At 75.6% G+C, this 56,423-nt stretch carries 54 protein-coding genes and 1 riboswitch (2 of these 55 running past the window's edge); of the genes, 33 read left to right on the top strand and 21 right to left on the bottom strand.

The window, feature by feature from the left end; all coding sequences use genetic code 11:
• Positions 1 to 116, bottom strand: the beginning of a protein-coding gene (locus FN207_RS04995; protein WP_142457160.1) for an alpha-ketoglutarate-dependent dioxygenase AlkB. 514 nt of this gene lie to the left of the window's left edge; 116 of the gene's 630 nt are visible here — the first part of the coding sequence; the start codon lies at positions 114 to 116; the stop codon falls past the left edge of the window.
• Positions 117 to 155: 39 nt separating this feature from the next.
• On the bottom strand, positions 156 to 2,381 hold the full coding sequence (locus tag FN207_RS04990; protein ID WP_142457159.1) for a RecQ family ATP-dependent DNA helicase: 2,226 nt from the start codon (positions 2,379 to 2,381) through the stop codon (positions 156 to 158).
• A gap of 78 nt (positions 2,382 to 2,459) precedes the next feature.
• Here FN207_RS04990 and FN207_RS04985 point away from each other — a divergent pair, with 78 nt between their 5' ends.
• Complete coding sequence (locus FN207_RS04985; RefSeq protein ID WP_142457158.1) at positions 2,460 to 3,278, top strand: PHP domain-containing protein; 819 nt, start codon at positions 2,460 to 2,462, stop codon at positions 3,276 to 3,278.
• Positions 3,279 to 3,280: 2 nt separating this feature from the next.
• On the opposite strand, the gene FN207_RS04980 is transcribed toward FN207_RS04985, so the two are convergent.
• Positions 3,281 to 3,721, bottom strand: a complete 441-nt coding sequence (locus tag FN207_RS04980; RefSeq protein ID WP_142457157.1) for an SRPBCC family protein — start codon at positions 3,719 to 3,721, stop codon at positions 3,281 to 3,283.
• 110 nt (positions 3,722 to 3,831) lie between these two features.
• Here FN207_RS04980 and FN207_RS04975 point away from each other — a divergent pair, with 110 nt between their 5' ends.
• Positions 3,832 to 4,779 (top strand): carbamate kinase, encoded by a 948-nt coding sequence (locus tag FN207_RS04975; RefSeq protein WP_142457156.1) that lies wholly within the window; start codon positions 3,832 to 3,834, stop codon positions 4,777 to 4,779.
• Positions 4,780 to 4,789: 10 nt separating this feature from the next.
• Positions 4,790 to 5,893, top strand: coding sequence for a barbiturase (gene bar / locus FN207_RS04970; protein ID WP_142457155.1), 1,104 nt, complete (start codon positions 4,790 to 4,792; stop codon positions 5,891 to 5,893).
• 39 nt (positions 5,894 to 5,932) lie between these two features.
• On the opposite strand, the gene FN207_RS04965 is transcribed toward bar, so the two are convergent.
• Genes FN207_RS04965 through FN207_RS04955 form a run of 3 tightly spaced genes read right to left on the bottom strand, consistent with a single transcriptional unit; the run spans position 5,933 to position 7,916 of the window.
• Positions 5,933 to 6,712: an SDR family NAD(P)-dependent oxidoreductase gene (locus FN207_RS04965; RefSeq protein WP_142457154.1), complete on the bottom strand. Its 780-nt coding sequence runs from the start codon at positions 6,710 to 6,712 to the stop codon at positions 5,933 to 5,935.
• A gap of 50 nt (positions 6,713 to 6,762) precedes the next feature.
• On the bottom strand, positions 6,763 to 7,314 hold the full coding sequence (locus FN207_RS04960; protein ID WP_142457153.1) for an RNA 2'-phosphotransferase: 552 nt from the start codon (positions 7,312 to 7,314) through the stop codon (positions 6,763 to 6,765).
• Complete coding sequence (locus FN207_RS04955) at positions 7,311 to 7,916, bottom strand: hypothetical protein (protein WP_142457152.1); 606 nt, start codon at positions 7,914 to 7,916, stop codon at positions 7,311 to 7,313. Before FN207_RS04955 ends, FN207_RS04960 begins: the two co-directional genes overlap by 4 nt.
• A 76-nt stretch (positions 7,917 to 7,992) precedes the next feature.
• Between FN207_RS04955 and FN207_RS04950 the strand changes: the two genes are divergently transcribed.
• Both FN207_RS04950 and FN207_RS04945 read left to right on the top strand, forming a co-directional pair.
• Positions 7,993 to 8,661, top strand: a complete 669-nt coding sequence (locus tag FN207_RS04950; RefSeq protein WP_142457151.1) for a 3-oxoacid CoA-transferase subunit A — start codon at positions 7,993 to 7,995, stop codon at positions 8,659 to 8,661.
• On the top strand, positions 8,658 to 9,323 hold the full coding sequence (locus tag FN207_RS04945) for a 3-oxoacid CoA-transferase subunit B (protein WP_142457150.1): 666 nt from the start codon (positions 8,658 to 8,660) through the stop codon (positions 9,321 to 9,323). Before FN207_RS04950 ends, FN207_RS04945 begins: the two co-directional genes overlap by 4 nt.
• Here the strand turns inward: FN207_RS04945 and rpsD are convergent.
• Entirely contained in the window at positions 9,311 to 9,913 is a 603-nt protein-coding gene (gene rpsD, locus FN207_RS04940; RefSeq protein ID WP_142457149.1) for a 30S ribosomal protein S4, read from the bottom strand. The two genes, FN207_RS04945 and rpsD, sit on opposite strands and share 13 nt — an antisense overlap.
• A 66-nt stretch (positions 9,914 to 9,979) precedes the next feature.
• On the opposite strand from rpsD, the gene FN207_RS04935 reads away from it, so the two are divergent.
• Positions 9,980 to 10,738 carry a DUF2470 domain-containing protein gene (locus tag FN207_RS04935; protein WP_142457148.1) on the top strand — a complete coding sequence of 253 codons (759 nt, stop codon included), beginning with the start codon at positions 9,980 to 9,982 and terminating at the stop codon, positions 10,736 to 10,738.
• 69 nt (positions 10,739 to 10,807) lie between these two features.
• Here the strand turns inward: FN207_RS04935 and FN207_RS04930 are convergent, their stop codons facing one another.
• Together FN207_RS04930 and FN207_RS27245 are read right to left on the bottom strand one after the other, a co-directional pair.
• Positions 10,808 to 12,217, bottom strand: coding sequence for a YlbE family protein (locus FN207_RS04930; protein WP_142457147.1), 1,410 nt, complete (start codon positions 12,215 to 12,217; stop codon positions 10,808 to 10,810).
• A complete protein-coding gene (locus FN207_RS27245; RefSeq protein WP_221888028.1) occupies positions 12,214 to 13,713 on the bottom strand; it encodes an AllF/FdrA family protein in 1,500 nt (499 codons plus the stop codon). The genes FN207_RS04930 and FN207_RS27245 overlap by 4 nt, the downstream gene beginning before the upstream one ends.
• 183 nt (positions 13,714 to 13,896) lie before the next feature.
• On the opposite strand from FN207_RS27245, the gene FN207_RS04920 reads away from it, so the two are divergent.
• From FN207_RS04920 to FN207_RS04900, 5 genes are read left to right on the top strand one after another with little or no spacing between them, the layout of a single operon-like run.
• The gene (locus tag FN207_RS04920; protein ID WP_142457146.1) at positions 13,897 to 15,402 is read left to right on the top strand and encodes a uracil-xanthine permease family protein; all 1,506 of its coding nucleotides are present in this window, start codon (positions 13,897 to 13,899) and stop codon (positions 15,400 to 15,402) included.
• Entirely contained in the window at positions 15,399 to 16,274 is an 876-nt protein-coding gene (locus FN207_RS04915) for an FAD binding domain-containing protein (protein ID WP_142457145.1), read from the top strand. Before FN207_RS04920 ends, FN207_RS04915 begins: the two co-directional genes overlap by 4 nt.
• Positions 16,271 to 16,801, top strand: coding sequence for a (2Fe-2S)-binding protein (locus tag FN207_RS04910; RefSeq protein WP_142457144.1), 531 nt, complete (start codon positions 16,271 to 16,273; stop codon positions 16,799 to 16,801). Before FN207_RS04915 ends, FN207_RS04910 begins: the two co-directional genes overlap by 4 nt.
• A gap of 40 nt (positions 16,802 to 16,841) precedes the next feature.
• Positions 16,842 to 19,256 (top strand): aerobic carbon-monoxide dehydrogenase large subunit, encoded by a 2,415-nt coding sequence (cutA, locus tag FN207_RS04905; RefSeq protein ID WP_142457143.1) that lies wholly within the window; start codon positions 16,842 to 16,844, stop codon positions 19,254 to 19,256.
• Positions 19,253 to 19,939 (top strand): SRPBCC family protein, encoded by a 687-nt coding sequence (locus FN207_RS04900; RefSeq protein WP_142457142.1) that lies wholly within the window; start codon positions 19,253 to 19,255, stop codon positions 19,937 to 19,939. The genes cutA and FN207_RS04900 overlap by 4 nt, the downstream gene beginning before the upstream one ends.
• Before the next feature lie 69 nt (positions 19,940 to 20,008).
• On the opposite strand, the gene FN207_RS04895 is transcribed toward FN207_RS04900, so the two are convergent.
• Positions 20,009 to 21,376, bottom strand: a complete 1,368-nt coding sequence (locus FN207_RS04895) for a right-handed parallel beta-helix repeat-containing protein (RefSeq protein WP_185938161.1) — start codon at positions 21,374 to 21,376, stop codon at positions 20,009 to 20,011.
• Positions 21,377 to 21,689: 313 nt separating this feature from the next.
• Between FN207_RS04895 and FN207_RS04890 the strand changes: the two genes are divergently transcribed.
• The gene (locus tag FN207_RS04890) at positions 21,690 to 22,697 is read left to right on the top strand and encodes an ABC transporter ATP-binding protein (protein ID WP_142457140.1); all 1,008 of its coding nucleotides are present in this window, start codon (positions 21,690 to 21,692) and stop codon (positions 22,695 to 22,697) included.
• Positions 22,694 to 23,575 carry an ABC transporter permease gene (locus tag FN207_RS04885; protein ID WP_246065768.1) on the top strand — a complete coding sequence of 294 codons (882 nt, stop codon included), beginning with the start codon at positions 22,694 to 22,696 and terminating at the stop codon, positions 23,573 to 23,575. The genes FN207_RS04890 and FN207_RS04885 overlap by 4 nt, the downstream gene beginning before the upstream one ends.
• Before the next feature lie 45 nt (positions 23,576 to 23,620).
• Here FN207_RS04885 and FN207_RS04880 read toward each other — a convergent pair whose 3' ends face one another.
• Positions 23,621 to 24,262, bottom strand: a complete 642-nt coding sequence (locus tag FN207_RS04880; RefSeq protein WP_246065767.1) for a LuxR C-terminal-related transcriptional regulator — start codon at positions 24,260 to 24,262, stop codon at positions 23,621 to 23,623.
• A gap of 400 nt (positions 24,263 to 24,662) precedes the next feature.
• Complete coding sequence (locus FN207_RS04875) at positions 24,663 to 25,394, bottom strand: LuxR C-terminal-related transcriptional regulator (protein ID WP_142457138.1); 732 nt, start codon at positions 25,392 to 25,394, stop codon at positions 24,663 to 24,665.
• Between the two features lie 401 nt (positions 25,395 to 25,795).
• On the opposite strand from FN207_RS04875, the gene FN207_RS04870 reads away from it, so the two are divergent.
• From FN207_RS04870 to FN207_RS04820, 11 genes are all read left to right on the top strand, one after another.
• On the top strand, positions 25,796 to 26,122 hold the full coding sequence (locus tag FN207_RS04870) for a TcmI family type II polyketide cyclase (protein WP_142457137.1): 327 nt from the start codon (positions 25,796 to 25,798) through the stop codon (positions 26,120 to 26,122).
• Positions 26,119 to 27,885, top strand: a complete 1,767-nt coding sequence (locus FN207_RS04865) for an acetyl-CoA carboxylase carboxyltransferase subunit alpha (RefSeq protein WP_142457136.1) — start codon at positions 26,119 to 26,121, stop codon at positions 27,883 to 27,885. Before FN207_RS04870 ends, FN207_RS04865 begins: the two co-directional genes overlap by 4 nt.
• Before the next feature lie 34 nt (positions 27,886 to 27,919).
• Positions 27,920 to 28,408: an acetyl-CoA carboxylase biotin carboxyl carrier protein gene (accB, locus tag FN207_RS04860; RefSeq protein WP_246065764.1), complete on the top strand. Its 489-nt coding sequence runs from the start codon at positions 27,920 to 27,922 to the stop codon at positions 28,406 to 28,408.
• A complete protein-coding gene (locus tag FN207_RS04855) occupies positions 28,405 to 30,153 on the top strand; it encodes an acetyl-CoA carboxylase biotin carboxylase subunit (protein ID WP_142457134.1) in 1,749 nt (582 codons plus the stop codon). The genes accB and FN207_RS04855 overlap by 4 nt, the downstream gene beginning before the upstream one ends.
• A 25-nt stretch (positions 30,154 to 30,178) precedes the next feature.
• On the top strand, positions 30,179 to 30,676 hold the full coding sequence (locus FN207_RS04850) for an SRPBCC family protein (RefSeq protein WP_142457133.1): 498 nt from the start codon (positions 30,179 to 30,181) through the stop codon (positions 30,674 to 30,676).
• Positions 30,673 to 31,629 carry an ACP S-malonyltransferase gene (locus tag FN207_RS04845; protein ID WP_246065762.1) on the top strand — a complete coding sequence of 319 codons (957 nt, stop codon included), beginning with the start codon at positions 30,673 to 30,675 and terminating at the stop codon, positions 31,627 to 31,629. Before FN207_RS04850 ends, FN207_RS04845 begins: the two co-directional genes overlap by 4 nt.
• A 24-nt stretch (positions 31,630 to 31,653) precedes the next feature.
• Complete coding sequence (locus FN207_RS04840; protein ID WP_110909327.1) at positions 31,654 to 32,079, top strand: cupin domain-containing protein; 426 nt, start codon at positions 31,654 to 31,656, stop codon at positions 32,077 to 32,079.
• Positions 32,079 to 33,371, top strand: a complete 1,293-nt coding sequence (locus tag FN207_RS04835) for a beta-ketoacyl-[acyl-carrier-protein] synthase family protein (protein ID WP_142457132.1) — start codon at positions 32,079 to 32,081, stop codon at positions 33,369 to 33,371. The genes FN207_RS04840 and FN207_RS04835 overlap by 1 nt, the downstream gene beginning before the upstream one ends.
• Before the next feature lie 73 nt (positions 33,372 to 33,444).
• The gene (locus FN207_RS04830; RefSeq protein WP_142457131.1) at positions 33,445 to 34,692 is read left to right on the top strand and encodes a beta-ketoacyl synthase N-terminal-like domain-containing protein; all 1,248 of its coding nucleotides are present in this window, start codon (positions 33,445 to 33,447) and stop codon (positions 34,690 to 34,692) included.
• Entirely contained in the window at positions 34,689 to 37,172 is a 2,484-nt protein-coding gene (locus FN207_RS04825; RefSeq protein WP_221888027.1) for an FAD-dependent monooxygenase, read from the top strand. Before FN207_RS04830 ends, FN207_RS04825 begins: the two co-directional genes overlap by 4 nt.
• A 353-nt stretch (positions 37,173 to 37,525) precedes the next feature.
• Positions 37,526 to 37,681: riboswitch (cyclic di-AMP (ydaO/yuaA leader) on the top strand.
• 246 nt (positions 37,682 to 37,927) lie between these two features.
• Complete coding sequence (locus tag FN207_RS04820; protein WP_185938160.1) at positions 37,928 to 38,557, top strand: aggregation-promoting factor C-terminal-like domain-containing protein; 630 nt, start codon at positions 37,928 to 37,930, stop codon at positions 38,555 to 38,557.
• Between the two features lie 68 nt (positions 38,558 to 38,625).
• Here FN207_RS04820 and FN207_RS04815 read toward each other — a convergent pair whose 3' ends face one another.
• Positions 38,626 to 39,702 (bottom strand): alkene reductase, encoded by a 1,077-nt coding sequence (locus FN207_RS04815; RefSeq protein ID WP_142457130.1) that lies wholly within the window; start codon positions 39,700 to 39,702, stop codon positions 38,626 to 38,628.
• Positions 39,703 to 39,775: 73 nt separating this feature from the next.
• Between FN207_RS04815 and FN207_RS04810 the strand changes: the two genes are divergently transcribed.
• Positions 39,776 to 40,636 carry an HTD2 family dehydratase gene (locus FN207_RS04810; protein WP_142457129.1) on the top strand — a complete coding sequence of 287 codons (861 nt, stop codon included), beginning with the start codon at positions 39,776 to 39,778 and terminating at the stop codon, positions 40,634 to 40,636.
• Positions 40,633 to 41,787: an acyl-CoA dehydrogenase family protein gene (locus FN207_RS04805; RefSeq protein ID WP_142457128.1), complete on the top strand. Its 1,155-nt coding sequence runs from the start codon at positions 40,633 to 40,635 to the stop codon at positions 41,785 to 41,787. Before FN207_RS04810 ends, FN207_RS04805 begins: the two co-directional genes overlap by 4 nt.
• Here the strand turns inward: FN207_RS04805 and FN207_RS04800 are convergent.
• Positions 41,747 to 42,553 carry an alpha/beta fold hydrolase gene (locus FN207_RS04800; protein WP_142457127.1) on the bottom strand — a complete coding sequence of 269 codons (807 nt, stop codon included), beginning with the start codon at positions 42,551 to 42,553 and terminating at the stop codon, positions 41,747 to 41,749. The two genes, FN207_RS04805 and FN207_RS04800, sit on opposite strands and share 41 nt — an antisense overlap.
• 162 nt (positions 42,554 to 42,715) lie before the next feature.
• On the opposite strand from FN207_RS04800, the gene FN207_RS04795 reads away from it, so the two are divergent.
• Positions 42,716 to 44,215: an HNH endonuclease signature motif containing protein gene (locus FN207_RS04795; RefSeq protein WP_142457126.1), complete on the top strand. Its 1,500-nt coding sequence runs from the start codon at positions 42,716 to 42,718 to the stop codon at positions 44,213 to 44,215.
• A gap of 80 nt (positions 44,216 to 44,295) precedes the next feature.
• On the opposite strand, the gene FN207_RS04790 is transcribed toward FN207_RS04795, so the two are convergent.
• Entirely contained in the window at positions 44,296 to 45,075 is a 780-nt protein-coding gene (locus tag FN207_RS04790) for an ABC transporter permease subunit (protein ID WP_142457125.1), read from the bottom strand.
• A gap of 36 nt (positions 45,076 to 45,111) precedes the next feature.
• Entirely contained in the window at positions 45,112 to 45,981 is an 870-nt protein-coding gene (locus FN207_RS04785) for an ABC transporter ATP-binding protein (protein WP_142457124.1), read from the bottom strand.
• A 194-nt stretch (positions 45,982 to 46,175) separates the two neighbouring features.
• Here FN207_RS04785 and FN207_RS04780 point away from each other — a divergent pair, with 194 nt between their 5' ends.
• Both FN207_RS04780 and FN207_RS04775 read left to right on the top strand, forming a co-directional pair.
• A complete protein-coding gene (locus FN207_RS04780) occupies positions 46,176 to 47,321 on the top strand; it encodes a sensor histidine kinase (protein WP_142457123.1) in 1,146 nt (381 codons plus the stop codon).
• The gene (locus tag FN207_RS04775) at positions 47,318 to 47,992 is read left to right on the top strand and encodes a response regulator transcription factor (protein WP_142457122.1); all 675 of its coding nucleotides are present in this window, start codon (positions 47,318 to 47,320) and stop codon (positions 47,990 to 47,992) included. The genes FN207_RS04780 and FN207_RS04775 overlap by 4 nt, the downstream gene beginning before the upstream one ends.
• A gap of 8 nt (positions 47,993 to 48,000) precedes the next feature.
• Here the strand turns inward: FN207_RS04775 and FN207_RS04770 are convergent, their stop codons facing one another.
• The 3 genes from FN207_RS04770 to FN207_RS04760 all read right to left on the bottom strand — a co-directional run bounded on the left by FN207_RS04770 (position 48,001) and on the right by FN207_RS04760 (position 50,149).
• A complete protein-coding gene (locus FN207_RS04770) occupies positions 48,001 to 48,753 on the bottom strand; it encodes a thioesterase family protein (RefSeq protein ID WP_142457121.1) in 753 nt (250 codons plus the stop codon).
• Positions 48,750 to 49,442 (bottom strand): SDR family oxidoreductase, encoded by a 693-nt coding sequence (locus tag FN207_RS04765; RefSeq protein WP_142457120.1) that lies wholly within the window; start codon positions 49,440 to 49,442, stop codon positions 48,750 to 48,752. Before FN207_RS04765 ends, FN207_RS04770 begins: the two co-directional genes overlap by 4 nt.
• 71 nt (positions 49,443 to 49,513) lie before the next feature.
• Positions 49,514 to 50,149 carry a dihydrofolate reductase family protein gene (locus tag FN207_RS04760; protein WP_142457119.1) on the bottom strand — a complete coding sequence of 212 codons (636 nt, stop codon included), beginning with the start codon at positions 50,147 to 50,149 and terminating at the stop codon, positions 49,514 to 49,516.
• 150 nt (positions 50,150 to 50,299) lie between these two features.
• On the opposite strand from FN207_RS04760, the gene FN207_RS04755 reads away from it, so the two are divergent.
• Positions 50,300 to 51,538 (top strand): sensor domain-containing phosphodiesterase, encoded by a 1,239-nt coding sequence (locus tag FN207_RS04755; RefSeq protein WP_142457118.1) that lies wholly within the window; start codon positions 50,300 to 50,302, stop codon positions 51,536 to 51,538.
• A gap of 3 nt (positions 51,539 to 51,541) precedes the next feature.
• Here FN207_RS04755 and FN207_RS04750 read toward each other — a convergent pair whose 3' ends face one another.
• Complete coding sequence (locus FN207_RS04750; RefSeq protein ID WP_142457117.1) at positions 51,542 to 52,096, bottom strand: GNAT family N-acetyltransferase; 555 nt, start codon at positions 52,094 to 52,096, stop codon at positions 51,542 to 51,544.
• A 203-nt stretch (positions 52,097 to 52,299) separates the two neighbouring features.
• Here FN207_RS04750 and FN207_RS04745 point away from each other — a divergent pair, with 203 nt between their 5' ends.
• The 3 genes from FN207_RS04745 to FN207_RS04735 are packed head-to-tail and all read left to right on the top strand — an operon-like array spanning position 52,300 to position 55,231.
• Positions 52,300 to 53,196: a diguanylate cyclase domain-containing protein gene (locus FN207_RS04745; RefSeq protein ID WP_246065761.1), complete on the top strand. Its 897-nt coding sequence runs from the start codon at positions 52,300 to 52,302 to the stop codon at positions 53,194 to 53,196.
• Between the two features lie 45 nt (positions 53,197 to 53,241).
• On the top strand, positions 53,242 to 54,072 hold the full coding sequence (locus tag FN207_RS04740) for an SDR family oxidoreductase (protein WP_142457116.1): 831 nt from the start codon (positions 53,242 to 53,244) through the stop codon (positions 54,070 to 54,072).
• A gap of 52 nt (positions 54,073 to 54,124) precedes the next feature.
• Complete coding sequence (locus tag FN207_RS04735) at positions 54,125 to 55,231, top strand: winged helix DNA-binding domain-containing protein (RefSeq protein WP_142457115.1); 1,107 nt, start codon at positions 54,125 to 54,127, stop codon at positions 55,229 to 55,231.
• 40 nt (positions 55,232 to 55,271) lie between these two features.
• Here FN207_RS04735 and FN207_RS04730 read toward each other — a convergent pair whose 3' ends face one another.
• Positions 55,272 to 56,423 carry the 3' portion of an ABC transporter ATP-binding protein gene (locus FN207_RS04730; RefSeq protein ID WP_281282126.1) on the bottom strand. Its footprint extends 696 nt past the window's final position, so only the last 1,152 of its 1,848 coding nucleotides appear in the window; its start codon lies off the right edge, out of view; it ends in the stop codon at positions 55,272 to 55,274.

The following is a 56,423-nucleotide window of genomic DNA, read 5'->3' as shown; positions in this document are numbered from 1 at the left end:
AGGTGGTCCACCCACGCTCCGCGGCTGAGCACGTGGCGCCGGACCCGGCCCCGCAGCGGGGTGAGGGCGGCCTCCTCGGCGACGTCGAACATCGACGGCTGGTGCCCGAGCGTCATGGCGGCAGGCTACGCGCGATCGAACACGTGTACGAGCCCTCAGGCGGTGAGTGCCAGCGCGAACGGCAGCACGCGGGAGGCGCCGGCCAGGCGCAGCTCCCGTCCGGCGACGGTCATGGTCCAGCGGGAGTCGGCGAGGTCGTCGACGAGCAGGACCGGCACGACACCCAGCTCCCCGAGCCGGGACCGCAGCTCCGGTCCGACGACGATCCGCTGCCACACGCCCGCGAGCCGGAACGCGCTGTTGCCCCCGGGGCCGCCGGTCGGCCCGCCGGAGGCGAGGGACATCTCGCCCAGGTAGGGCAGGCGGCCCATCCGGGCGAGCCCCTGCGCCACACCGGTCACCAGCCGCGGCCGGCGGCGCGAGGGGACGGCGACGACGGCAGCCGGCCGCTCCGCCCAGTCCCAGGCCCCCAGCACCCGCCCGCACGCCCGGAGCAGGTCGTCGTCGGGCGGTACGTCGGAGACCGAGCGCTGCACCGGGACGTCGAAGGCGGCGTCGGGGTCCTCCTCCAGGCCCGGGGCCTCGAGGTCGAGGGTCACCGTGCCCCCGACGCCGTCGTCTCCGAGCAGGGTGCGCAGCCGCTGTCCCCAGCCGAGGTCGGTGAGCCGGGCGACGGCCCGGCCCGGATCGAGCAGCTCACCGGCGGCGATCTTGCCCTTGACCTCGACGCCGAGGCGGTCGGCGCCGGTGGGCCACTGTGCGCGCGGCGCGAGCTCAACGCCCGGCCGGTCCAGCGCCGCCGAGGCCGCCTGCGCCGCCCCCTCGGGGACGTCGGTCGGGTACCAGGGGCCGGCGCAGACGTCACAGCGACCGCAGGGCGCGGCGGTCGGGTCGTCGAGCGCCTCCTGGAGGAAGGCCATCCGGCAGCGCGCCTCGTCGACCGGCTTCGCGTAGGCGATCATCGCCCGCTGCTCGGCCTCGCGGGTGCGGGCGACGCGGGCGTAGCGGTCGCCGTCGTAGACCCACGGGCGGCCGGTGGACCGCCAGCCGCCCTGCACCCGCTCCACGGCGCCGTCGACGGCGAGGACCTTGAGCAGCAGCTCGAGCCGGGAGCGGCGGACGTCGGCCACCGTCTCCAGCCGCGCGACCGACCACGCCTTCCCGTCGGCCATCGCGGACAGGACGGCGGCGGCGTGGTCCGCGCGCGGCATCGACGAGGTGGCGAACCACTGCCAGATGGCGAGGTCCTCGGGGCCGGGCAGGAGCAGGACGTCGGCGTGCTCGACGGCGCGGCCGGCGCGGCCGACCTGCTGGTAGTAGCTGACCGGCGACGACGGCGCCCCGAGGTGCACGACGAAGCCGAGGTCGGGCTTGTCGAAGCCCATTCCCAGCGCCGAGGTGGCCACCAGCGCCTTGACCCGGTTCTCCCGCAGCGCCTCCTCGGCCTCCTTGCGGTCGGCGTCGTCGAGGCGGCCGGTGTAGGCGCGTACGTCGTGGCCGGCGTCGCGCAGCAGCCCCGCCGTCTCCTCGGCCGCGGCGACGGTGAGCGTGTAGACGATGCCGCTGCCCGGGAGGTCGCCGAGGTGGGCGGCCAGCCACGCCAGCCGGGCGCGGTCGGTGGGCAGCCGCAGCACGCCCAGGCGCAGCGAGTCGCGCGCCAGCGGGCCGCGGACCGTCGTCACCCCGACACCGCCGGCGCCGAGCTGCTCGGCGACGTCGGCCACCACGCGCTCGTTGGCCGTGGCCGTCGTCGCGAGGACCGGCGTGGCCGGCGGGAGGGTGCCGAGCAGGTCGCGGATGCGGCGGTAGTCGGGGCGGAAGTCGTGGCCCCAGTCGGAGACGCAGTGCGCCTCGTCGACGACGAGCAGGCCGCAGCGGGCGACCAGGCCGGGCAGCTGCTCCTCGCGGAAGCGCGGGTTGGTGAGCCGCTCCGGGGAGACGAGCAGGACGTCGACCTCGTCGGCGGTTAGGGCAGCGGCGACGTCGTCCCACTCGGTGGCGTTGGCGCTGGAGATCTCGACGGCGCGGATGCCGGCCCGGGCCGCGGCGGCCACCTGGTCGCGCATGAGGGCGAGCAGCGGGCTGACCAGCAGCGTGGGGCCGGCACCGCGGCGGCGCAGCAGCGCGGTGGAGACGAAGTAGACCGCCGACTTGCCCCACCCGGTCCGCTGCACGACCAGCGCCCGCTCGGAGCGCTCGACCAGCGCGGCGACGGCGGCGTCCTGACCCTCGCGGAAGACCGCGTCGGGACGGCCGGTCAGCTCGCGCAGGACCCCGAGGGCCTCGGCGGCGAGATCGGACGGCGGCGCGGCGGTGGTCATGGCTCCCGACAGTAGGTGCGGACGCCGACAGCGGGACCGTGCGAGCGCGACCTGGGGACGACGGGCAGGATGGGGACGATGCGACCGCCGGACAACCACGTGCACACCGGGTGGTCGTGGGACACCCCGAGCAGCGTGACCATGGCTCGCGCGTGCGAGCAGGCCGTGGCGCTGGGGTTGCCGGCGATCGCCTTCACCGAGCACCTCGACTTCACCGTGTGGGGTGCCGACGACCGGGCCACCACCCTGGGCCTGGTCGACCGGCACGCCTCGCGGCACGCCCCCATCGACACCGAGGGCTACTGGGCCGAGCTGGCCGAGGTCCGCGAGCGGTTCCCCGAGCTGCGGATCTGGTCCGGCGTCGAGGCCGGCGAACCGCACCTGTTCTCGGCCAGCATCGCCGCCCACCTCGCCGGCGCACCGGTCGACCGGGTCCTCGGCTCGCTGCACTCGCTGCACGACGGCGACCGGCTCTACGGCGTCGGCCAGCTGCTCTACCAGGACGCCGACGGCACGATGCGCCGCTACCTCGCCGAGGTCGTCGACATGGTGGAGAGCAGCGACGTCTTCCAGGTGCTCGCGCACGTGGACTTCCCGCGGCGGTACTGGCCCGGCGGCCCGCACCGGTACGTGGAGAAGGACTACGAGGAGGAGTACCGCGCGGTGTTCCGCGCACTGGCCGGCACCGGCCGGGCGCTCGAGGTCAACACCAGCAGCCCGCTGGCCTCGGTCGACCAGGTGCGCTGGTTCCGCGAGGAGGGCGGCGAGGCGATCAGCTTCGGCAGCGACGCCCACCAGCCGGGCGCGGTCGGGCAGCGCTTCGACCTCGCCGTCGACGTCGTCGAGGCGGCCGGCTTCCGCCCGGGGCGCGACCGGTTCGACTTCTGGCACCGCTGACCTCAGCCGGCGAGGCGGTCCAGCGCGGCGCGCCACACCCGGCGGAGGGCGACCGGGGCCACCAGCCCCTGGACGAGCAGCACGGCCCGGCCGCGGAGTCCCCGGCCGCCGCCGTGGCGCATGGTGACCTCGACCCGGCTCCCGCCGCCGTCGCGTGGGGCGATCCGGATGTCGCCGGTGCCGCGGTCGCAGTGGTCGCTGTCGAGCAGGGTCCAGGTGATGCGGTCCCGGGCCGGCCACTCGTAGCGCAGCAGCACCCAGAAGGGGACCCCCGCGCTGCCCTCCCGGATCACGGCCCAGCCGTCGCCGGCCTCCCGCACCTCGTACTTCGCCGGGTCCAGGGTCTTCGACCAGATCTCGAGCCGGCGGTCGCCGACGTCGGTGAACGCCTCGAGGACCTGCGCGGGGGTCGCGCGGGTGTCGAAGCCGAAGCGGATGCGCATGGCCGCCTCCTCCGGGTCCCCGGATCGTCCCGCCGGTGCCTGGTCCGCGGAAGCGACGTCGTCCCGGCAATTACTTCACCGCTAAGAGAGATGGCGCTAGGGTCGCCGGGGTGACCGCCTGCCGCCGTGCCGTGATCGCGCTGGGCGGCAACGCGATGACCGGCCCGGACGGCTCGGCGACGCCGGCCGCCCAGCGCGCCGCTCTCGCCGTCGCCGCCGCGGCCGTCGCCGAGGTGGTCGCCACCGGCGTCGAGGTCGTGCTCACCCACGGCAACGGGCCGCAGGTGGGCAACCTGCTGGTCAAGAACGAGATGGCCGCCGCGGTCGTGCCGCCGGTGCCGCTGGACTGGTGCGTGGCCCAGACGCAGGCCACGGTCGGCTTCACGCTCGCCGACGAGCTCGACGCCGCCCTGGCCGCCCGCGGGCTGGACCGGCGGACGGCGGCGCTGGTCACCCGCACGCTCGTCGACCCCGCCGACCCGCACTTCGCGACGCCGTCGAAGCCGGTCGGCCGGTACCTGCCCGCGGACGAGGCCGCGCGCTTCGTGGCGCTGGGCCAGCGGTGGGAGGACCGCGGCGCGCGCGGCTGGCGGCGGGTCGTGGCCTCGCCGGAGCCGCGGTCGGTCGTCGACGCGCCGGCCATCGCGGCACTGATCGCGGCCGGGTTCGTCGTCGTGTGCGCCGGGGGCGGCGGTGTGCCCGTCGTCGAGGGCGGCGGGCCGCTGGCCGGCGTCGAGGCGGTCATCGACAAGGACCTCACCGCCGCGCTGCTGGCCCGCGAGCTGGGCGCGGACACCCTCGTCGTCGCCACCGACGTGCCGCACGTCGTCGTCGGCTGGGGCACCGACGCCGCCCGCCCGCTGGGCCGGGTCACCCCCGCCGAGCTGCGCGCCCACGCCGCGGCCGGGGAGTTCGGCAGCGGCAGCATGGGCCCGAAGGTCGAGGCCGCCCTGCGCTTCGTGGAGGGCGGCGGCGAGCGCGCCGTCGTCACCTCGCTCGAGAACATCGCCGACGCCGTCACCGGTGACGCCGTCGGCACCGTGTTGACCACCCCCTGAAGGAGAGCCCGTGCCCGCACCGATCGAGGTCCGCAAGGTCCCGCTGCACAACGTGAGCGACGCCAGCGAGCTGGCCAAGCTCATCGACGACGGCGTCATGGAGGCCGACCGGGTCGTCGCCGTCATCGGCAAGACCGAGGGCAACGGCGGCGTCAACGACTACACCCGCATCATCGCCGACCGCGCCTTCCGCGAGGTGCTCCTGGAGAAGGGCACCCGCAGCAAGGAGGAGGTCGGGGAGATCCCGATCGTGTGGTCCGGCGGCACCGACGGCGTCATCAGCCCGCACGCCACGATCTTCGCCACGCTGCCCGAGGACGCCGTCGAGAAGACCGACGAGCCGCGGCTGACCGTCGGCTACGCGATGAGCGACGTCCTGCTGCCCGAGGACATCGGCCGCATCACGATGGTGGAGAAGGTCGCCGAGGGCGTGCGCCGCGCGATGGAGGCCGCCGGGATCACCGACCCGGCCGACGTCCACTACGTGCAGACGAAGACGCCGCTGCTGACCATCGAGACCATCCGTGAGGCCAAGAGCCGCGGCAAGGACACGTACTACGACGAGCCGCACGGCTCGATGGACCTGTCCAACGGCACGACGGCGCTGGGCATCGCGGTGGCGCTCGGCGAGATCGAGATGCCGGAGCAGTCGCAGGTCATGCGCGACCTGTCGCTGTTCAGCGCCGTCGCCTCGTGCTCGTCGGGCGTGGAGCTCGACCGGGCCCAGATCGTCGTCGTCGGCAACGCCCGCGGGCACGGCGGGAGGTACCGGATCGGCCACTCGGTCATGAAGGACGCGCTCGACCAGGACGGCATCTGGGACGCCATCCGCCAGGCCGGGCTCGACCTGCCCGAGCGGCCGCACGTGAGCGACCTCGGCGGCCGGCTGGTCAACGTGTTCCTCAAGTGCGAGGCCGACCCGACCGGTTACGTCCGCGGCCGGCGCAACGCGATGCTCGACGACTCCGACGTCTTCTGGCACCGGCAGATCAAGGCCACGGTCGGCGGCGTCGCGGCGTCGGTGACCGGCGACCCGGCGGTGTTCGTGTCGGTGGCCGCGGTGCACCAGGGCCCCTCCGGCGGTGGCCCGGTCGCCGCGATCATCGAGGCCTGAGCCGGCGGGACCCGCGGGGCGCCGTCCCGCGGGTCCCGCTCAGGGCAGGATCGAGTCGACGTAGCCGCCGTCGACCCGCAGCGCGCCGCCGGTCGTGGCCGAGGCCAGCGGCGAGGCCAGGTAGACGCACATGTTCGCGATCTCCTCCGGCTCGATCAGCCGCTGCAGCAGCGAGGCCGGGCGGTGCTCGCGCATGAACCGCCGCTGCGCCTCGTCCCACGGCAGGTCGCGGGCGACGAGCGAGTACACGAACTCCTCGACGCCGCCGGTGTGCGTGGGCCCGGCGATCACCGAGTTCACCGTCACGCCGGAGCCGGCCGCCTCCTTGGCGAAGCCGCGCGAGACCGCGAGCAGCGCCGTCTTGGAGACGCCGTAGTGGACCATCTCGGCGGGGATGGCGACCGCGGAGTCGCTGGCGATGTACTGCACCCGCCCCCAGCCGCGGTCCCGCATGCCGGGCAGGTAGGCGCGGGTGAGCCGCACGGCGGTGAGCACGTTGGTCTCGAAGTAGCGGCGCCACTCGTCGTCGGTGATCTCCAGCGCCGGCCGGGCGCCGAAGACGCCGAGGTTGTTGACCAGGACGTCGGCGTCGGGGACGGCCGCGAGCAGGGCGGCGGTGCCCTCGTCGGTGGTGACGTCGCCGGCCACGGTGCGCACCGCGCCGTCGACGCCGGCGGCGGCCGCCTCGAGCTTCGCGGGATCGCGGCCGGTGAGGACGACGGCGGCGCCGGCGCGGGCCAGGCCGGTGGCGATGGCCAGGCCGATGCCCTGGGAGGAGCCGGTGACGACGGCGGTGCGGCCGTCCAGGTCGATGCGCATCGGGTCCCATCCTCGGCCGCGCCCGGGCGGCGGGCGACCGCTGCGGCGGGCTAGTCGTCGAGGACGGTGAGGAAGGCCGGCGGCACGGCGCCGACCAGCCACACGCCGTTGGCCGACCGGGTGAAGGCCGCCCCGGTGGCGGCGAGGCCAGCGGCGTCCACGCGCAGGACGGCGGCCCGCCCGCGGCGCTCCCCCACCGTCCGCGCGGTGGCCTCGTCGGGGCTCAGGTGCACCGCGTGCCGGTTCCCCGGCCGCAGCCCCTCGGCGAGGATCGCCGGCAGGTTGCGCACCGGCGTGCCGTTGAAGAGGACGTCGGGCGGCGGCTCGGCGGCGTACCCGAGCGCCACGGCCACGCTGTGCCCCTGGCTGGCGCGGATCCGGGTGCCGCCGTCGTCGAAGGCGAAGCGCCGCTTGTCGTTGCCGGCGACGACGCGGTCGAGGTCCTCGCGGGTCAGCGGCAGCCCGTGCGCCGCGAGGGCCGCCAGCAGGGCGTCGACGTCGACCCAGCCGGCGTCGTCGAGGGTCAGTCCCACGCTGTCGGGCCGGTGCCGCAGCACGGAGGAGAGCCGCTTGCTGACCCGGACGACGTCGTCGCGCCTCACGGCCCCGCGAACCACGACCCCGGCGGCAGGTCCGGCGGGGGGAGGTCGGGGATCCCGGGGGACGGCGGCGTCCACGGCCACAGCTCCACCACGCCCGCCGCGGCCGCCCGGATCGCCGTCCCGTCGAGCTCGGTGGCCACCTCCTCGATGCCGAGCTCCGGGCAGCGGACGACGAGGGTGAGCGGACCGTCCGGTGGCAGCGGGGAGAGCCACCAGCCCTGCTCGACGGAGCGGTCGTCGCCGCTGCCTCCTGTCGGCTGCCAGACCAGGTCCGGGTCGTTGCGGGCCACGCCGCCGCTGGCCACCCGCCGGCCGTCGGCCAGGCCGACCCCGACGAGCAGGCCGGGTCCGCCGAAGCCGTGCACCAGCTCGTGCAGCCCCCGCCGCGGCGACAGCGCATCGCGGACCCGGACGAGGAGGGTCATCGAGACGCCGGCCGAGTACACCTGCAGGCCCACCACGGCGATCGCCGCGTCCCCGGTGCGCGCCAGGAGTGCGTTCACCGGCAGCGCCACCGGCAGCTCGTTGTCCGGTGGGCCCATCCGGCGCAGGAACTCCTCGTCGGGGCCGTCCTCGCCGCCCGGGGATCCGATCTGCCACACGGGCAGCAGCCTGGCGGGTCGAGCCGCGGGTCCGCCAGCCGGTTAGCGTCAGGCCGACCGAAACGGGAGGGGACACGTGATCGACAAGCGGGTCGCGTCGCTGGCCGACGCCGTCGAGGGCATCGAGGACGGCGCCACCGTGCTCGTCGGTGGGTTCGGCGCCTCCGGCGTCCCGGTGGAGCTGGTGCACGCGCTGCTCGACCGCGGCACCACCGACCTGACCGTCGTCACCAACAACGCCGGCTCCGGCGAGACCGACGTCGCCGCGCTGCTGCGCGAGCGTCGGGTCCGCAAGATCGTGTGCTCCTATCCCCGCTCGGCCGGTTCGATCTGGTTCGAGGAGCGCTGGCGGGCCGGCGAGGTGGAGCTCGAGCTCGTCCCCCAGGGCACGCTGAGCGAGCGGATGCGCGCCGCGGCCGCGGGGCTCGGCGGGTTCTTCACCCCGACCGGCGCGGACACCCGGCTCGCCGAGGGCAAGGAGGTGCGGGTGATCGACGGCCGCCGGCACGTGTTCGAGGAGCCCCTGCCCGGCGACGTCGCCCTGGTGAAGGCGGCCCGCGCCGACCGCTGGGGCAACCTCGTCTACCGCACCGCCGCGCGGAACTTCGGCCCGACGATGGCCGCCGCCGCCGCGCTGACCGTCGTCCAGGTGGACGAGTTCGTGGAGCTCGGTGAGCTGGACCCCGAGACGATCGTGACGCCGGGGATCTTCGTCGACCGCGTGGTGAGGGTGGAGGCAGCGTGAGGCTGGACCTGCGGGACGTCGCCCGGCGGATCGCCCGGGACATCCCCGACGGCGCCTACGTCAACCTCGGCATCGGGCTGCCGACGCTGGTCGCCGACTGCGTGGGCGCCGACAAGGAGGTCGTCTACCACTCCGAGAACGGCATCCTCGGGATGGGCCCCGCCCCGGCGCCGGGCGAGGAGGACCCCGAGCTGATCAACGCCGGCAAGCAGCCGGTGACCCTCCTGCCCGGCGGGGCGTTCTTCCACCACACCGACGCGTTCCTGATGATGCGCGGCGGCCACGTCGACCTCACCGTGCTCGGCGCCTTCCAGGTGTCCGAGCGCGGCGACCTCGCCAACTGGGCCACCGACGACGCCTCGCACCCGCCGGCGGTGGGCGGCGCGATGGACCTCGCCGTCGGCGCGCGGCGGGTGCTGGTCATGACGACGCACACGACGAAGGCCGGTGAGCCCAAGCTCGTGCCGCGCTGCACCTACCCGCTCACGGCCGCCGGCGTCGTCGACCGCGTCTACACCGACCTCGCCGTCCTCGACGTCACCGCCGACGGCTTCCTGGTCCGCGAGATGGTCGCCGGGCTGACCCGGGAGGACCTGCAGGGCGCCACCGCCGCGCGGCTGTCGTTCGCCGACGACGTCGGCGTGCTCGGTCAGCGGGAGTAGTACTCCACGACCAACTGCTCCTCGCACACCACCGGGACCTCCTCGCGGGCGGGGACGCGCTCCACCCGGGCGGTGAGGTCGGCCAGGCGCACCTCGAGGTAGGCCGGGGCGTCGGCGTGCGCGCCGGCGGCGGCGACCTGGAACGGCTCCTTGGTGCGCGACTTCCCGGCGATGGAGATCCAGTCGCCGGGGCGCAGCCGGTAGGAGGGGCGGTCCACCCGGCGGCCGTTGACCAGCACGTGCTGGTGGGTGACGAACTGGCGGGCCTGGTAGATGGTCCGCGCGAAACCGGCCCGCAGCACCGTGGCGTCCAGCCGCGACTCGAGGTCCTGGATCAGCGCCTCGCCGGTCTTGCCGCCGGTCCGCCGCGCGCGGTCGAAGGCGCGACGCAGCTGGGTCTCGCTGACGTCGTACTGCGCCCGCAGCCGCTGCTTCTCCAGCAGCCGCGTGGAGTAGTCGCTCTGCTGCTTGCGCTTGCGGCCGTGCTCGCCCGGCGGGTACGGGCGGCGCTCGAAGTAGCTGACGGCCTTCGGCGTCAGGGCCAGGCCCAGCCGGCGGCTGAGGCGGACCTTGGGACGAGGGGTGTTCACCCGGACCTCCTGAGTCAGGTTAGGTTTGCCTGACCTAACGTACATTCCGACCACCGAGGTGATCCCATGACCGCCGGCTCCTCCCCCCGCGCCGGGTCGGGCACCACCGGCATCCCGCAGCCGCTGCCGGCCGAGCGCGCCCGCACGGTGGCCGCCCGGGCCTCGGCGGCCCTGCACGCGGTCGGCGTCGGCGCGGTCGAGGTCACGGTGAGCGGGACGACCGCCGCCGGGCAGGTGCTCGTCGTCGTCCCGTCGGACGGGCGGCTGGCCGGCGCGCTGCGGACCTCGCCGCTGGGCGACCTCCCGGCGCGGCTCACCGTCACCGACCGCGCGCCCTTCCCCGTCCAGCACCCCCTGCGCGGGCGGGTGTCGCTGTCGGGCTGGCTCGCGCCGGTCCACCCGGCCGACGTGCAGCGGTCCCTGCTCGACCTGGCCGAGGTCCGCCCGTCGGACGCGCTGCTCGACGTCGGCCTCGGCGCCGTGCTCGTCCGTCTCGACCTGGCGGAGGTCCTGCTCACCGACGCCGGGACGACGGCCGAGGTCGACCCGGACGACTTCACCGCCGCGCGGCCGGACCCGGTGAGCGCGGAGGAGTCCGGCCTCGCCGCCGCGCACGCCGACGCGCTGGACCGCCTGCTCGGGCGGGTGCAGGCCTGGGCCGGAGCGCGCGACGACGTCCGCCTGCTCGGCCTGGACCGGCACGGCGTGCGCTTCCGCGTCGAGGCGCGGTCGTCCTGCTACGACCTGCGCGTTCCCTTCCCCGCGCCGCTGACCGGCGGCGACGGCCTGGCCGCGGCGCTGCACACCCTGCTCACCTGCGAGTAAGGACCTCCCTGCCCCCCACCACTCGCAGGCTCGCGGCGGGCCCCTGCAGGGAGGCCGGTCAGGTCGAGATCACGCCGCGGCGCGGGCCTCCTGGGCGAGGGCGGCCAGCGCCTGCTCGAAGCACTCCCGCGGCGGCTGTACGAGCCCCGCGCCGACCTGTCCGGTGCCGGCCACCCGCCCGGCCATGCCGGTGTTGATCTGCGGCAGCCAGCCGGTGCGGGCCACCGACAGGACGTCGATGCCGGTCGGGGCACCGCGGAAGCCGAGGATCGGGATCGCCATCGCCGGGTTCTCGGCGAGGGTCAGCTGGTACATCCGCTCGGTGGTGGCCAGCGCGTCGGGCACGCTGCCGCCCACGAACCGCACGATCGCCGGCGCGGCGGCCATCGAGAACCCGCCGACACCGTAGGTCTCCATGATCGCGGAGTCGCCGATGTCGGGGTTGGCGTCCTCGGGCCCGTAGTCGCCGAGGAACAGGCCGACCGGCGTCTGCGCGGGGCCGGTGAACCAGCGGTCGCCGGTGCCCGCCGTCTGCACGCCGAACTCGGTGCCGTTGCGCGCCATCACGGTGACCATCGTCGAGCCGGGGACGTCGCGGGCGGCGTCCATCGCGAGCTTCGCCGTCGGCATGCCGAGGTTGAGGAAGAAGTGCTCGTTGCCGCCGATGAACGCGAGCGCCGCCGCGGTCTCGGCCGACGGCGCGTCGAGGGCGACGATCGCCGGGGACAGCTCGCGCAGGGTCATCAGCGAGCCGGCGCGGTTGCGGTTGTGGCCCTCGTCGCCCATCTGCAGCATCTGAGCGAGGACGGACTTCACGTCCAGCGGCTCGGCCATCGAGCGTACCGCGCGCGACAGCAGCGGGCCGAGGACGTCGCGCATCCAGGCCAGCCGGGTGAGCACCTCCTCGTTGAAGGCGCCCATCCGCAGCACCTTGCCCAGGCCCTCGTTGAGGTTGCAGTAGGCCGTCCCGCCGTTGACCGGGTCCTCCAGGCACCAGGTCCACATCGACGGACTGGTCACGCCGGCCATCGGGCCGACGGCGGAGTGGTGGTGGCAGGGGTCGAGCGTCACGCCGCCGGAGGCCAGCAGCGCCTCGGCCTCCTCGACCGTCGACGCCCAGCCCTCGAACAGGCACGCGCCGATCAGCGCCCCGCGCATCGGCCCCGACGCCGCCTCCCAGGTCAGCGGCGGACCGGAGTGCAGCAGGACGCGGCCCTCGAGGCCGAGGGTCTCCCGGGCGGGCCGGACGTCGGTCAGCACCGACCCGGCCGCCAGCACCCGCTCGACCGCGGTCCGGTTGGCCGCGGCGCGGCGCGGGTCGAGGGCCAGCGCGGTGAGGTCGGCGGGGTCGCCGATGGTCGGCGGCCGCCAGTCGACGTCGGCCACCGACGCCCCCTGGGCGCGCAGCGCGCCGGAGAACACCTCGACCCCCGCGGCGACGACGGCCGGGGGGCCGTCCAGCAGTCCACCCAGGCTCATCGCGAGGCTCCCAGCAGGTCGAGGGCGTACCGCGTGGCCGCGGCGTTGGAGGCGAAGACCGCGGCACCGGCCGCGGCGAGGGCGTCGGCCTGCCGGCTCCAGCCCTGCGGGTCGGCCTCGGTGCCGACCAGCGCGACGACGACGGGCAGGTGCGCCTGCGCCCGCGCGGCGGTCAGCGCGGGCGCCAACGCGGCGGCGGGGTCGGCGTCGGCACCGTGGCCGAGGACGACGTCGAGCAGCAGGACCGCGGGCTCCCCGCTCGCCGCGAGCCGGGCGATCGCCTCCAGCCGCAGCGTCGGGTCGATCATCGGGTGCGCGCGGCCCACGGTCAGGGCGTCGTCGCCGAAGTCGACGACCACGTGGCCGGCAGCGGACAGGTCCGTGCCGAGGTCCAGCTCGGGCCGCAGCGGGGTGTTGGAGCGGACGTCGCCGAGGACGGGCGCGGCGATCAGCATCGCCTCGTCGGCGAGCGTGCCGCCGGAGTAGAGGCCCTTGAGGACCGCGCCGGGCAGCGCTGCCTCGGCCGGCCCCGGGCGCGAGGGCCAGATCGGGACGTCGAGCCCGAGGTCGCCCAGCAGCGCCTCGACGGCGGCGGTGAGGTCCGGCGTCTCCGGGCTCAGCGCCGCCGACCGCACGGGGGTGGACAGCCCGGCGGCGGCCCGGGCGACCGCCTCGGCCACCGACGGCGCCGGCGGCTTGGAGACGACGAGCACCCGCTCGGTGGCCGGGTCGGCGTCCAGCGCCGACAGCGCGTCGAGGGTGGCCAGCCCGCCGACGGCCTCGGACAGGTCGCGACCGCCCACACCGAGGACGTGCGAGACGCCGACGCCGGCCGCGTCCAGCAGGCAGGACACCTGCTGCGCACCGGTCCCCGACGCCGCGACGACGCCCACCGGGCCCGGGCGGACGACGTTGGCGAAGCCCAGCGCCACGCCGGACACGATCGCGGTGCCGCAGTCGGGGCCCATGACCAGCACCCCGGCCTCGTGGGCGGCCCGCTTGAGCGCCACCTCCTGCTCGACCGGCACGCCGTCGGAGAAGACGAGCACGCTGCGGCCAGCGGCGATCGCGTCGGCGGCCTCGAGCGCCGCGTACTGCCCGGGCACGCTGACGATCGCCAGCGCCGGGCCGTCGCCCTCGAGGTCGTCGAGGCCGGCGGCGATCGTGCGCGCCGGCTGCGCGTCGGCGGAGGCGCGGGAGCGCTCGCGCTCGGCCAGGGCGGCGTCGACGGCGGCCACCGCGGCGGCCAGCACGTCGTCGTCGACGGCTCGGACGGCGATGAGCAACTGGTCGGGCGACGGCGTCCGGTCGGGGGTGAACCCCATGCCGGCGGCGAGGTCGACGTTGAGCGGGGTGGCCATCGCGACGAGCACCGCGATGACCCCCTCACGGGCGCCGACGTCGCGGCTGACCTGCATCAACCGGACGGAGTCGGCGTAGACGCCGCTGCGCAGGGAGACGTGCCGGACGCCCTCTCCGGGGCCTGGAGCGCTCACCCCGCCGACCGTACCGGGCGATGCCTCAGCGGTGAGATATCGGCGCCGCAACGATCTTGTTTCCGCTCGAACATTTAGCGCTGAGGCACTTTCGCCCCGGCGTGTCGCGTGACACTGTGACGGCCTCCCGGGGGTGGCGGCACCTCCCGGGCCGCATCGGCTGTGCCTCGCGAGGAGGGCCCCATGGCGTTCGGTTGGAAGCTCTACGGCGACGGGAAGACGCCGCCGCTCGGAGAGGCCGTGGCCCCCGACGAGCGGCTGTCCTGGCCGCTCACCGTCGGCATCGGCGCCCAGCACGTGGTCGCCATGTTCGGGGCGACCTTCGTCTTCCCGCTCATCATGGGCCTGGACCCGAACCTCGCGATCATGATGAGCGGCGTCGCGACGATCGTCTTCCTGCTCATCGTCAAGAACCGGGTCCCCAGCTACCTGGGCACCAGCGCCGCGTTCGTCGGCGGTGTCGCCGCGATCCGCGCCAACGGCGGTGACTCGAGCGACGTCGTCGGCGCGCTGCTCGTCGCCGGCGTCGTCCTGGCCCTGGTCGGCCTGCTGATCCACTTCGCCGGCCTCGGCCTGATCAACAAGGTGCTGCCGCCGGCGGTCACCGGCGCCGTCGTCATGCTGATCGGCTTCAACCTGGCCCCGGTCGCCGCGGGCGTCTACTGGCCCCAGGACCAGTGGGTCGCGCTCGCCACGATGGCCTTCGTCATCGTCGCCTCGCTGGCGCTGCGCGGCTTCCTCGCCCGCATCGCCATCCTGCTCGGCCTGGTCTTCGGCTACCTGCTCTCGATCCTGCTCGACGCCACCGTCGGGCAGATCACCTCGCCCGACGGCACCGGCGCCGTGGTCACCCGCGACCGGATCAACTTCGACTCCGTCGGCCAGGCGGACTGGTTCGGCCTGCCCGACTTCACCGCCCCGAGCTTCTCGCTGAACTTCAGCCTGCTGGTCATCCCCGCCGTCATCGCCCTGGTCGCCGAGAACGTCGGCCACGTCAAGGCCGTGGCCGAGATGACCAAGCGTGACCTCGACCCGGTCATGGGCCGCGCGGTCTTCGCCGACGGCGTCGGCACGGTCATCGCCACGTCGGTCGGCGGTTCCCCGACGACGACGTACGCCGAGAACATCGGCGTCATGGCCGCCACGCGGGTCTACTCGACGGCCGCCTACTACGTGGCCGCGATCGTGGCGATCCTGCTGGGCCTGATCCCCAAGTTCGGCGCGCTGATCAACATCGTCCCGGGTGGCGTGCTCGGCGGCATCACCGTCGTCCTCTACGGGATGATCGGGCTGCTCGGCGCGAAGATCTGGAAGGAGAACCGGGTCGACTTCGCCAACCCGGTCAACCTCGTGCCGCTCGCGGCCGGGATCATCATCGGCATCGGCAACGTGACCCTGACCTTCACCGACGACTTCTCGCTCAACGGCATCGCGCTCGGCTCGATCGTCGCCGTCGTCGGCTGGCACCTCGCCCGTGCGCTGGCCCCGGCCGACATGAAGGCCGCGCTCCTGCGCGAGGGCTCGGTCCCGGAGAGCGCGTCGTCCCTGGGCCACCACGGTGGCGGTCCCGCGGGTGGCTACGCCGACCAGCGCGGCGGCACCGACCCGTCGTCGGTGGACGAGATCGGCCGTCCCGGCACCGACACCCGTTCCGGCGTCGACACCCGCAAGGGGACGCTCGACCGGTGAAACCCGCTCCCTTCCGCTACGCCGACCCCCGGTCCCTCGAGGAGGCGCTCGACGTCCTGGCCGCCGACCCCGGCGCCAAGGTGCTCGCCGGCGGGCAGTCGCTGCTGCCGCTGCTGGCGATGCGGCTCGCGGCGCCGGCCACGCTGGTCGACGTCAACCGCGTGCCCGGCCTCGACGCCGTCGAGGTCACCGGGGACGGCGTGCGGGTGGGTGCGCTGGTCCGCCACGCGCAGCTGCTGCGCCACGACGCCGCCGCCCGGGTCCAGCCGCTGCTGGCCCGGGCGACGGCGAACGTCGCCCACCCGGCGATCCGCAACCGCGGGACGACGGTCGGCTCCATCGCGCACGCCGACCCCTCCGGCGAGATGACCTCCGTGCTGGCGCTCACCGGCGGGTCGGTGACCGTCACGACCGCGGCGGGCCGGGAGACCGTCGGCTGGCAGGACCTGTTCGTGGGCCCGCTGGAGACCTCGCTGAGCGGCGGCGCGGTCGTCGTCGACGCCTTCTTCCCCGCCCTGCCGGAGCGCTCGGGCACCGCCTTCGCCGAGATCGCCCGCCGCAAGGGCGACTACGCCGTCTGCGGCGCCGGCGTCGTCGTCACCCTCGACGCCGACCGCCGGGTGTCCGCGGTCCGGGCGTCCTACATCTCCGTCGGGCTGGTGCCCGAGGTGCACGACCTCACCGAGGCCGTCGCCGGCAAGCCGGTCGACAGCGCCGACTGGGCCGCCGCGGGCGCGCTGGCCCGCACGCTGGTCGACCCCGACTCCGACATCCACGCCAGCGCCGACTACCGGCGTCTGCTGGTCGGCGTGCTGACCGAGCGCACGCTGGCCGACGCCGCCCGCGAGGCGGCCGAGAGGACTGCTGCATGACCTCCGTCGACGCCTCCCGGACCGACAGCGAGCGCACCGTCCGGGTGACGGTCAACGGCGTCCCCCGCGAGGCGACCGTGCCCGTGCGCCGGGTGCTCGCCGACGCGCTGCGCGACGACCTCGGGCTGACCGGCACGCACGTCGGCTGCGCGCACGGCGTGTGCGGCTCGTGCACGGTGCTCGTCGACGGCGACCCGGTGCGCTCCTGCCTGGTGCTGGCCGTGCAGGTCGACGGCGCCGAGGTGACCACGGTCGAGGGCCTGGCCCGCGAGGACCACCAGGGCGGGCAGGTGCTCCACCCGGTGCAGGAGGCCTTCCGCGAGTGCCACGCCCTGCAGTGCGGCTTCTGCACGCCGGGGTTCCTGGTGACGATCGCGGCGGGCCTGGAGGCGCGGGACCGGAGCGCGGAGATCACCGAGGAGGAGGTCGACGAGCTCGTCGGCGGCAACCTCTGCCGGTGCACCGGCTACGCCAACATCAAGAAGGCCGTCCGGCACGCCGCCGCCACGATGCGGGACGCACAGTGACGGCAGGAATGGCCCTCTCTGCCGCCTGGGAGGACGCGCGGTGACCACCAAGCTGTTCGGCGAGCCGGTCCGCCGGCGCGAGGACGCCCGCCTGATCACCGGCAGGGGCCGCTACCTCGACGACCTCGGCGCCGGCGCGCTGGCCGCGGCGTTCGTCCGCAGCCCCCACGCGCACGCCCGCGTCCTCGACGTCGACGTCGAGGCGGCCCTGGACGTCGAGGGCCTGGTGGCGATCTACACCTACGAGGACCTCAGCGGCCCGATGGCCGAGCCGCTGCCGGTCCTCATCCCCCACCCGCAGCTGCACGCGCCGCGCACCGGCTACCCGCTGGCCAACGGCGTCGTGAACCACGTCGGCGAGCCGGTGGTCATGGTCGTGGCCACCGACCGGTACGTGGCCGAGGACGCCGCCGAGCGGATCGTCGTCACCTACGAGGAGCTGCCGGTCGTCGTCGGGGTGGACGCCGCCCGCGAGGCCCGCGCGTGGGTCCACGAGGACGTCCCGGACAACGTCGCGGCGCGGCACCACCAGGAGACCGGCGACGTCGAGCCGGCACTGGCCGCCGCCCCGCACACGCTCTCCTTCACCCAGTACATCGAGCGCAGCGCCTGCACGCCGCTGGAGGGCAAGGGCGTGCTCGCCCGCTGGGACGCCGACGACGGCAGCCTGCGCGTGCACTCCAGCACCCAGGCGTCGACGTCGGTGCGCGCGGCGATCGCGGCGAAGCTGGAGCTCTCCCTGGACCGCGTCGAGGTGATCGCGCCCGACGTCGGCGGCGGCTTCGGCGTCAAGATCGTGCACCCGTGGCCCGAGGAGCTGCTGGTGCCGATGGCGGCGATCCGGCTCGGCCGCGAGGTCAAGTGGGCCGAGGACCGCCGCGAGCACTTCGTCTCCAGCGCCCACGAGCGCCAGCAGCGCCAGGAGATCACCGTCGGGTACGACGACGACGGCCGGGTCACCGCGCTCGACGTGCACGTCTGGCACGACAACGGCGCCTACACGCCCTACGGGATCATCGTCCCGATCGTGACGGCGACCCAGCTGGTGGGCCCCTACGTCATCCCCGTGTACCGGGTGGTCGTCGAGAGCGTCTACACCAACACCGTCATCGTCACGCCCTACCGCGGGGCCGGGCGGCCGCAGGGCTGCTACGCGATGGAGCGGACGATGGACCGCATCGCCGATGCGCTCGGCCTCGACCGCGCCGACGTCCGCCGGCGGAACCTGATCACGCCCGACCAGTTCCCCTACGACCACCACCTGACGTTCCAGGACGGCCGCCCGGTCATCTACGACTCCGGCGACTACCCGGGGCTGCTGGACAAGCTGGTCGCGCTGGTCGGCTGGGACGAGGCCGAAGCGCTGCGGGCCGACGCCCGGGCGCGCGGGAAGCTGCTCGGCGTCGGCATGGCGCTCTACGTGGAGGGCACCGGCCCCGGCCCCTACGAGGGCGGGCACGTGCAGGTGCTCGGCAGCGGCAAGGTGCTGGTCTCCACCGGGCTGACCTCGCAGGGGCAGGGCCACGAGACGGTCTTCGCCCAGATCGTCGCCTCCGAGCTAGGCGTCCCGATCGACGACGTCGAGGTGCACACCGGCGACACCCGGCGCTTCGGCTACGCCGTCGGCACGTTCGCCTCGCGGGCCGCGGTGATGAGCGGCAACGCCGTCGCCCTGGCCGCCCGCGGGGTGCGCGAGAAGGCGATCCGGATCGCGGCCGAGGTGCTCGAGGCCAATCCGGAGGACCTGGAGATCGACGAGGGCCTGGTGAAGGTCAAGGGCACGCCCGGCGCGTCGGTCCCGCTGCGCACGGTCGCGGTGCTGTCCAACCCGCTGCGCTACGCCTTCGACGAGGCGGCCCGGCAGGCCACCCAGTTCGCCGGCCCCGGCGACGACTCCAAGCCGCCCGTGGCCCCCGGCGACGCCCCGGGCCTGGAGCACCGCGACTACTACTCGCCGATCCGCTCGACGTTCGCCTCCGGCGCGCACGCCGCCGTGGTGGAGATCGACCCGCGGACCTGGGAGATCGACGTCGTCCGCTACGCCGTCGTCCACGACTGCGGCAACGTGGTGAACCCGATGATCGTCGAGGGCCAGGTGCACGGCGGCGTCGCCCAGGGCGTGGGCGGTGCGCTGTACGAGCGGATGGCCTACGACGCCGACGGGCAGCTGCAGAACGCCTCGTTCATGGACTTCCTCATGCCCTACGCCTCCGAGGTCCCCGACGTGGTCATCGACCACCAGGAGACGCCGTCGCCGCTGAACCCGCTGGGGATCAAGGGCGCCGGCGAGGCCGGGGTCATCCCCGGGACGGCGGCGATCGCCTCGGCGATCGAGGACGCCACCGGACGGCGGATCGCGTCGATGCCGATCTCGCCGACCGAGCTGTACGACCTGATGAGAGACGAGACGGCGGAGCGCACGGCTGCGTCGCAGGAGACGGGAGTCCCGGCGTGAACCTCGACGGCTCGGCGGTGCTGCACGGGTCGCCCGAGCAGGTGTGGGCGGTCATCACCGACCCCGCCGTGCTGGCGCGGACGATCCCCGGCTGCGAGACGCTGCAGCGCACCGGCGAGGACGAGTACCGGATGGACGTCGCGGTGGGCGTGGGCGCCATCCGCGGCACCTACGCCGGCGAGGTGCGGCTGACCGACCAGCAGCCGCACTCGTCCTACGTCATGCACGCCTCGGGCGCCGGCGCGCCGGGCAACGTCCGCGCGAAGGTGAGGATCGACCTCGAGCCGCACGACGAGGGGACGACGCTCACCTACTCCGCCGACGCCGTCGTGGGCGGGCCGGTGGCCGGCGTCGGGCAGCGCATGATCAGCGGCGTCGCCAAGCGGATGGCCGGCCAGTTCTTCACCGCGATCGACCAGGAGCTGACCTCCGGTGCGCCGGTGGAGGCCGCGCCCGCCGCCGCCCGCGCCTCGTCGGCCGCGGTGAGCTCCACGGAGACGGCACCGGCGGGCGTTCCCGCGGGAACGCCGGCCGCGCCGGAGCCGCAGGTGTTCCGGGCGAGGCCCGCGGCCGCCGCGGCGTCGTCGTCGGACCTGCAGCCCCTCGCCGTCGGCGCGCTCGGCGGCGCGGGACTCACCCTGCTCGGCGTGCTGGTCGGCTGGCTCCTCGGCCGCCGCCGCTAGTCCTCCGCACACGCGCCGAGGGCGGCCCCGGCAGGTGCCGGGACCGCCCTCGGGCGGTGCGGGTGCGGGTCAGACCGGGTAGGGCTGTCCGCAGATGTTGGCCGGGTAGCTGGCGTCGCAGTGGTTGTGCCGGAACTCCAGGCCCGGTCCGGGCTGGCCGAGGAACGGGTTGTCCCTGGTGTCACCGACGTAGATGTCCATCTGCTCGAGACGGGCACCGGTCGGCGGACCGCCGGGCGTCGCGAACACGGGCCGGAGCGCCACGTTGTTGCCGAACCAGTTGGCCACCGTGCTCACCTGGGTGACCTGCCCCGGGTTGGCGATGCCCTGCGGAGCGGGCGGAGGCGGCGGCGGGAAGGTCAGCATCACGAGCCCACCCGAGGGGAAGGTCAGCGGCGGGGCGTTCGGCGGCACGACCACGCCGGGCGGCGGCGGGAGCGTCGGGACGTTGTCCCGGAACACGTTGGCGCTGATCTGCACGTTGGACGCGTTGACCACGGCCATGCCGACGCCGGAGATCCGCTGGTCACCCTCACGGCCCTGCAGGCAGAACCGGTTGTTGGCGGTGGACACGTTGGCCGTGATCCGCCAGTCGCCGCCCTCGACGTTGCGCGTGCGGTCGGGGATCTCGGTGCCCGAGTCGTCGAACACGAGGATGCCGACGCAGTTGCCGCTGAGGTGGTTGGCGTCGACGCGCCCACCGCTGGACTCGCGGAGGAACACGCCCAGGTTGTAGCCGCGCACCCGGTTGCCGGCCACCAGTGCGGCGGAGTTGGCGGAGTCACCGACGGAGATGCCGGCGGTCCCGGCGTCCGGGGCCTGGCCGCGGCGGGCCCGGTCCACGCCCTCCTCGACGTTGCCGACGATGTGGATGTGCCTCGAGTTGGCCGCGAGGATGCCGTACCGGTCGTGGCCGATGCCCTTGGTGCCAGTGACGGTGAAGCCGTTGGCGCCCCAGGCCGCGACGCCGTTCGCGGTGTGGTCGCGGGTCTGCAGGTCCTTGACCGTGACCGGCTTGTCCGGGTTGAGGAAGAAGAACGCCGACACGTTGTCGGCCAGGATGGCGTCGTCGTCCTCGAGATCGGCGGCGTTGGTCGCCTCCCAGCAGGGCGTGCGCGCCGGCTCGGTCCCCCGGTCCCACCGGATCTTCGTGCGCTCGGACCCGGCGCCCTGGATGGTCAGGCCCTTGCCGACCACACACACGGCCTCCCGGTACGTCCCGGGCGCGATCCGGATGGTGTCCCCGGACCTGGCCGCGTCCACGGCGGCCTGGATCGACTGACCGGGACGGACGTCCCAGGTCCGTCCCCCGCCGCCCTCGTCGGCTGACGCCACGCCGGGCAGTGCGGCCAGCAGCAGAGCCCCGGCCCCGGTCACCGCGAGGGCGCGCAGAGCGCGGCCGCGGAACCTCGATCTCGTCGTCGTTGCTCGGTCCATCGGTCGGCCTCTCTGAGGGGTGTGGCGGCCCGGCGGTCCGCGGGAGGGACGGCTCGGGATCCTGTGAGGTGCCTGGCAGTGCGGCACACACTCCCTGTGAGTCAGGGCACGTCCAATCGGCCGCGGGTATGAACATGTCTCCGCCGGAGGTCGTAGGACCGGCCCAGGGGGGAGCCGTCCCGGCCCCGGGACGGAGGGGACCGCCGACCTCCGGAGGGGGTCTCCCCCACAGGTCGCACACCCCCGGTCGGATTCGGCACGGAAGCCCCTCGGAGCGTCGACAGCCCGGGCGCGCCGCGGGCACAGTCCCCGCATGACGACCGCCCCGGAGACCGTCGGCCGGCCGACCGGCCCCGCTCCGACGGTGCCCGCCACGCCGGTCGCGGAGCCCGTCGTCGTCACCGACCGCCTGACCAAGCGCTACGGGAAGCGGACGGTGGTCGACGCGCTGTCGCTGGAGGTCCGCCGGGGCGAGGTCTTCGGCTTCCTGGGGCCCAACGGCGCCGGCAAGACGACGACGCTGCGGATGCTGCTCGGGCTCGTGCGGCCCACCAGCGGATCGGCCACCGTGCTGGGCCGCCCGGCCGGCACGTCGGTGGCCGAGGTGGGCGCGCTGGTCGAGGGCCCGGGGCTCTATCCCTACCTCTCCGGCCGGGACAACCTGCGGGTGCTCGCCCGCTACGCCGGGGTGGGCGCCGGGCGCATCGACGCGGTGCTCGACACCGTGGACCTCACCGACCGCGCCGGGGACCGTTTCGGCACCTACTCCCTCGGCATGAAGCAGCGGCTGGGCATCGCCGCCGCGCTGCTCAAGGACCCGGCGCTCGTCGTCCTCGACGAGCCCACCAACGGCCTGGACCCCGCGGGCATCAGCGAGGTGCGCGGCCTGCTGCGCCGGCTGGCCGGCGAGGGCCGCACCGTGGTCCTCTCCAGCCACCTGCTCGGCGAGGTCGAGCACCTGTGCGACCGGGTCGCGGTGGTGGCGTCGGGACGGCTGCTCGTCGAGAGCACCGTGGAGGACCTGCGCGGTCTCGGGCGGCTCGTCGTCGACGCCCGGCCGCTGGACACCGCGGCGGCGGTGGCCGTCCGGCTGCTCGGCCCCGACCGGGTGTCGGTGGTCGACGGCGCGCTGCACCTGCAGACCTCCCCCGGCGAGACGGCGGCGGTCAACCGGGCGCTGGTCCTCGCCGACGTCGACGTGACCGGACTGCGCCAGGAGGCCCGCACCCTGGAGGAGGTGTTCCTGCAGCTCACCGACGGGGACGCCGACCTCCCACCCGACGCGGCACCGGCCCGCCGGACGCGGCGGGGCGACCGGTGAGCGCCGCGACCGCGGTCGCGGGCCTGCCCGTCCGCACCTCCGGCTCCCTGCCCTCGATCGTCCGCGCCGAGCTGCTCAAGCTGGGGCGCCGCCCGGCCACCTGGGTGCTGCTGGGGCTGTGGCCGGCCCTGCAGCTGGTGTTCAGCCTGCTCATCCCCTACATCAGCTACCGCCGGGGATCCTCCTTCGAGGGCATCCCGCCGGAGCAGGTCCTGGCCACCACGCTCCCCGACCGGCTGGTCGGCAACGCGCTGTCGGGGCTGCCGCTGTTCGGCGGCGCGCTGCTGCTCACCCTCGGCGCGCTGCTGGCCGGCAGCGAGTACGGCTGGGGGACGCTCAAGACGCTGCTGGCCCAGGGGCCGCGCCGGACGACCGTCCTCGCCGGGCAGGTGCTGGCGCTGCTCACCGTCCTCGCCGGCACGGTGGCCTTCAGCCTCGCGCTCACCGCCGGCGCCAGCGCTCTCATCGCCGGGGCGGAAGGGGCGCCGGCGGACTGGCCGGGGCTCGGCGAGCTCGCCCGCGGCTTCGGCGGCGGCCTGCTCGTGGCCGCCACCTGGGGCGTGCTCGGCATGCTCCTCGGCACGGCGCTGCGCGGCACGGCGCTGGCCATCGGGCTCGGGCTGGTGTGGGTGCTCGCCGTCGAGAGCCTGGTCGTCAACGTGGCCGCACCGCTGCTGGAGGTGTTCGACACCCTCCAGCGGGCGCTGCCGGGCGTGAACGCCGGCTCGCTGGTGGCCGCGCTGGCCGGGGGCACGGTGCGGACCCCGGGCGTCGTCGCGGTGGTCGACGGCGCCCAGGCCGCCTGGGTGCTCGGCGCGTTCCTCGCCGGCGCGATCGCCCTGACCGGCCTGCTGCTGGTCCGCCGCGACCTGTCCTGAGCCCCTGCCCCCTGGGCCCCGGACGACCCGGGCCCGAGGGACCGCCTACGCCGCCGGTGAGCGGTCGCGGTTGACGAGGATGGCCAGCTGGGTCCGGCTGCGGACGCCGAGCCGCCGCATCGAGGCGGTGAGGTGGCTCTTCACGGTCGCCAGGCTGAGGAACAGCCGCCGGGCGATCTCCTCGTTGCTCAGCCCCTGGGCGACCAGCTCGGCGACCTCGCGCTGCCGGTCGGTGAGCCGGTCGAGGGCCCGGTCGGGCGTCTCGGCCGGCGTCGACGGGTCGGTCAGCCAGCGCACGAGCTGGCTGGTGGCCGAGGAGTCGATGGCCGGCTCGTGGCGGGCCAGCGCGCGCACGGCCTCGACCAGCCGGGCGGCGGCCGAGCACCGGGGCAGGTAGCCCCGCACCCCGGCGCGCAGCACCTGCACCAGCTCGGGGCCGCACTCCTCGCGCGGCTCGGCGAGCACGAGCACCGCCGTCCCCCGGCCGCACAGCTCGCGCAGCACGGGCAGCGTGGGCCCGTCGACGAGGCCCTGCCGGGCGACGACGACCTGGGTGGGCACCCTCTCGACGGCCGCGAGCGCCCCCGGCAGGTGGTCGGTCTCGGCGACCACGGCCATGTCCGGCTCGGCCTCGAGGACCTCCCGCAGCCCCAGCCGGAACACCTCGCGGTCCTCGCACAGCAGCACGCGGACGAGGCTCGACGGCGGCCGGATGGCGAGCGGGCGGGCCGGGTGCGGCAGCGGGCGGGAGCGGGGCGGAGCCCAGCGCCCCGGGGCCGGCACACCCGGCGCCGGGCCGATCGGCCCTCGTGGGCGCGGAGGCACGGGGCCGGAGCCCCTCTGCACGTCGTCGGAACCCATCTGTGTCCCCCTGCCCGGGTGGCTGACGAGCCCAGGCCGGGGTCTCCAGCCGTACGGAACCCGTCCGTCTCAGCGGACGCGCCGAACGGTAGCGCACAACCGTCCGGCGTTGACAGGCAATCTGCACGCTGTTCACAGGTTTCGTCCAGGTTCCCGCGCGGCGCGCCGGGACCCGGCCGGCGGTCCCGACGGGCCGGTACCCAGCGTCACGGGCCGCGTACGGAGCTCAGCCTCGGACGGGGCCGGCCTCCCAGCCGGTACCGGGCCGTGACCTGCGGTTCACGTGGATGGCCAGCTGGGTCCGGTCGCGCAGCCCCAGCCGCCGCAGGGCGACGGTGATGTGGCCCTTGACGGTGGCGCGGCTGACGTCCAGCCGCGCGGCGATCTCCGCGTTGGTCAGGCCCTCGGCCACCAGCTCGGAGACGGCCTGCTGTCGGGCGGTCAGCGCGTTGCGCCCGCCCGGGTCGTCGGCCGCCGACGACGACCGCGCGCCGTCGAGGTGGTGCAGCAGCTCGCCGGTGACGGCGGCGTCGAGCAGCGTCTCCCCCCGCACCACCGCGCGCACGCCCTCGACCAGGCGGTCGGAGCTGACGGTCGTGTAGACGTAGCCGCGCGCGCCGGCGCGCAGGGCCTCCACCAGGTCCGCGCCGCTGCCGGCCTCGCCGAGCAGGACGACGCGGGTCCCGGTCTCGGTCAGCGCCCGCACCAGCTCGGTCATCGCCGGCCCCTGGGTGCCCAGGCCGAGCAGGGTGACGTCGGGATGCAGCTCGGCGGCCAGCTCCAGCGCCTGGCCGGCGTCGGCGGCCTCGGCGACGACGGCGAGGTCCGGCGCCCAGCGCAGGACGGCGCGCAGGCCGTGCCGCAGCACCTCGTGGTCGTCGCAGATGAGGACGCGGGCCGGGGGACCGGCCCGTCGGGGCGCGTCCCGTGGTGGGACGGTCCCCTCCGGCTCGCCCATGCGTTGGCTCCGCTCAGGTCCCGACGCCGGAGCGCCGCTGGTCCAGGGACCCGGAAGCTAGCGACGCCCGGTCACCCGCCGCCACCGGTCAGCGACGCGGCGAGCGCGATGGGCCGTCGGATTCATACCCGGGTCGTGGTCTGCCGGTCCGGAAGGACGGTACCGGCGCGCCCCCGGGTGTGGGGCCGGAGGACGTGCCACCCCCTCCGCCCGGAGCCCGTCCCGGTGACCGCGCTCCCCCTCCCCTGGACGGGCCCGCCGAATCCGACCCGTGGCCGGTGTCCGGCGACCCCGCCGTCGCCCTAGCGTCGCCGCACACCGGACCCGGCCGCCGGCCGCACCGGTCCCGCCGTCCATCGGCCCGCCGGCCCCCGCCGGCCCACAGCGACGCTGGAGTGCCCGTGCACCAGACCATGATCATCGCGAAGATGACGCCCGCGGACGCGAGCCGCGTCGCTGACGTCTTCGCCCGCTCCGACGCGACGTCGATGCCGTACGAGATCGGGGTGCGGCGCCGGCAGCTGTTCACCTTCCACGACCTCTACGTGCACCTGATCGAGTTCGATCGCCCCGAGCAGGAGGCCATGGCGGTCGCGCAGACCCTGCCGGCGTTCCGGTCGGTCAGCGAGGAACTGCGGCCCTACATCGTCGCCTACGACCCGAACTGGAAGTCCCCGCGCGACGCCATGGCCCGGCGCTTCTACGAGTGGTCGGCGGAGCGGTCGTGACCGCGACGACCCCGGCCCGGCCCGCCAGTGCGGCGGTCGGGCCGGTCGACTGGGTGAGCTGTCCCAGCTGCGGCTGGCTGCTCTACCGCAAGCGCCTGGACCGCAACCTCTCGGTCTGCCCCGAGTGCGACCACCACCTGCGCCTCGGTGCCCGCGCCCGGATCGCGCTCCTGGCCGACGACGGCAGCTTCGACGAGCGGGCCTGCCCCCCGGGACCCCTGGACCCGCTGGCCTTCACCGACCTGCGCGAGTACCGCGAGCGGCTGCTGGAGGCCGAGGACCGCTCCGGCGAGACCGAGGCCGTCGTCCTCGGCACCGCCCGCATCGGCGGCGCCCCGGTGGTCCTCGCCGCGATGGACTTCGGGTTCCTGGGCGGCTCGATGGGCGTCGAGGTCGGCCGGCGGATCACCGCGGCCGCCGACCTCGCGCTGCAGCGCGGCCTGCCCCTGGTGACCGTGTGCGCGAGCGGGGGCGCCCGCATGCAGGAGGGCGTGTTCTCGCTGTTCCAGATGGCGCGGGTCAGCCACGCCTTCGCGCGGCTGCACGAGGCGGGCCTGCTCTCGGTCTGCGTGCTCACCGACCCCACCTACGGCGGGGTGTCGGCGTCCTTCGCCACCCTCGCCGCCGTCCTCGTCGGCGAGCGCGGCGCGCACGTCGGCTTCGCCGGCCCTCGGGTGGTGCAGGAGACCATCCGCGCCGAGCTGCCCAGCGACTTCCAGACCGCGGAGTTCCTGCTGGCCCACGGCCTGGTCGACCGGGTGGAGACCCGCGCGGAGCTGCGTCCGCTGCTCGTGCGGCTGCTCGAGCTCCACGGCCCGCGCCCGGAGCCGGTCCCGATCGCCCCGCGGGTCCCGGAGGCGGTCCCCGCTGCCCCGGCCACCTCCGACGAGGACCCGGACGCCGGTCCCGAGCTCGACGCCTGGGACGTCGTCCAGCGGGCGCGGGTCACCGGACGGCCGACGACGCTGGACTACCTGCACACCGCCTTCGACGACTTCGTCGAGCTGCACGGCGACCGCGCGTTCGCCGACGACCCGGCCGTCGTCGGCGGGGTGGCGGTGCTCGACGGGCGGCGCGTCGTGGTGATCGGCCACGAGAAGGGCCACACGGTGCGCGAGCGGGTGGCCCGCAACTTCGGCATGCCGCACCCCGAGGGCTACCGCAAGGCGATGCGCCTCATGGCTCACGCCGAGACCTTCGGCCTGCCGGTCGTCACCCTCGTCGACACCCCCGGCGCGCATCCCGGCCCCGCGGCGGAGGAACGCGGCCAGGCGCACGCGATCGCCGAGATCATCATGCGCAGCAGCCGGCTGCGGGTCCCGGTCGTCGCGGTGCTGACCGGCGAGGGCGGCAGCGGCGGCGCCCTGGCCCTGTGCACCTCCGACCGGCTGCTGGTCCTGGAGAACGCCTACCTGTCGGTGATCAGCCCCGAGGGCTGCGCGGCGATCCTCTGGCGGACGGCGACCGCGGCGCCCACCGCCGCGCGTGCCATGCGGCTGGGCGCGGCGCACCTGCGCGACAGCGGCATCGCCACCTCGGTGGTGCCCGAGCCGCCCGGGGGCGCGCACACCGACCCGCTGTCGGCCGCCGGCCTGGTCCGCGCCGCCCTGGTGCGCGAGCTCGACGAGCTGCGCCGCCTCGACGTCGGCACGCTGCTCGACTCGCGCGCCGCGCGGCTCGCGCGCATCGGCGGCGACGGCGACCGGCCGCTGCGCGTCGTCGCGCCCGTCCCCGTGGGAGGTGCCGGCGATGCGGTCCGCTGAGCTGTCGTCGCGGTCCGGGCCGTCGGAGGACGACGTGGCGACCGGGGAGGAGCGCAGCCTGCGCGACGAGGTCGTGGACCTCGCCCGCACGCTGCCCGGCACGCTGCGCCGGCTGACCGTGCGCGACGGGGACCGCGCCGTCGAGGTCGAGTGGGCGGCCGACACCGCACCGGCGGCCGCGCCCGCGGCCGCCCCGCCGGCACCGGTCCCCGGCGGGCTGCAGGCGGTGGCCTCCCCGGCGGACGAGGAGGTGCCCGAGGTGCCGGAGGGCACGGTCGCCGTCCGCGCGCCGCTGGTGGGCACCTTCTACGCCGCGCCCTCGCCCGGCGCCGAGCCGTTCGTGCGGGTCGGCGACGAGGTCGAGACCGGCCAGACGCTCGGGATCGTCGAGGCGATGAAGCTGATGAACCCGATCGTGGCCGACTCCGCGGGCGTGGTGGCCGAGATCCGGGTCGGCGACGCCGAGTCCGTCGAGTACGACCAGGTGCTGCTGCTCCTGCGCCCGCCCGGGGGGCCGCGGTGATCGGCCGGCTGCTGATCGCCAACCGCGGGGAGATCGCCGTCCGGGTGGCGCGGGCCTGCCGGGAGCTCGGCATCGAGGTGGTGGCCGTCTACTCGACGGCCGACCGGAACTCCGCGCTGGTGGAGATGGCCGACGAGGCGGTGCACATCGGCCCGCCGGCGCCGCGGTCGAGCTACCTGCACGTGCCCAACATCGTCGAGGCGGCGCTGCGCAGCGGCGCGGACGCGGTGCACCCGGGCTACGGCTTCCTCTCGGAGGACCCGGACTTCGCCGAGATCTGCGAGGCGGAGGGGCTGACCTTCGTCGGCCCGCCGCCGCAGGTCATGCAGCAGATGGGCAACAAGGCCACCGCGCGGCGGCTCATGGCCGCCGCCGGCCTGCCGCTGCTGCCCGGGGTCGTCGACCCGGTGCGCACCGCCGAGGAGGGCCTCGCCGTCGCCGCCGAGATCGGCTACCCGGTGATCATCAAGGCCGCGGCGGGCGGCGGCGGGCGCGGCATGACCGTCGTGCACGACCCCGCCGACTTCCCCGAGGCCTTCACCACCACCCGCACCGTCGCCCGCGCGGTGTTCCGCGACGCCACCGTCTACGTCGAGCGCTACCTGTCCGGCGCGCGGCACGTCGAGGTGCAGGTCCTCTGCGACGCCCACGGCGCCGGCCTCTACCTCGGCGAGCGGGACTGCTCGCTGCAGCGGCGGCACCAGAAGCTGCTCGAGGAGGGGCCGGCCGGGCACCTGTCGCCGGGACAGCGGGCCGAGCTCGGCGAGCTCGCCGTCCGCGGCGCCCTGTCGGTGGGCTACACCGGCGCCGGCACCGTGGAGTTCCTCGTCGACGACGCCGGGCGGGCGTACTTCATGGAGATGAACGCCCGCATCCAGGTCGAGCACCCGGTCACCGAGCTGCTCACCGGGATCGACCTGGTCCGCGAGCAGCTGCTCGTGGCCGGCGGCGAGCGCCTGCGGCTGCGACAGGAGGACGTCGTCGTGCGCGGCGCGGCGATCGAGTGCCGGATCAACGCCGAGGACCCCGCCCGCGGGTTCGCCCCGGCGCCCGGCCGGCTCGACGTGCTGCGGGTCCCCGACGGGCCCTGGACCCGCTTCGACACCGGCTACCGCCAGGGCGACGAGGTCAGCCCGCACTACGACTCGCTGCTGGGCAAGCTCGTCGTCTGGGCTCCCGACCGCGAGCAGGCGGTACGCCGGATGGACCGGGCGCTGGCCGAGTTGCGGGTCGAGGGCCCCGGCGTGCACACGACCGCCGCCCTGCACCGCGCCCTGCTGCGCGACCCCGACGTCCGCGCCGACCGGCACGACGTCCAGTTCCTCGACCGCCGGCTGCCCGACCTGGTCACCCGCGCCGCGGCCATCGCCGCGTGCCGGGAGCCGGCCCTGCCCGCCGCCCTGCGCGGCCCGCTGCACCTCGTCCCGGCCGGCGAGCCCGCCGGCCCGGCGTCCGTCCCGCACCCCCGTCCCGAGGAGGACCCCACCATGTCCGCTCCCGTGTTCACCCAGGCCGACCTCATGCAGCTGCTCACCGAGAAGACCGGCCTGCCGGCCGCGTCGCACACCAGCGACCCCGACGCGCACTTCGCCGACGTCGGCCTGGACTCGCTGGCCTTCCTCTCGATGCAGACCGAGCTGCAGGACCGCTTCGGCATCGCCATGCCCGACGACAACCCCGACGCCTACACGTTCGGCCAGATCGTCGAGGCCGTCAGCGCGGCCCAGGCCGCCCAGCCGGCCTGATCCGCCACTCCCGGAGGGAACGACCATGAGCAGCACCCTCGAGCCCGGCCTGACCGTCGGCCACACCGACAACTCGATCCTCATCGACGCCGACATCGAGCACGTCTGGCGCATGACCAACGACCTGCGGTCGTGGCCGGACCTGTTCACCGAGTACCGCACCGTCGAGGTGCTCGAGTCCACCGACACCTGGTTCCGCTTCCGGCTGACCATGCACCCCGACGAGTCGGGGCGGACGTGGAGCTGGGTGTCGGAGCGGACGCTCGACCCGGCCAAGCACGAGGTCCGCGCGCGGCGCGTGGAGCCCGGGCCGTTCGAGTTCATGGACATCCACTGGAGCTACGCGCCCGAGGCCGGGGGCACCCGGATGCGCTGGGTGCAGGACTTCCGCATGCGGCCCGAGGCGCCGGTGGACACCGAGACGATGACCCGGCGGATCGACGGCAACAGCAAGGTCCAGATGGGGATCATCAAGCAGAAGGTCGAGGCCGCGGCCGGCTCGGACCCGGGAGCGGTGGGGTGACCGCGGCGCGGGGTCCCGCGGTCGTCCTCCCCGGGGAGGACGGCTCCCGCCCGGGGATGGTCGACCCGTGGCTGGCCGACCCGGTGGCCGCGGCCACCGTGACCGAGGTCGACGCCGTCGTCGGCCGCGACGTGGCCGCCTGGTGGCGGGACCCCGCGACCGCTCCCGACCCCGTCGCGGCGCACCTCGAGGTCGTCGTGACCGGGGTGGCCGGCTACCGCAGCCTGACCGCCCGCGGCCTGTACCCGGTGGCCGTCGCCGGGCACGGCGTCGGGGAGTTCGCCGCCCTGGTGGCGGCCGGCGCGCTGGAGCTCGACCAGGTCGTGGAGCTGGTGCACTGGCGCGCCGAGCTCCTGTGCCTGGCCCCGCGGCCGTCGTGCGCCGGCCTGGCCGCCGTCCTCGGCCCGGGTGCCGAGGGGGTCGCGCGGGCGGCCGTGGCGCAGATCGAGGGCGACGGCCAGCTGTGCGTGGCCGCCGTCGACGCCCCGCGGCGCACCGTGCTGGCCGGTGGCCGCACCGAGCTGGCCCGCGCGGCCGAGGTCGTGCACGCCGCCGGGCTGGAGCTGGTGCGGATGCCCGGCCGGGCGCCGTGCCACGGGCCGCTGATGGCGTCGGTCGCCGCGCACCTGGCGACCGCGCTGGCCGACCTCGACTGGTCGGCGCCGCTGGTCCCCGTCGTCCCCAACGCCGACGGCGAGCCGACCCGGGACCCCGGCCGGCTGCGCGCGGCGCTGCGGCGGCACCTGACCGCGCCGGTGCTCTGGGAGGCCACCTCCCGGTCGCTGGCCGGGGCCGGGGCGACGTCGGTCGTGGAGATCGGCGCCGAGCCGGTGCTCGGGCCGCTGGTCGCCCAGTCCGCTCCCCACCTGACCGTCTGCCTGGCCTCCGGGCCGGGCGCGCTCGTCCCCACCGACGTCCCGGGTCCCGCCCTCGCGGGCTCGGTCCCCACCTGACTGCTCGCCCCACAGAGGAGAGAGATGACGACGATCCAGCACGCGCCGGCGACGCCGACGCGCTGCGGCCCCACCGTCCACCGCGCCGACACCGCGCCCAACCGCCGCCGCGGCGGGGACATCCGGGTGCTGCTGTCCCCGGCCAGCGTCGGGTCGACCGCCGGCTTCATGGGCACGCTCACCCTCGAGCCCGGCGAGATCGTGACCGAGCACTGGCACCCGTACTCCGAGGAGTTCCTCTACTGCCAGGAGGGCGACGTCCTCGTCACCCTCGACGGCGAGGAGCGGCGGCTGGTCGCCGAGTCCGCCGTGCACATCCCGATCGGCGTGAAGCACCGCATCGTCAACGACACCGCGACGACGGCGACGTTCGTCTTCCTGTGCGGCCCGCTGGCGCCGCGCCCCGAGCTCGGTCACGTGGACACCGAGCTGCCGCCGGGCGTGCGGTGATGCGCGAGCGGAGACGGGTCGTCGTCACCGGGATCGGCGTGGTCGCCCCGGGGTCGATGGGCCGCGAGGGCTTCTGGGACATGATCACCGAGGGGCGGACGGCGACCCGCCGGATCACCTTCTTCGACCCCACCCGGTTCCGCTCCCAGGTGGCCGCCGAGGTCGACTTCGACGGCGTGAAGCTGGGCCTGACCGCCCAGGAGGTGTTCCGCAACGACCGGTTCGTCCAGATGGCGATGGTCGCCGCGGACGAGGCGGTCGCCGACAGCGGGCTGCGGTTCGGGGTGGGCGACGCCGACGACGCGCCCGACCCCGACCGGGTCGGCGTCACGCTGGGCAGCGCGGTGGGCGCCACGATGCGCCTGGAGCAGGAGTACGTGCAGGTCAGCGACGCCGGCCGGCTGTGGCAGGTGGACCCCCGGTACGCCTCGCGGTTCCTCGCCTCGGCGCTGGTGCCCAGCTGCGGGGCCACCGAGCTCGCCGTCCGGTTCGGCGCGCACGGGCCGGCGACCGTGGTCTCCACCGGCTGCACGTCGGGCATCGACGCGGTCGGCTACGGCGCGCAGCTCGTGGAGGACGGGGACGCCGACGTCGTCGTCGCCGGAGCCAGCGACGCGCCGATCTCGCCGATCTCGATGGCCTGCTTCGACACCATCCGGGCCACCACCGACAGCAACGACGACCCCGAGCACGCCTCCAAGCCCTTCGACGCCCGCCGCAACGGCTTCGTCATGGGCGAGGGCGCGGCGGTGCTCGTGCTCGAGGAGCGCGAGCACGCCCGGCGGCGCGGCGCGGAGATCTACTGCGAGGTCACCGGCTACGCCAACCGCTGCAACGCCTTCCACATGACCGGGCTGCGGCCCGACGGCGTGGAGATGGCCGAGGCGATCGACCGGGCGCTCGGGCAGGGCCACACGTCCCCGGACGAGGTCGGCTACGTCAACGCACACGGCTCGGGGACCAAGCAGAACGACCGGCACGAGACGGCGGCGGTCAAGCGCAGCCTCGGCCCGGCCGCCGGCAGCGTGGCGATGAGCTCGATCAAGTCGATGGTCGGCCACTCCCTGGGCGCCATCGGGTCGATCGAGATCGCCGCGACGGCGCTGGCGGTGCAGCGCGGCGTCCTGCCGCCGACGGCCAACTACGAGGTGCCCGACCCCGAGTGCGACCTCGACTACGTGCCGAAGGTGGCGCGGGAGCAGAAGGTCGACGTCGCCCTGTCGGTGGGCAGCGGCTTCGGCGGCTTCCAGTCGGCGATCGTGCTGGCCAGCCCCACGCGGAGGGAGTCGTGAGCGAGCTCGCGAGCTCACGCGTGAGCACAGCACCGTCGGTCACGACGGCGACGAGCGCCAGCGAGGAGGAGTCGTGACCGAACTGCTGGTGACCGGGCTCGGCGTCGTGGCCCCCACGGGGGTCGGCGTCGAGGAGCACTGGGCCTCGCTGGTGCGCGGCGAGCCGGCCATCCGGTCGGTCGAGGGCTTCGACGCCCGGCAGTACGGGATCACGCTGGCCGGCCAGGTGCGCGACTTCGTGCCGGCCGACCACGTGGCGCCCCAGCTCATGGTGCAGACCGACCGCTGGACGTGGATGTCCCTGGCCGCGGCGACGCTGGCAGCCGAGGACGCCGGCTACACCCCGCCCGAGGACGACGTCTACGCCACCTCGGTGTTCCTGGCCTCGGGCTCGGGCGGCAACGAGTTCAGCCAGCACGAGATCCAGGGGCTGTGGGCCAAGGGGCCGAAGTCGGTGGGCGCCTACCAGTCGATCGCCTGGTTCTACGCGGCATCGACCGGCCAGGTCTCCATCCGCGACGGGTTCAAGGGCCCCTCGGGCGTCGTCGTCAGCGAGGGCGCCGGCGGGCTGGACAGCATCGGCTGGGCCCGGCGGGTGGTCCGCCGCGGCACCCCGGCGGTGCTGGTCGGCGGCACCGAGGCCGGGCTGTGCCCGTACGCGATGCTGTGCCAGGTCACCGGCGGCCGGCTGTCGACCGCCGAGCGCCCGGAGGACGCCTACAAGCCCTTCGACCGGCGGGCCAACGGCCACGTGGTCGGCGAGGGCGGGGCGATCCTGCTGCTCGAGGAGCCCGGCGCGGCCCGGGCGCGGGGCGCGCAGAAGGTGTGGGGCGAGGTCGCCGGCTACGGCGCCACGCACGACGCCCACCACCACGAGGACCCGGCACCCGACGCCACGCAGTACGCCCGCGCCATCCGGCTCTCGCTGGCCGACGCCGGGGTCTCCCCCGACGAGGTCGACCTCGTGGTGGCCGACGGCGCCGGCGTGCCGGAGCTCGACCGGCTGGAGCTCGAGGCGCTGGGGGCGGTCTTCGGCGCACGCAGCCGGCCGGTGCCGGTGACCGCGCCGTCGTCGTGGACCGGCCGGCTCATGGCCGGCGGCTCGGCGCTCAACGTGGCGACGGCGCTGCTGGCGATGCGGGACGGGATCGTGCCCGGCACCGCCCACCTCGACGACCCGGTCGACGTCCCGCCCGGGGTCGACCTCGTCGGGGCGAGCCGCGTGCAGGACCTGGCCACCGTGGTCGTCCTCGCCCGCGGCGCCGGTGGCTTCAACAGCAGCCTGGTGCTGCGCCGACACGCTGGAGGAGCGACGTCATGACCACCCTGGAGGAGCGGCCGGCGACGGCGCACGACGGCGCGGTGCGGACGCTGCTGCGCATGCGGGTGCGGGAGGGCTGCGAGCAGCAGTTCGAGGACGCCTGGCGCGAGGCGGCGGCGCACATCGCCGCCGTGCCGGGCAACCTCCGGCAGGAGCTGATGCGGGACTCGGCCGACCGGCGGACGTTCCTCATCGTCAGCGACTGGGCGGACAAGGCGGCCGTCGACGGCTTCGGCCGCTCGGAGGCGCGCGAGACGCTCACCGCGGCGCTGCGGGACCTGCGTGAGGACGCCGACCGCAGCACGTTCGAGGTGCTCTACGGCATCACCGGCGGCGAGCAGGCCTCCCACGTGCGCGTGGACATCAGCACCAAGGTGGCGCCGGGTGAGGAGGAGGCGTTCGAGCGGGCCTACGCGATCGTCACCGACCGGCTGCGCGGGACGAAGGGGCTGATCCGCGAGGAGCTGCTCAAGGAGGCCGACTCCGACCTCTACCACATCTTCGCCGAGTGGGAGTCCGACGAGGACTTCCGCAACTGGGTGGAGGACCCCTCCCACCAGGACCAGAGCGGCCCGCTCATCCGCTGGCTGTCGGTGTTCTTCCAGCGCAAGCTCTTCCACATCCGCTACCGGCCGCAGGAGGCCGGCGTGCGCGGGATCCGGACGGCTCCGGCCCCGGTGACGGCCCTCGCTCCCGTGGCGGCCCCCGCCGAGGTGCCGGTGGACGTGCCGGAGACGCCGGCGTCGCTGCTGGGGCCGGCGACCGCGCCGATCACCCTGGGCACGCTGCCCTCCCCGGTGCCGGCCGCCGGCGCTCCCCCGGCGTCACCGGCCGCGGTGCGGACCCGCCCGGACGCCGAGGTGCTCGTGATCGGCGCTGGGCCGGCCGGGCTGACCGCCGGGATCGAGCTGGCGCGCCGCGGCATCGCCGTCCGCGTCGTCGACAAGCGGCCGGAGGCGTCCACGCAGGCGGACAAGGCCATCGGGATCCACTGCCGGACGATGGAGATCTGGGAGGACCAGGGCGTCGTCACCGACGCGATGGACGCCGGCAGCTGGCTGCACGGCCAGACCGTCTTCGTCAACGGCCGGCAGACCCACCAGGTCGACTGGTCCGGGCTCGAGGAGCTGCCCTACGCCCATCTCGGCCTGCCGCAGTACGAGACCGAGCGGATCCTCGGCGACCGGCTGCGCGCGCTCGGCGTCCGGGTCGAGCGGGGCGTGGAGCTCACCGGCTTCACCCAGGACGACGAGGGCGTGACCGCGACGTTGACGCACGCCTCCGGCGAGGTCGAGGCGGCGCGGGCGGCCTACCTGGTCGGTGCCGACGGGGCCTCCAGCGCGGTGCGCACCGGCCTGGGCCTGCAGTTCGACGGCGGACTGTCGATCTTCCCGCAGCTGTTCATGCTCGGCGACGTCGACGTCGACTGGGAGATGCCGCCCGGGCACCTCGTGCGCTGGGTGCGCATCGAGGACGACGGCGACTTCACCGGCATGCTCGTCTGCGTCCCGCTGCGCGGCCGCAACCGCTACCGGGTGGCCACGCTGGCGCCCCGGCGGCTGCAGGACACGATCGGCAGCGGCGTCGTCCCCGCGGGGTTCTGGAAGGAGTACGACCCGCCGTCGCTGGCCGACATCCAGGCCGCCATCGACGACCTCGGCCCGGCCGGGTCGACGGCGAGCAACCTGCGCTGGGCGTCGATCTTCCGCGTCAAGCACGGCATCGTCGACCGCTACCGGGTGGGCCGGGTGTTCGTGGCCGGCGACGCCGCCCACCTGCACCCGCCGGCCGGCGGCCAGGGCATGAACACCGGCATCCAGGACGCGTGGAACCTGTCCTGGAAGCTCGCCCTCGCCGTCCGCGGGCAGGCCTCCCCCGGCCTGCTCGACAGCTACGAGGCCGAGCGCCGCCCGGCGGGCAAGGCGATCGTGGACCGGGCCGTGGCCATCGCGTTCACCGACGAGATGGACATGGAGGACGAGAAGGCGCAGTTCCTGCTCGAGATGCAGATGACGATGAACTACGCCGACAGTCCGCTGGTGGGCGAGGCCGCCGGTTCCTTCTCCGGCGGGCCGGAGCCGGGGCACCGGGCACCGGACGTGACCGGACTGCGCCGCTTCGGCGTGGCCCACGACGTGCGGCTGTTCGACCTCACCCGGGGCACGCACGCCACGCTGCTGCTCTCGGCCGACTCCTCGGCCGACCTCCCGGCCCTCGAGGAGCTGGCGACGGCGATCCGGCGGGACACCCGCGGGCAGGTGCACCCGTACCTGGTCGTGGCGCCGGGCACCACGGTGCCGCCGCTGGTGGAGCTGCCGGTCCTCACCGACCCCGCCGACGGCTTCCGCACCGCCTACGGGATCCGCGGCCCGGGGACGGCGGCCTACCTGGTGCGGCCGGACGGGCACGTCGGCTTCCGCAGCGGGCGGGTGGACGCCGAGGTCCTGCGCGGGCACCTGGCGGGCGTCTACGCGATCTGAGCCACACCCGCACGACCCGGCACACGCGGAGGTCCTGGGCAGCGGGCCGGGCTTCACCCGGCCCGCTGCCGACGGGCGGCTGGGCACTGGACCGTCGACGACCTCGCCGCCGTCCTGGAGGAGCTGGCGTCCCAGGGCGCGAAGCTGTGGATCCCGACCACGCCGCACGGGCCGGTGGTCAGCTCGGCGGACGCCGGTGACCGCGGGGCGTGACCGGCCCTGAGCGGCACGGCGTGGTGGGACGGCCTGTCGCGCCGACACCCACCGGATCCCCGTCCTGATTTGTGACGGATCGGTCCCCTCCTTACGGTTCCAGCGTCCGGCCGGTCGTCTTCCCCCGCCCGGGGGGCCCGGACCGGATGCCGCCGAGTCGCACCCAGACCGTGGGTGCGAGCCGGGGACCCACCTGTACCACCGGGGTGAGTCCCGCCCCCGGTCACCCGGGGGTGGGTAGGGCACTCCCAGCCCGAACCCGTCAGCTCACCCGGTAGGCGGCCAGGGGAGAACGGAGAACAACCGCGCCCGGGGCTCCCGAGCCCCCGCGCGCGCAGGTCCGGGACCGTCGCGCTCCCGCCTGCCCCGCTGCACGATCCAGCCGCCGCACGCCTGCCTGCAGCCGGACCCCTCGTCCGGCCGGTGCCGCGCGCCCGGCGGCCGGTCCCTGCACGCCGTGGCCCGTGCCGCGGCGGCGACCGGCCGCCATGCCGCCGTGCCGGGACGGCGCCCTGCGGCTCTGCCTCACAGGAGACGACTCCATGCACGCGAACACCTCCGCCGGACACACCCGTGCCCTGCGCACCCCCGGCGGCGCGTCCACGCGCCGCCGCGCCCTGCACCTGCTGACCGCCACGGGGGCCATGACCCTCGCCCTCGCCTTCGGCGGGCAGGCGGTCGCCCAGGCCGACACGCCACGCTGGGGCGGCAACGACTCCTCCTCCAGCTGGGACGGCGACCGGCGGGGCGACGGACGCGGCGACGGACGCGGCGGCGCCGCACCGGCCGCCGCACCCGCGCCGGCCCCGGCACCCGCCCCGGCACCCGCGCCCGCGCCGGCCCCGGCACCCGCCCCGGCACCCGCCCCGGCAGGCTCGGGCGAGCAGGCCTACAAGGACCACGCGCTGGCCGGCCTGGGCGGCGACACCACCCAGTTCGGCTGCCTGGAGCAGCTGTGGGAGCGGGAGAGCGGGTGGAACCCGAACGCGCAGAACCCGACCAGCACCGCGTACGGCATCGCCCAGTTCCTCGACTCCACGTGGGCGGGGACCGGCATCGCCAAGACCTCGGACCCGTTCCGGCAGATCGACGCGGGGCTGATCTACATCGAGAACCGCTACGGCAGCGCCTGCGCGGCCTGGCAGCACTTCCAGGCGAACAACTGGTACTGAGCCACTGACCACCGCGGGCCCCCTCCGGCAGCGGAGGGGGCCCGCGGTGCGGCCGGTGGAGCCCCGGCTCAGCCGGCGCGCAGCACCGGGTAGTCGGTGTAGCCCTCGGCGCCGGGTGCGTAGAACAGGTGCGTCCGGGGCTCGTTCTCCGGGTGCTCGCCGGCCCAGCGCTCGACCAGGTCGGGGTTGGCGATCACCGGCCGGCCCACGGCCACGACGTCGGCGTGCGCGGCCTCGATGAGCGCCAGCGCCTCCTGGCGGGTGGTCACGGTGGAGAAGCCGCTGTTGGCCATGAGCGGGCCGCCGAAGCGCCGGCGCAGCTCCTGCACGAGCTCACCGGCGGGCTCGCGGTGCAGCACGCTCAGGTAGGCGAGGCCCAGCGGGCGCAGCTGGTCGAGCAGCGCGCCGTAGGTGGCGAGCACGTCGTCGCGGTCGGGCTCGAGGGCGTCCTGGATGCCGTGCTCCGGCGAGATGCGCAGGCCCACGCGGCCGGCGCCGATCGCCTCGGCCACGGCGGTGACGACCTCGACCACCAGGCGGGCGCGGTTCTCCGGCGAGCCGCCGTACTCGTCGTCGCGGACGTTGGACGACGGCGCGAGGAACTCGTGCAGCAGGTAGCCGTTGGCGCCGTGGATCTCCACGCCGTCCAGCCCGGCCTCGACGGCGCGCTCGGCGGCCCGGCGGAAGTCGCGGACGACGTCGCGGACCTCCTCGGTGGTCAGCGCGTGCGGCACCGGGTACGGGTGCTTGCCGGTCGTCGTTCGCGCCACGCCGTCGATGGCGATCGCGCTGGGGGCGACGACACGGCGGCCGCCGTTGGTGTCGGGGTGGGTGACCCGCCCGCCGTGCATGACCTGCATGACGATCCGGCCGCCGCGGGCGTGCACCGCCTCGGCGACGCGGCGCCAGCCGGCCACCTGCTCGTCGGTGACGATGCCGGGCTGGCCGACGAAGGCCTGCGACTCGTGGTTCGGATAGGTGCCCTCGGTGACGATCAGGCCGATCGAGGCGCGCTGCGCGTAGTGCTCGACGACGAGGTCACCGGGGACGCCGGAGTCGCCGGAGCGCATGCGGGTCAGCGGCGCCATGGCCACGCGGTTGGCGAGCTCGAGGTCGCCGAGGATCACGGGGGAGAACAGGTCCACGCCTGGTTGCGACACCGCGCGGCGCCGGAGCATTCCGCGGTGCGGGCGGCGTCACACCCGGCACGATGACGCCGTGTCCCTCCTGACCGACGTCGTCGACGGCTGGTCCCCGGGTCCGGTTCCCGACGCGGCGACCGTCCTCCCCGGGCCCGCCGCGGCGTTCGCCGCCCTGCTGGACCAGCCCGCGCCGCCCCTCGCCGACGGCGACCCGCTGCCGCCGGGCTGGCACGCGTTCACCTTCCTCGAGCACCCGGCCACCGCCGACCTCGGCGAGGACGGCCACCCGCGCGAGGGGCACTTCCTCCCGCCGCTGCCGCACCGGCGCCGGATGATCGCCGGCGGGCGGCTGGCGGTGTCCGCGCCGCTGCGGGTGGGGTCGGTGGTCGAGCGGACGTCGTCGCTGGCCCGCTGCGAGGTCAAGGCCGGCCGCAGCGGGGAGATGCTGCTGGTGACGGTCCGCAGCGAGTACCGGGAGGGCGGTGCGCTGCTGGTGACCGAGGAGCAGGACGTCGTCTACCGCTCGCAGGAGGGCGGGTCGTCGCCGGCGCCGGCCGGGGCGGGGTCGCCGGAGGTCGGGGGCGGGCGCGCGGTGGAGGTGCTGCCCGACCCGGCGCTGCTGTTCCGCTTCAGCGCGCTGACCTACAACGCGCACCGCATCCACTACGACCAGCCCTACGCCACCGCCGTCGAGGGCCACCCCGGGGTGGTGGTGCACGGCCCGCTGCTCGCGCTGCTGCTGCTGGAGGTTCCGCGCCGCTCCGCACCGGACCGGTCCGTCACCTCCTTCGCCCACCGGCTGACCCGGCCGGCGTACGCGGGCACGCCGGTGCGGGCGACCGGCCGGTTCGACGGCGACCGCGTCGAGCTGACCGCCGCGGCGGCGGGACAGCCGGCGTCGGTCACCGGGACCGCGGTGCTGGAGGCCTCCCGGTGAGCGTGCTGAGCGCCGAGGAGCGCGACGTCGTCGGCACGGTGCGCACCTTCGTCGACCGCGAGGTGCGGCCGGTGGTCCGCGAGCTCGAGCACGCGGACACGTATCCGGAGGCACTGATCGCACGGATGAAGGAGCTCGGCGTCTTCGGGCTGGCGGTGCCCGAGCCGTGGGGCGAGGCGCCGGTGTCGATGCCCTGCTACGCGATGGTCACCGCGGAGCTCGCGCGCGGCTGGATGTCGCTGGCCGGCGCGATGGGCGGGCACACCGTCGTCGCCAAGCTGCTGGTCGCGTTCGGCACCCCCGAGCAGCAGGACCGCTGGCTGCCGCGGATGGCGACCGGCGAGGTGCGGGCGACGATGGCGCTCACCGAGCCCGGCGGCGGGTCGGACCTGCAGGCGATGCGGACGGTCGCCCGGCGCGACGGCGACGGGTACGTCGTCGACGGCGCGAAGACATGGATCACCAACGCGCGCCGGTCGCAGCTGATCGCGCTGCTGTGCAAGACCGACCCCACCGCGCAGCCGCGGCACCGCGGGGTGTCGGTACTGCTCGCGGAGCACGGTCCGGGGCTGAGCGTCTCCCGCGACCTGCCCAAGCTCGGCTACAAGGGCGTGGAGAGCTGCGAGCTGTCCTTCGACGGGTACCGGGCGCCGGGCGACGCCGTCCTCGGCGGGGTCGAGGGACGCGGGTTCGCGCAGATGATGACCGGCCTGGAGACCGGCCGGATCCAGGTCGCCGCCCGGGCGCTCGGCGTCGGGCAGGCCGCCTTCGACGACGCGCTCCGCTACGCCCAGGAGCGGGAGAGCTTCGGGAGGCCGATCTGGCAGCACCAGTCGGTGGGCAACCTGCTCGCCGACATGGCCACCTCGCTCACCGCCGCCCGGCAGCTGGTCCTCTACGCGGCCGAGCGATACGAGACCGGGCAGCGGTGCGACATGGAGGCCGGGATGGCCAAGCTGTTCGCCTCCGAGACGGCGATGAAGGTGGCCCTCGACGCCATCCGGGTGCACGGCGGGCACGGCTACTCGACGGAGTTCGACGTCGAGCGCTACTTCCGCGACGCCCCGCTGATGATCGTCGGCGAGGGCACCAACGAGATCCAGCGCGACGTCATCGCCCGCCAGCTGGTCGCGCGGGGCGGCCTGGAGTGACGCCGGGCGTTCCCGCGGGAACGCGCAGGTAGCGGTCGACGAGGGAGACCAGCAGGTCGGGCCGCTCGAGGTGGACGTCGTGCGCGGTGGGCGTCACCACCAGGTCGACCAGCTCCGCGGCCTCCGCGGTCGCCGTCAGCCGGTCGAGGACCCACCGCTCGTAGGCGCTCCACGCCGGCTGCGCCGCACCCGGGAGCAGCTCGGCCATCGACTCCCCGCCGCGCACGACCACCAGCGGGCACCGGGCCCGGGCGTAGACGTCGAACAGGTCGAGCGCCTCGATCGCGCGCATCACCTCGGCCATCTGCGGATCCAGCCCGGCGCGCATGCCCTCGAGAGTCTCCTGCAACGCGGCGACCGCGGCCGGCTCGGGCGCGCCCGCGTACTGGTCGGCGCGGGTCGGGTTGCCGTGCCCGTCGGCGTTGACCGCCAGCGGGCACTCGGAGTGCTCGGTGGCCCACAGCGCCGCGACCATGCCGCCGAGCGAGTGGCCCACCACGGCGGGCCGGTCCAGCCCGAGCCGCTCCACGACGGCGGCGACGTCGGCCACCGCGGTCGGCCACGACCACGGCGCCGGAGGCGTGCCGCCGTGCCCGCGCAGGTCGACGGCCACCGGCGCGTACCCGAGCGCGCTGCCCGCCGCGACGTCGTCCCAGTCGGCGACCGAGCGCCCGCCACCGTGCAGCAGGACCACCGGGCGGCCGCCGTCCCCGCCGGTGCGCACGTGCAGCGGGACGCCGTCCGCCGTGACGACCGTGGTCTCCATGCGCCCTCCCGATCAGCCGGCCCGGGCGGCAGCCAACCAGGCGCGACGGCATCCGGCACGCGCTTTCCCGGGGCGTTCCCGCGGGAACGTCCCGCGCCGCTGACCTGCGGTTCTGTCGGACCCTCCTCGTATGGTGTCGAACACGTGTTCGAGGAGGAGCGCATGACCGACGCGACCGACCTGCCGCTGGACGAGCTCGCCCGGCGCATCACCGGCGCCGCGGTGCGGCTGGCCGCCGCCACGGCGGCCTGGCTCGCACTGATCGCCGAGTTCGACCGCCGGGAGGGCTGGGGTGGGGCCGGCATCCGGTCCTGCGCGCACTGGCTGGCCTGGCAGTGCGGCCTCTCCCCCGGCACGGCACGGGAGCACGTGCGCGTGGCGCGGGCGCTGACCCGGCTGCCGCGGATCCGGGCCGCCTTCGCCTCCGGGCGGCTGTCCTACTCGAAGGTCCGTGCGCTGACCCGGGTCGCCGAGCCCGACACCGAGGCCGCCCTGCTGGAGCTGGCCGCCGAGACCACGGCCGCCCAGGTCGAGCGGGTGGTCCGGGAGTGGCGTCGCTCGGACGCGGTCGACGAGGACACCGTGCGCGCCAAGCGCCGCTTCGAGCACTGGTGGGACGACGACGGGATGCTGCACGTCCGGATGTGCCTGGACGCCGAGGAGGGCGCCGCCTTCCTCGCCGGCATCGACGCGGAGGCCGAGCGCGCTGCCCGCCGCGACCGGGCCGCGGCGAAGCGGACGGCGGCGGAGCGGACGGCGGCGGAGCGGACGGCGGCTGGCGCCGGGGACACCGACGCGGACGCCGACGGGCCGGCGGACGACCGCGACGAGGTGGCGCTCGCCCGCGAGCGGACGGCCGAGCGCCGCTGCGCCGCGGCCGCCCGGCTCGCCGCCGCCCTCCCGGAGGTCGACCGCAGGGCCGGCGACCCACCGCGGCGCGAGGTGGTGGTCCACGTCGACGCCGCGGTGCTCGCCGATGACGCCGCGGCAGGCCGGGCCCACCTGGAGGGCGGCCCGCCGCTGCACGCGGCCCGGGTCCGGCGGATGCTCTGCGAGGCCACGGTGGTGACGATGCTGTCGCGGGGCCGCGAGCCGCTGGCCGTGGGCCGGGCCCGGCGGTTCGCCACCCGGGCGCAGCGGCGGGCGCTGTTCCGGCGCGACGGCGGCTGCGCCCGCCCCGGCTGCCCCGAGCGGCGGGTCGAGCGCCTGCACGCCCACCACCTGCGGCACTGGCTGTTCGGCGGCGCCACCGACGTCGACAACATGGTGCTGCTGTGCGACGCCGACCACGGCCTGGCGCACGACCTCGACCTGGTCATGACCCGGCGGGCGGGTGAACTGGTCGCCGTCACGCCCGACGGCCGCCGGGTGTGGGGCCCCGCGGACGTCGCCTTCATCGCCGGCGTCGGAGGAACGGCCGGCGCCGGCGACACCGGGGGCGCGCCGGACGGTCCGCTCGGGGAGCCGCGCCCGGACGCCGCCGCCTCCTCCCCGGTCACCCGGCTGCTCTTCCCCGACCGGGCGCCCGACCTGCCCGACACCCTGGCCGTCGGCGGGGAGCGGATGAGCCTGTCCTACGTCGTCGGGGTCCTGTTGGGCAACCGAGACCTCGAGCGCCGGCTGCGCGCCGGGAACGGCGGCGGGCTGTCGGCGGTGGCCTGAGCGCCGGGCGGCGTTCCCGCGGGAACGCCGAGGGCGGCCCCGGCCGGAGCCAGGACCGTCCTCGTCGGGAACTGCGGCGGTCAGGCCACCGCGCGGCGGCGGGTGACGACGGCACCGGCGACCAGGGCGACGACGACCCACCCGGTGAGGACCAGGACCGACTGCGTCTGCGCCTGGCCCTGCGACAGGGCGAGCACCGCCTCGGCCGGGTCCAGCTTCGAGCCGACCTCGGGCTTGAAGGTCCGGACGACCGGCAGGACGCCGAGGATCACCAGGTACAGCGAGGTCAGGGCGGCCGGCGTGTTGGCCAGCGCGGCCCCGACGCCGGCCCCGGTCACCGCGAACACCGCGCCGGCGGCGACGAACACCCCGACCGCGCGGCCGGCGCCGTCCCAGGAAGCGCCGTCGACCATGCCGGCGAGGACGGCCGCGGTCAGCGCGACGGCGACCGCCGCGGCGACCGCGCCGATCAGCGCGACGGCGACCGTCTTGGCGGCCAGCACCCGGCCGCGGCGCGGGACGAGCAGGTAGGTCGTCTGCACCGTGCGGTGGGTCCACTCACCGGCCGTGGACAGCACGCCCAGCGACAGCAGCACCAGGCCGGTGAGCATGCCCATCACGCCGAGCGGCCCGACGACCGAGCCGAGGGACTCGTCGCTGGCGCCCGCGACGATCGCGGTGGCCGCGGGGGCCAGCAGCATCGAGGCGACGGCGAGCGAGCGCCCCGAGCGGGTGGACAGGGACTTGCGCACCTCGATGGCCACGAGGGCGGCCGGCGACGGCGCGCCGGCCCGCACCGGCGGCCGGACGGTGGTGGACACGGGGGCGAGAGCGAGAGCGGAAGCGGAGGCGGTGGTCATGGCGGGTCTCCAGGGAGGGAGGAGGGGGCAGGGGGATCAGGCGGTGAGCTGGAAGAACAGGTCCTCGATGCCGCGGCGGACCGGGCGCAGGTCGGTGAGCACGTGGCCGCCCGCCGCGGCGACCACGCCGACCTCGCCGGGCTCGGCGCCGGGTACGACGAGGGCGCCGTCGGCTCCGTGTTGCACGTGGAACCCGGCGGTCTCCAGCGCCGCGGTGAGCGCGGCCGGGTCGGCGGCGTGCACGGCCGTCCCCTCGCTGCCGAGCAGGTCGCTGACCGGCCCGTCGGCGACGATCCGGCCGGTGCCGATGACGAGCAGCCGGTCGACGGTCGACTCGACCTCGCCGAGCAGGTGCGAGGACAGCAGCACCGTGCCGCCGCGGGCCGCGTGGCCGCGCAGCAGGTCGCGCATCCAGCGGATGCCCTCGGGATCGAGCCCGTTGGCCGGTTCGTCGAACACCAGCACCGGCGGGTCGGCCAGCAGCGCGCCGGCGATGCCCAGGCGCTGCCGCATGCCCAGCGAGTAGCCGCCGATCCGGCGCCCCGCGGCGGGGGTGAGGCCGACCAGCTCGAGCACCTCGTCGGCGCGCGCGGCCGGCACCCCGATGGTCGCCGCCATCAGCCGCAGGTGGGTGCGCCCGGTGCGGCCCGGGTGGACGGCGGAGGCGTCGAGCAGGGTGCCGACGACGGCGGCCGGGTTGGCCAGCGCGTCGTAGGGCCGCCCGTCGATCCGGGTGCTGCCCGCGGTGGCCGGCACGAGGCCGGTCATCATCCGCAGCGTCGTGCTCTTGCCGGCGCCGTTGGGACCGAGGAAGCCGGTCACGGTGCCGGGCTCGAGGACGAAGGACACGTCGTCGACGACGGTCCGGGAGTCGTACTGCTTGGTCAGTCCGCTGACCTCGATCACGGGGACCTCCTGCGGGTCTCGACCGGCCGGTCCGGTCACGGCGTCGAGAGTGGCCGCGCGGTCCCCCCGGCCGCGTCGGCCGCGGGGCTCGACCTGCGGCGACGAGCGGGCGATCCCGTGTCATCCGAAAGAGGACACGCAGGCGAGACGACCGGCCGACCCGCCGCCGGCCCCGCGCTGCATACGCTCCCGGCATGGGGTTCCGGGAGCGCGTCTGGCCCGGTCTCCGCGCGGGCAGCATCGGGTTCGAGGCCCTGATCGCGCTGGTCAGCACCGCGACCGTCGTCGTCGGCGTGGTCACCCCCGAGGCCGAGCTGACGCCGGACGCCGTCCTCGTCGTCGGCGGCCTGCTGCTGGTCGTGACCCTGTTCCTCTTCCGGCGGTCGGCGCCGGTGGTGCCGTTCGTCATCGGTGCCGCCCTCGGGGCGCTGGTCCCGGCGCTGACCGCCGGCATGCTGCTCACCGCCTACGCGGTCGGCCGCTACGAGGGCCGGTGGCCGGTGCGCATCGCCGCCGGCGCGCTCGGGACGGTCGCGCTCGTCCAGCCCTGGGCCATCGGCACGCCGGAGGAGGCGGTGGGGGCCCTCGGCGGGGTGGCCATCGCCCTCGTCCTGCCCGCGGCGCTGGGGATCTGGCAGCGGACCCGCGCGCTGCTGCTCGAGGCGCTGCGCGAGCGGGCGGTGCGCGCTGAGACCGAGCGCGAGCTGCTGGCCCGCAACGCCGTCGTCTCCGAGCGCACCCGGATCGCCCGCGAGATGCACGACGCCGTCGGGCACCGGGTGAGCCTCATGGTGCTGCAGGCCGGCGCCATCGAGGTGGCCGCCGGGGACCCCGGGCGGGTGGAGCAGCTGGCCGGTCAGGTGCAGACGGCGGGACGGCAGGCACTGGAGGAGCTGCGGCAGATGGTCGGCGTGCTGCGCGCGGAGGAGGTCGACGAGGCCGCGCCGCTGGGCCCGCAGCCCGGGCTGGCCGACCTGCCGCGGCTGGTCGGGTCCGCCCGGGACGCCGGGATGGCGGTCGACTGGACCGGGCCCGCGGAGGGGACCGCACCGGTCGACCCCGTCGTCGGCCGGGCGGCGTACCGCATCGTGCAGGAGGCACTGACCAACGCCGGGCGGCACGCCCCCGACGCGCCGGTGCGCGTGTGCGTCGAGCGGCGGCCCGGCGAGCTGCGGGTGCGCGTGGTCAACGGCCCGCCGGCCCGCACCCCCACCGCCGTCCCCGGCGGCGGCTTCGGCCTCGTCGGGCTGACCGAGCGGGTCCGCACCCTCGGCGGGCAGCTGAGCGCCGAGCCGCGGCTCGACGGCGGCTTCGGCGTCGAGGCGGTGCTGCCGGCATGAGCGCCGACGCCCGGCGGATCCGGGTGCTGCTGGTCGACGACGAGGAGCTGGTCCGCTTCGGCCTGCGCACCGTGCTGGAGGCGGCCGGCGACATGGACGTCGTCGGCGAGGCCGGCGACGGTGCCGCGGGCGTGGCCGCGGCGCGCGAGCTGCGCCCCGACGTCGTGCTCACCGACATCCGCATGCCCGGCACGGACGGCCTGACCGCCACCCGGGAGATCCTCGCGCTGCCCGACCCGCCGCAGGTCGCCGTCCTCACCACCTTCCACGTCGACGAGTACGTCTACGCGGCGCTGGCCGCCGGAGCCGCCGGCTTCCTGCTCAAGGACACCCCGCCGCGACAGATCGCCGCGGCCGTGCGGGCGGTCGCCGACGGGACGGCGACCCTCTCCCCCGCCGTCACCGCCGGGCTGATCGCGTCCTACGTCGGCAGCCGCGCGACGCCCCGCCGGGCCGAGGCGCTGCAGCGGGTGGCCGCGCTGTCCGACCGCGAGCGCGAGGTGCTCGCCCTGCTCGGCAGCGGGGGGTCCAACGCCGAGCTCGCCGGCCGGCTGTTCGTCAGCGAGGCCACCGTGAAGACCTACGTCTCCCGGCTGCTCACCAAGCTCGACCTGGCCAACCGCACGCAGGCGGCGATCCTCGCCCACGAGGCCGGCCTGCTGGAGGGCTGAGCGGGGCGTCAGCGCGAGAGCAGCCGGCGGGTCTGGCGGGCGCGGGCCACGAGCGAGCCGTCGACGGCGCGCAGCTCGGCGTCGTCCACCGCGACGTCGCCGTCGGCCCAGGTGGTCACCTGGTCGATGCGCACCCAGGCGCCGGTCTCCGGCGGCGGGCCGGCGAGGTGCGCGGTGAGCTCCACGGTCGGCATCGCGGCCGGCGTGGTGCGCACGGCGAACAGCGACGGCGGCAGCGCGTCGATCAGGACGCCGAGCTGCACCAGCGGCGGGAGGTCGCCGTCGATGCGCACCCACCCCGACAGCCGCGGCTCGGGACCGCCGGCCAGCGGGCGCGAGGAGCCGAGCGCGCGGATCTCGGTGTGGTCGGCGATCGGCACGAAGTCGCGCGGGAGCTGGAACGGGACGCCGTCGCGGACCGCCGGGCCCGGCGGCACGGGCACCGGCTCGGTGACCGGGGACGCCGGGCGGGCCAGCGTCAGGACCTGGGCGACGGCGCGCAGCTGCCCGTCCTGGCTCATCGTGGCGCGGACGCTGCCGGTGGTCCCGGCCCGGTCGGCGACGGCGTCGACCGACGTCGGCGTCCCGGGCTCCACCCCGGCGAGCAGGTGGGCGGTGACCGCACGCGGAGCGGCGCCGGCCAGGTCCGCGGCGGCGGCCAGGAGGTGCCCGACCACCAGCCCGCCCTGCACGTGCGTGAAGGACCGCCAGCTCGGGTCGAAGACCAGCCCGGTCGCGGGGGTCGCGGTGACGGCGGTCACGGCAGCGCGGGGTACAGCGCCGCGACCCCGCCGGCCAGCCCGGCCTGCACCCGCCGGCTGACCTCGTCGGCGACGATCTCGTAGCTGCCGGCGGCCAGGCCGTCGACGGCGATCCGGGCGACGTCGGCCGGGTCGGACTTCGGGGCGTCGATGCCGGCGGTCATGTCGGTGTCCATGTAGCCGACGTGCAGGGCCGACACCCGGATGCCGCGAGGGGCCAGCTGGGCGCGCAGCGCGTTGGTCATCGCCCACGCCGCGGACTTCGACGCGCAGTAGGCGCCGGTGCCGGGGAACGCCACCCACGACAGGACGGACAGGACGTTCAGCACGCCGCCGCCGGCCGGCAGCTGGGGCACGAACGCACGGGTCACCGCCAGCGCGCCCAGGTAGTTGACGTCGAGCTCGCGCCGGACGTCGTCGAGATCGCCGTCGAGCAGGTCGACACCGGTGCCGACGCCGGCGTTGTTGACCAGCAGCGTCACGTCCCCGGTGGCCGCGGCGGCGGCCGCGACCGACGCCGGGTCGGTCACGTCGAGCGCCAGGGCCTTGGCGCCGGGCAGGTCGACGGCGTCGGGGTCCCGCGCGCCGGCGTACACGGTGGCCCCGCGGGCCTGCAGCTCGAGCGCGAGCGCCCGGCCCAGGCCCCGGTTGGCTCCTGTGACCAGGGCGGTGGTGGCGGCGATGTCCACGGGTCCTCCTCCCGGCCCAGTTGGACTGTCCAACCCAGCCGGGAGGACCGTACACGGAGTCGGTCCGAGGATCAAACCGTGGTGTCGGCGTCCTCCAGGGCGAAGGAGCCGGTCCGCACCTCGCCGACGCGCCGGTGGGCGGTCATCACCGCGCCGGTCGAGGTCTGCACCGAGGAGACCAGCTCCCAGGTGCGCGGCGCGGCCCCGCCCTCGAACAGCCGCTTGCCCTGCCCGAGCACCACGGGGAAGACGATGGTCCGCAGCTCGTCGACCAGGTCCTCGGCCAGCAGCGTCTGCACCAGCCCGATCGAGCCGTGCACCTGCAGCTCGCCGCCGTCGGCGGCCTTCAGCTCGCGGACGGCGGCCGGCACGTCGGCGCCGAGCAGCCGGGCGGAGCTCCACTCCAGGGACGTCAGCGTCCGCGAGGCCACGTGCTTGGTCTTCGTCTGCAGCGCCTGCGCGACCGGGTCGCCGGTGGCGTCCACGTGCGGCCAGTGCGCGGCGAAGATCTCGTAGGTCGTGCGGCCGAGCAGGAAGTCCTCGGCACCGCGGAACCAGGCGTCCATCTGCTGCCCGAACGCCTCGTCGGCGAAGGGCACCAGCCAGCCGCCGTACGGGAAGCCACCGGAGGGGTCCTCCTGCGGACCGCCCGGGGCCTGGGCGACGCCGTCGAGGGTCAGGAACGTGGTGACGGTGAGCGGGCGCATCGGTCTCTCCTCCGGTCGCGGGGCTGTCGGGGTGCAGACGGCGGACGCGACCGCGACTCATCGGTCCGGGTGAGGCGCCGGCCGCGCCCGCTCCAGTCGTGCACGACCGGTGTCGATGGAGGAGCACCCCCTTCCGGACGAGGAGCACCGATGGCCCGACAGCGCACGGACGCCGAGCAGCAGATCGCCGAGCTGCTGCGGACGGCGCGGAGGTCGCTGCACATGAGCGTGGCGTTCCTCAGCCGGATGGACGGCACCACGCAGACCCTCGAGGTGGTCGACACCCGGGTGCCGCTGCTCGTGCAGGAGAAGAACAAGCAGGTCCAGGAGACCTCGTTCTGCCAGGCCATCCTCGACGGCCGGCTCCCCGCGGTCATCGACGACGTCAAGCGCTACCCCGTGGCGATGGCCCTGCCCTCGGCCCGCATCCCGCGCATCCGCAGCTACGTGTCGACGCCGGTCACGCTCTCCGACGGCACCCTCTACGGCACCTTCTGCGCCTTCGGGTTCACCTCCGACAAGGAGCTGACCGGCCGCGACGAGGCACTCATGAAGGTCCTCGCCTCGGCCGCCTCGGTGATCATCGAGCCCGAGCTCCGCGAGCAGCAGCGCCGCGACGACATCGACGGCCGCCTCGACCCGCTGGTCGCCTCCGGTGGCCCGAGCGTCCTCCTGCAGCCGATCGTCGACCTGGCCACCGGCGTCCGGGTGGGCGCCGAGGCGCTCAGCCGCTTCCCGCGCGAGTGGGGCAAGGGGCCCGACGTCGTCTTCGAGGAGGCGCACAGCATCGGCCGCGGCCACGAGGTGGAGCTGCTGGCGCTGCGCGGCGCGGCCGCGCACCTGGACCGGGTCGGCGGGTACGTCGCGATGAACGTCTCCCCGCAGACCCTGCTGACGCCGGCCTTCTCCGCGCTGCTCACCGAGCTGCCGCTGGACCGCATCCTGCTCGAGCTCTCCGAGCACGACCCGGTCGAGGACTACGACGCGCTCACCACCACGCTGATGCCCTTCCGCGCGGCGGGGATGCGGCTGGCCATCGACGACGTCGGCGCCGGCTTCTCCTCGCTGCGGCACATCGTGGTGACCGACCCCGACGTCATCAAGATGGACCGCAGCATCGTCAGCGGCCTGCACGTGGACCCGGTGCTGTCCAAGCTCGTCGAGGCGCTGGTCGTCTTCGGGCACGGCTGTGGCGTGAAGGTCGTCGCCGAGGGCATCGAGACCGCCGACGAGGCGGCCCGCCTGCGCGACCTCGGCGTCGACCTCGGCCAGGGCTGGTACTTCGGCCGTCCCGGGCCGCCCGAGGCGCTCACCCCGGTGGCGCCGGCGCGCCCGGTGCCCCAGCCGCGACCGCAGCCCCAGCCCCAGCCCCAGCCCCAGCCCGCCTGACCCTCACACCCCGGCCGGCCGCCGGAGCAGGCAGACGACGTGGTCGGGCGGGTCGACGGGGTTGTCCGGCGTCAGCGGGCCCTCGGCGACCCGCGTGAACCCGGCCTTCTCCAGCGCCCGCCAGGACGCGACGTTGCCCGCCGCCACCGGCACCAGGACGGCGTCGGCCTCCGGGTACGCCGCCCAGCTCGCCGCCACGAGCGCGGCCAGCATCGCCGTCCCCGCGCCGCCGCCGCGCACGTCCGGCTCGCCGATCAGGTAGTCGATCGACAGCGCCCGCGGCGGGACGTCGACCACCGGCGCGAGCTCCTCGACGTACTCGGGGAAGTCGGCGATCCGGTAGCGCTGCACCAGCCCGAACGGCCGGCCGCCGGTGAGCGCCAGCAGCGCCTCGGCGGGGTCGGTGCCGTCGATGCACGGGCCGAAGTCGGCCTCCACCGCCTCCGGCGTGGTCTCGTGCGCCCACCACCGCGCCACCAGCGGCTCGGTGAGCCAGCGCCCCAGCAGCGGCAGGTCCGCGCGGGTCAGCGGTCGGAAGGTGACCGGCCCGTCGAGCACGCGGCCACGCTAGCCCTCCCGGAGCGGCAGAAATGGCCATCTCTGCCACCGAGAACCACCCGTTCGGGGGTACAGGCCCTCGGGTCGAGCCCGCCGGGTGTCGATGAGGAGGGGGACCGCAGTCCTCCCGAGGAGATCCAGCCGTGCACGCACCACGACGGACACCCCCGTCCGGGCTCCCCCAGCGCCGGGCCACCGTGTCGGTGACGTCCCCCGCGCTCGACGGCCTGGCCCGAGCCACGGTCGAGGCCACGGCCGCGCTCGTCCTCGTGTGCGACGGCGGCGGGCGGGTCCTGCTGGCCAACCCCGCGCTGCAGCGCTTCACCGGCCGCAGCCGCGAGGAGCTGGTCGGCGCGCCGTTCTGGGAGGTCGTGACCATCCCCGAGGAGGTCGAGCTCGCCCGCGCCGCTCTGGCGATGGTCCTGTCCGGCCGCCCGGCGATCCCCGGGGAGGTCGACTGGACCACCGGCGACGGCGACCGGCGGCGGATCGAGCTGCAGACCAGCGTCCTCACCCACGACGACGGCCGGCCCTACGCCGTCTCCTTCATCGGCATCGACGTCACCGCACACCGCGAGCGGGAGGCGCAGGTGCGCCGGCAGGCGGTCACCGACCCGCTCACCGGCCTGGCCAACCGCAGCGCCCTGTTCGCCGTCCTCGCCGCCCGCCTGCACGTGGAGACCGGCGACGGCTGCGGGCTGCTGTTCTGCGACCTCGACGGGTTCAAGGAGGTCAACGACCGGTACGGGCACGCCGCCGGCGACCGGCTGCTGGTGGCCGTCGCCGCCCGGCTGCGGGAGCTGGCCGGTCCCGACGACGTCGTGGCGCGCCTGGGCGGGGACGAGTTCGTGCTCGTCGCACGCGGGACCGACGCCGACGCCCTGGCCGCGCGGGCCCGGCGGCTCGAGGCGGCCATGGCCGCGCCGTTCGACGTCACCGGTGCCGGGGACGGGGCCGCGGTCCGGATCGGCGCGAGCACCGGCACGGCCCTCGGCGGACCCGGCGAGGACCCCGACACCGTGGTGAACCGCGCCGACATGGCCATGTACGGGGTGAAGAGCCTCCGCCGGGTCCGCCGGGGAGCGCCGTCCCCGTCCTGAGCCGGTTCGGGAACACCGCGGTCCGCTCGGGCGCTGTCCGCGGACATGCCGAAGACCTGGTTCATCACCGGCGCCTCCCGCGGCTTCGGCCGCGAGTGGGCGATCGCCGCCCTCGAGCGCGGGGACTCCGTCGCCGCCACCGCCCGCGACACCGCCGCCCTCGACGACCTCGTGCACCGCTTCGACGACGCCGTCCTGCCGCTGCGGCTCGACGTCACCGACCGCGCCGCCGGCACCGCCGCCGTGCAGCAGGCCGCCGAGCGGTTCGGCCGGCTCGACGTCGTCGTCAACAACGCCGGCTACGGCCAGTTCGGCATGATCGAGGAGATCTCCGAGGCCGAGGCCCGCGCGCAGTTCGAGACCAACCTGTTCGGCGCGCTGTGGATCACCCAGGCCGCGCTGCCCGTCATGCGGGCGCAGGGCTCGGGCCACGTCCTGCAGATCTCCTCGATCGGCGGCATCAGCGCCTTCCCGAACATCGGGATCTACAACGCCTCCAAGTGGGCGCTGGAGGGCTTCAGCCAGGCCCTCGCCCAGGAGGTCGCCGGCTTCGGCATCAAGGTCACCATCGTCGAGCCGGCCGGCTACTCCACCGACTGGAGCGGCGCCTCGGCCAAGCACGCGGCGGAGAACCCGGCCTACGACGAGTACCGGGTGCAGGCCGCCGAGCTGCGCGCCCGGCGCCAGGCCACCCCGGGCGACCCGGCGGCGACCCGCGGCGCGCTGCTGCAGCTCGTCGACGCCGAGGAGCCGCCGCTGCGGGTCTTCCTGGGCGACGGCCCGCTGGCGATCGCCACCGCCGACTACGAGTCCCGGCTGGCCACCTGGCGGGAGTGGGAGTCCTTCTCGGTGGCCGCGCACGGCCGGCGCGACTGACGCCCCGGCCGGGGGCGCCGCGCGTGTCCCCGGCCGGCCCTAGGGTGCCGACGTGCCCACCGCGTCCGCCCGCGACGTCCTCGCCGCCCGGGTCACCGCCCAACAGCTGGACCGGGGGTCCGGCACCGTGGCCGACACCGCCGTCCTCGACCTCGGGGTGCAGGACACCGGCCCCGACGGCGCGCTGTGGGCGCTGGCCGTCCGCGGGGTGGACGTCGGGGCGCTGGACGCCGGGGAGCTGGCGCTCGCCTGGACCCTCCGCGGCGCCCCGCACCTCTACCGACGCGCCGACCTGCCCGCCGTCGCCACCGCCACCGCGCCGTTCTCCGAGGCCGACGCCGCCAAACGGGTCTTCGACGCCGCGAGGCCGCTGAGGGCCGCCGGCATCCCCGTGCTCACCGCGCTGGACACGATCGCCGGGCGGATGCGGGAGATCGTGACCGAGCCGACGGTCAAGGGCGAGATGTCGCGGCGGCTGTCGGACGCGCTGAGGGTCGACGGCGAGCCCGGCCCGTACAACCGGTTCTGCGTCCCCTGCGACGCCGTCCACCTGTGGGAACAGCCGTTCCGGCTCTCGGCGCTGCGCGCGGGGCTCGAGCTGCAGCCGGGCACCTCCCCGCCGGTGCTGCAGCCGGTGCCGGGCCTCGCGCCGGCCGGCACCGTCCCCGGCCGGCTCGACGTCGTCCGCGCGTACCTGCACCTGCTCGGCCCGGCCACGCACCAGCACGTGGCCGGGTACCTCGACGCGCCGGTCACCGACGTGAAGGCGCACTGGCCCGAGGACGCCGTCGAGGTGACCGTCGACGGGCAGCGGCGCTGGCTGCTGGCCGACGACGTCGACCGCCTGGGCGCGGTGCCGTCCGGGGTCACCCGGCTGCTCGGCCCGTTCGACCTGTTCCTGCAGGGCCGCGACCGCGAGACGATCGCCGACCCCGCCCGCCGGAAGGAGCTGTGGCCGACGCTGGGCCGCCCGGGCGCGGTGCTGGCCGGCGGGGGGATCGCCGGGGTGTGGCGGCCGCGGAAGGCCGGGAAGGCACTGACGGTGACCGTCGAGCCGTGGGAGACCCTCTCCCCCGCCGTCCGCGCCGCGATCGGGAAGCAGGCCGAGCGGCTGGCCGCCTTCCGCGGCATCCGCCTCAAGGCCGTCGACGTCGCCTGACCGGCAGGGCGGCAGGAATGGCCATCTCTGCCGCCCGGGGTCAGGCGGCGAGCAGGTCCTCGGCGGAGTCGCCGGCGGCGACCAGCTCCGCGTAGCGGCCACCGCGGGCCACCAGCTCGGCGTGCGTGCCGGACTCGACCACCCGGCCGGCGTCGAGGACGACGATCCGGTCGGCGTGCCGCACGGTGGACAGCCGGTGGGCGATGGTGATGGTCGTCCGGCCGCGGCGGGCCTCGTCCAGCGCCGCCTGCACCGCCCGCTCGGTGGCGGTGTCCAGCGCGCTGGTCGCCTCGTCGAGCACCAGCACCCGCGGGTCGCGCAGCAACGTGCGGGCGATGGCCAGCCGCTGCTTCTCCCCGCCGGAGAACCGGTGACCCCGCGCGCCGACGACGGTGTCGTAGCCGTCGGGCAGCGCTGCGATCACCTCGTGCACCTGCGCCCGCCGGGCCGCGGCCTCGATCTCGGCGTCGGTGGCCTCGGGCCGGGCGTGCCGCAGGTTCTCCCGCACAGTGGCGTGCACCAGGTAGGTCTCCTGGGAGACGACGCCGACCACCTGCGCGAGCGTGGCCAGCCGCAGGTCGCGCAGGTCGACGCCGTCGATGGTCACGCGGCCGGCGGTGGGGTCGGCCAGGCGGGCGACCAGCGAGGCCATCGTCGACTTGCCCGACCCGGTCTCGCCCACCAGCGCCAGCGTCGTCCCGGCGGGGACCGTCACGTCGACGGCGGTCAGCGCGGGGCGGGCGCCGTCGGGGTAGGCGAAGTCGACGTGCTCCCAGCGGACCTCGCCGCGCACCGCGGCCGGGTCGAGCTCCACCGGGGACGCCGGGTCGTCGATCTCCACCGGCAGGTCGAGGTACTCGAAGACGCGGCTGAACAGCGCCATCGAACTGGTCACCGAGACGCCGACGTCGAGCAGGCCCATGAGCGGGCGGAACAGCGTGCCCTGCAGCGTGGTGAAGGCGACCAGCGTGCCGATCGTCATGCCGCCGGAGGTCGCCGGCAGCCCGGCGAACAGGTAGATCAGCGCGGGGATGCCGGCGAAGACGACGCTCATCGAGGCCATCCGCCAGCGCCCGGCCAGCTGCGAGCGGACCTCCAGGCCCACGAGGTCCTGCGAGGTCGCGGCGAACCGCCGGGACGCCGCCGGGCCCGCGCCCAGGGTCTTGCCGAGCAGCACGCCGCTGACACTGAG

Source organism: Geodermatophilus aquaeductus (assembly GCF_900182545.1).
In the GTDB taxonomy this organism is placed as follows: Bacteria; Actinomycetota; Actinomycetes; order Mycobacteriales; family Geodermatophilaceae; genus Geodermatophilus; species Geodermatophilus aquaeductus.
This window is presented reverse-complemented; position numbering and strand designations above follow the sequence as displayed.

Coding starts and splice junctions, on each gene's coding strand:
- FN207_RS04890 (WP_142457140.1), top strand. CDS start 21,690: ATGACGACCGCCCCGGAGACCGTCGGCCGGCCGACCGGCCCCGCTCCG.
- FN207_RS04850 (WP_142457133.1), top strand. CDS start 30,179: ATGAGCAGCACCCTCGAGCCCGGCCTGACCGTCGGCCACACCGACAAC.
- FN207_RS04930 (WP_142457147.1), bottom strand. CDS start 12,217: ATGAGCCTGGGTGGACTGCTGGACGGCCCCCCGGCCGTCGTCGCCGCG.
- FN207_RS04965 (WP_142457154.1), bottom strand. CDS start 6,712: ATGCGCATCGACCTGGACGGCCGCACCGCCGTCGTCACCGGCTCCTCC.
- FN207_RS04895 (WP_185938161.1), bottom strand. CDS start 21,376: ATGGACCGAGCAACGACGACGAGATCGAGGTTCCGCGGCCGCGCTCTG.
- FN207_RS04795 (WP_142457126.1), top strand. CDS start 42,716: ATGACCGACGCGACCGACCTGCCGCTGGACGAGCTCGCCCGGCGCATC.
- FN207_RS04910 (WP_142457144.1), top strand. CDS start 16,271: ATGACCTCCGTCGACGCCTCCCGGACCGACAGCGAGCGCACCGTCCGG.
- FN207_RS04990 (WP_142457159.1), bottom strand. CDS start 2,381: ATGACCACCGCCGCGCCGCCGTCCGATCTCGCCGCCGAGGCCCTCGGG.
- FN207_RS04760 (WP_142457119.1), bottom strand. CDS start 50,149: ATGCGCCCGCTCACCGTCACCACGTTCCTGACCCTCGACGGCGTCGCC.
- FN207_RS04985 (WP_142457158.1), top strand. CDS start 2,460: ATGCGACCGCCGGACAACCACGTGCACACCGGGTGGTCGTGGGACACC.
- FN207_RS04920 (WP_142457146.1), top strand. CDS start 13,897: ATGGCGTTCGGTTGGAAGCTCTACGGCGACGGGAAGACGCCGCCGCTC.
- FN207_RS04775 (WP_142457122.1), top strand. CDS start 47,318: ATGAGCGCCGACGCCCGGCGGATCCGGGTGCTGCTGGTCGACGACGAG.
- FN207_RS04820 (WP_185938160.1), top strand. CDS start 37,928: ATGCACGCGAACACCTCCGCCGGACACACCCGTGCCCTGCGCACCCCC.
- FN207_RS04800 (WP_142457127.1), bottom strand. CDS start 42,553: ATGGAGACCACGGTCGTCACGGCGGACGGCGTCCCGCTGCACGTGCGC.
- FN207_RS04835 (WP_142457132.1), top strand. CDS start 32,079: ATGCGCGAGCGGAGACGGGTCGTCGTCACCGGGATCGGCGTGGTCGCC.
- FN207_RS04755 (WP_142457118.1), top strand. CDS start 50,300: ATGGCCCGACAGCGCACGGACGCCGAGCAGCAGATCGCCGAGCTGCTG.
- FN207_RS04980 (WP_142457157.1), bottom strand. CDS start 3,721: ATGCGCATCCGCTTCGGCTTCGACACCCGCGCGACCCCCGCGCAGGTC.
- FN207_RS04840 (WP_110909327.1), top strand. CDS start 31,654: ATGACGACGATCCAGCACGCGCCGGCGACGCCGACGCGCTGCGGCCCC.
- FN207_RS04790 (WP_142457125.1), bottom strand. CDS start 45,075: ATGACCACCGCCTCCGCTTCCGCTCTCGCTCTCGCCCCCGTGTCCACC.
- FN207_RS04825 (WP_221888027.1), top strand. CDS start 34,689: ATGACCACCCTGGAGGAGCGGCCGGCGACGGCGCACGACGGCGCGGTG.
- FN207_RS04935 (WP_142457148.1), top strand. CDS start 9,980: ATGACCGCCGGCTCCTCCCCCCGCGCCGGGTCGGGCACCACCGGCATC.
- FN207_RS04780 (WP_142457123.1), top strand. CDS start 46,176: ATGGGGTTCCGGGAGCGCGTCTGGCCCGGTCTCCGCGCGGGCAGCATC.
- FN207_RS04740 (WP_142457116.1), top strand. CDS start 53,242: ATGCCGAAGACCTGGTTCATCACCGGCGCCTCCCGCGGCTTCGGCCGC.
- FN207_RS04875 (WP_142457138.1), bottom strand. CDS start 25,394: ATGGGCGAGCCGGAGGGGACCGTCCCACCACGGGACGCGCCCCGACGG.